A 57,671-nucleotide genomic window follows, 5' to 3' on the forward strand; every position below is an offset into this window, starting at 1 on the left:
TTGCGGGACGCCCCGGTCGACGACGGCACCCTGACGTTCGCGAGGCGGATCGAGCCGACGCCGGCCCGGCCGGACGACGATCTCGTCAGCCCCGACTGACCCGCCCGCTCAGTTGCTACTGCTACTGCTGCTGGTGTTCGACGGCATCCGCGCCTGAAGCCAGTCCACCAGGTCTGTGGCGCTGCGGGTCTGCATCCACACCCGCCCCGGCCCGGTGAACTCGGTGACGATGCCCTCGCCACCGAGAATCATCGACTTCCACCCGCCCGCCTTGCGGATGCGGTACTGGACCGTCTCGTCGAAGGCGACGACGTGGCCGGAATCGAGCGTCATCGTCTCGCCCGCCGCGAGGGTCACCGACCGGATGGCACCGTAGCTGGACAGCAGGATCTCGCCGTTTCCACTGCACCGCAACAGAACCAACCCGGCACCGCTGAAGAATCCCTTGCTGCCACCCCACTTGGAGTCGACGTCGACGGTCGCGTCGGATGCCAGCCAGCAACCGGACTGGACGAGCAGCGCCGTCCCCTCGTCGATGGTGGTTTCGACCAGATCGCCCGGGAGCGCGCCGGCGACGCCCACCACACCTCCGCTCTCGCTGCCGAAGTCGTTGACGAAGAAGCTCGAGCCGCCCAGCGAACGACGAAGGCCCTTCAGGAAGCCGCCGCGCGTCGAGGTGGTGATGGAAATGTCCCCTCGCATCATCGCCATCGCTCCGGCCTCGACGCGGACCGATCCCCCGGCGGGGACACTGATTTCGGCGAATGCGAACGCGGGTCCGCAACTGATCTCGGTCTTCATGACGTCCCTCTCGACGGGTGTGAAGCTCGCATTCCGGGCAGTGCCGTCACAGTACCGGGATCCGACGGCCCGACACCGGATTCGACACGGGGCGGCGCATCCGGCGCGGTACCGTCGAACGTGTGCACCGCCTGAAGGAATTCGCCCTCCTGGCGGTCACCCTGAGCGCGCTGATCGCAGGTGTGACCGCCTGGCTGCTCGGCGCCGACGGCATCGCCGACGCCTGCTGGATCGCCGGGACGGTCGTAGCGATCGCACCCGCCGTCTGGTGGGTGATCCAGGCGCTCCGGCGGGGGCGGATGGGTGTGGACCTGCTCGCGGTGCTGTCCCTGGTCGGCACGCTGGCCGTCGGCGAGTACCTTGCCGGGGCGCTGATCGGCGTCATGCTGGCCACGGGGCAGGCCCTCGACGCCGCCGCCGAACGCCGCGCCACGAAGGATCTGCGTTCACTGCTCGAGCACGCGCCCCGCACCGCCCGCCGCCGGAGCGGCGACACCGTCGCGGTGGTTCCACTCGAGGATGTCGGTGCGGGTGATGCGCTGGTGTTGGGCCCGGGCGAGGTGGTGCCGGTGGACGGCTGGATCACCTCCGCGTCGGCGGTGCTCGACGAGTCGGTCCTGACCGGCGAACCGCTGACCGTGCACCGGCGGCGAGGTGAGGCCGTGCGGAGCGGAATCGTCAACGCCGGATCGGCTTTCGAGATGCAGGCGCGGACCACTGCCGAGCAGAGCACCTACGCCGGAATCGTCCGGCTCGCCCGCGACGCCGCCGCCGAGAGCGCCCCCGTCGTGCGGGTGGCCGACCGCGTCGCCGCCTGGTTCCTACCGCTCGCGCTCGCAATCGCCGGTGCCGCATGGCTGTTCAGCGGCTCGGCCACCCGCGCCGTCGCGGTGCTGGTGGTCGCGACACCGTGCCCACTGCTGCTGGCCGCACCCGTCGCGATCGTCTCGGGACTGTCCCGGGCGTCCCGCCGGGGAGTCGTGATCCGCAGCGGCGGCGCCCTCGAAAACCTCGGACATGCAACCACATTGGTGTTGGACAAGACGGGGACCCTGACCACCGGTCGCCCCACCGGCACCGACGTGCTCACCGCGCCCGGAGGCGACTCCGCGGATGTCCTGCGACTGGCCGCGTCCGCCGACCAACTGTCGCCGCACGTGCTGGCCGCCGCCATCGTGCAGGAAGCGAGGATGCGCGGGCTCACGCTGACGTTGCCCACCGACGTGACGGAGGAGGCCGGGACCGGGGTGAGCGCGACCGTCGACGGACGCCGCGTCACCGTCGGCACCCTCACACTGCCCGACGACGCCCCGGCGTGGGCCCGGGCCGCCCACAGTCGCGCCGTGCTCGACGGCGCCGCGGTCGCGTGGGTCACCGTCGACGGCGAGCTCGCGGGCGCCATCCTGCTGGTGGATCCCGTGCGACGGGACGCGTCCCGCACCCTGCGGCGCCTCCGCTCGGCCGGACTGAACCGGCTCGTCATGCTCACCGGAGACCGGCGCGAACCCGCGGAGGAGATCGGCTCGGTCCTGGGCCTGGACGCCGTGCACGCCGAGCAGACCCCCGCCGACAAGGTGGCCGGGGTCCGGGCGGAGCGGGAGTCGGCGGTCACCGTCATGGTCGGCGACGGCGTCAACGACGCCCCGGCGCTCGCGGCCGCCACCGTCGGTGTCGCGATGGGTGCGCGGGGGTCGACGGCGACGTCGGAGGCCGCGGACGTCGTGCTTACCACCGATCGACTCGACCACCTGGCCGACGCGATGGCCATCGCCCGTCGCTCCCGACGTATCGCCGTGCAGAGCGCGACCGTGGGGATGGGACTGTCGTTGGTGGCCATGGGATTCGCGGCGTTCGGGTTCCTTCCGCCGGCGGCCGGCGCGCTGCTGCAGGAGGGCATCGACGTGGCGGTGATCCTCAACGCGCTGCGCGCGCTGCGTGGTGACCGGAACCAGGACATCCCCCTGCCCGACGACACCGAGGCGATGCTGCACCGGTTCTCGGGCGAACACGACGAACTGCGTGACCAACTGGCCATCCTGCGGGACACGGCGCAACTGCTCGTCGACGGAGATCTCGCGGCCGCGCACCCCGCCCTGCGGCGCGTGGACACCTTCCTGTTCGACACGCTCCTGCCGCACGAACAGGCGGAGGACCGCGAACTGTACCCGGCACTCGCCACCCCGCTGGGCACCGCGGAGGCGACCGCGACGATGAGCCGCATGCACGCCGAGATCGACCGGCTCGCGCGACGCCTGCGCACCCACCTCACCAGCGCCGACGCGTCCGGCGGGATCGATCCCGATCAGGTCGACGACCTCCTCGCCTGCCTGTACGGTCTGCACGCACTGCTCCGGCTGCACTTCGTGCAGGAGGAGGAGAACTACTTCACCCTCGCGCCCGACTCGGAGTCCGCCGCCCCCGACACCCCGGACCACTGAACGATGCCCCGCCGACCGCGGAGCCGGTTCCGGGGCAGTCCCCGTCGGGGGCCCACCCGCCACGGGGCAAATCCCCCTACGCCGTCGCACGAACCGGCACTACCGTTCGAGTTGTCGCTCGGCTGGCCCGGGCGGTGACCGTGGTCCCCCGGACCCCCGACCTGGTGGGCCACGGCCGGGCGGTGGCGTCGGATCCATCCCGACGCCGCCGTCCGGGCCCGAATCCGGGTCGATCACCGTCACGAACGCCACCGTCACGCATCACGGATCACGCGGTTCCGAAAAAAGTCTTTCACTCAGTGAAAGCCCCGCCGTGGTCCGCATCGACGCCCGGCACCGTGGAGGGCATCCATGTGCTGTGACTGCGAGGAGCGACCGTGACGAGTCTGTTGAACAAGCCGGTGTGGGAATCCCGAATCTTCACCGGCGATTGGGTCGCCGGCGGCGGCGAGGACCGTGTCGTGGTCGAACCCGCGACCGGCAAGCAACTCACCACCGTCGGAACCGCCACCCCCGACGACGTCGCGGCGGCCGCCACCGGCGCCGCTGCCGCACAGAAGGCGTGGGCCGCGCGTCCCTACACCGAACGCGCGGCCGTTCTCCGTCGAGCCGGGCAACTGTTCGAGCAGTACGCCGACGAGATCGGTGAGTGGATCGTCCGCGAGGGCGGCAGCATCCGTGCGAAGGCCGAGACCGAGACGCACACCGCGGCCGAGGAGTGCTACAACGCGGCGGCCCTCGCGGCACACCCCGTCGGCGAGGTGCTGCGCTCCGAGCAGCCGCGACTGAGCTTCTCCCGCCGCGTCCCGGTGGGCACCGTCGGCGTCATCGCCCCGTTCAACTTCCCGCTCATCCTGTCGATCCGTGCCGTCGCGCCGGCGCTCGCGCTGGGCAACGCGGTGATCGTCAAGCCGGACCCGCGCACCGCGATCTGCGGCGGCGTCGTCCTGGCCCGGATCTTCGAGGAGGCCGGGCTCCCGGCCGGCGTCCTCAGCGTGCTGCCCGGCGGCGCGGACGCCGGCGAGGCCGTGGTGGTCCACCCCAGCGTGCGCGTCATCGCGTTCACCGGCTCGACGCGGGCCGGCCGCGCGGTCGGCGAACTCGCGGGCCGCCACCTCAAGCGCGCCCATCTGGAACTCGGCGGCAACAACGCCCTCATCGTCATGGACGACGTGGACCTGGAGAAGGCCGTCTCGGTGGGCGCGTTCGGCTCGTACATGCACCAGGGACAGATCTGCATGGCCACGGGCCGCCAGCTGGTGCACGAGAGCATCGTCGGCGACTACACCGCGCTGCTCGCCGAACACGCCGAGCGGCTGCCGGTCGGGGATCCGTTCACCGACCAGGTGGCGATGGGGCCGATCATCGATGCGCGGCAAAGGGATCAGATCCACGCACTGGTGTCGGACAGCATCGCCGCCGGTGCCCGACTGGCCGCCGGCGGAACCTACGAGGACCTCTTCTACCGTCCGACGGTCCTCGCCGACACCCCGCTGACGGCACCCGCCTTCGTCGACGAGGTCTTCGGACCCGTTGCCCCCGTCACCTCCTTCGCGTCCGTCGAGGAGGCCGTGCAGATCGCGAACAACTCGGAATACGCACTGTCCCTGGGAATCCTGACCGGTGATGCGATGAAGGGCCTCGAGATCGCCCAGCAGATCCCGACCGGCCTGGTCCACATCAACGATCAGACGGTCGGTGACGAGGCCGTCGTCCCGTTCGGCGGACTCGGCGCCTCCGGCAACGGTGGGCGTGTCGGCGGGATCGGCGCCAACCTCGACGCGTTCACCGAGACGCAGTGGGTGACCGCGCAGAGCGCCCTGCCGATCTACCCCTTCTGATCCGCCTGAACCACCTGAACCACCTGAACCACGCAGCAACCCCAGGAGCACAACATGGTCCACACAGCTCGTGCCGCCGTCGTCGACGGCATCGGTGAGCCCTTCACGATCGCCGACGTCACCCTCGATACGCCCCGGGCCGACGAGGTCCTGGTCCGGATCGTCGCAGCCGGGGTCTGCGGCACCGACCTGGGCGTCCAGGCCGGCCACATCCCCTTCCCACTGCCCGGCGTGCTGGGGCACGAGGGTGCCGGCATCGTCGAAGAGGTCGGCAGCGCGGTCACCAGCGTGAAGCCGGGAGACAAGGTGCTGCTGTCGTTCACCAGCTGCGGCGAATGCCGCAACTGCCGCACCGCGCACCCCGCCTACTGCCAGGAGTTCCTGCCGCGCAACCTCATCGGTGGACGGCGCGCCGACGGCAGCACCACCGTCCGGCGCGGCGACCAGGAGATCAGCGGGCACTTCTTCGCCCAATCCTCCTTCGCCACATATGCGTTGGCGGACGAGCGCGGCGTCACCAAGGTGTCCGACTCGGCGGACCTGGGACTGCTGGCCCCGCTGGGCTGCGGAATCCAGACCGGCGCAGGCGCCGTCCTCAACATCCTCACCCCGGAACCCGGCTCCACCCTCGCCGTCTTCGGGGTGGGCGCGGTGGGCATGGCCGCCGTCATGGCCGCAGCCCTCACCGGCGCCGAGCGGATCGTCGCCGTCGACATCGTGCCGTCACGGCTCGACCTGGCCCAGGCGCTGGGGGCGACGGACGTGATCAACTCGCAGGAGGTGGATGCGGCCGCCGAACTCGACCGGATCAGCGCCGGACTGGGCATCGACTACGCCATCGAAGCCACCGGCAACGTCCGGGTGCTCGAGACCGCGATCAACTGCCTGGCACCGCTGGGAACCGTGGCGGCCATCGGCGCCCCTGCCGCCGGCGCGTCGGTGCCCGTCGACGTCAACTACCTGCTGAACGGCCGCCGTTTCATCGGCGTCACCGAGGGCGATTCGGTGCCGCAGGTGTTTCTCCCCGCCCTGGTGAAGCTGATCGAGCAGGGCCGCTTCCCGTTGGAGAAACTCGTCGAGTACTACCGGTTCGAGGACATCAACGACGCCGCGCAGGGCATCAAGGACGGCAGCGTACTCAAGCCGGTGCTGCTGTTCGGCTGAGCGTGTGACGGGCGTGTCTGCCCGGGAATACGAGGGCCCCTCGAGAGGATGACCTCGGGGCGGACGGCAGTGGGTCGCGGCCGGGCACGCGGAGGACGGAATATGCGACGCATCGTCGGACGATTCATCGGCTGGTCGGCGGCCCTGATCGCGCTGGCCGTCGCGATCGTGCTGGGGTCCGCGGGATGGGTCGCCGCCACCGCCGCCGGACACATGTACGACGTCCGGGACGCGCCGGACGCCCCCGTCGTGATCGTGCTCGGCTCCCAGGTCCGGGACGGGAAGCCGATGAAGTTCCTCGCCGGAAGACTCGATGCCGCAGTGCAACTGGTCGCGGACGGCCGGGCCCGCGCGGTGCTGGTGTCCGGCGACGCGAACGGCCGATCCGGCAACGAGATCGCGGCGATGACCGAGTATCTCGTGGCCGCCGGCGTCGATCCCGAACGGATCGTGGGCGACGACTACGGCCTCGACACGTACGACACCTGCGCGCGGGCGGTGCAGACGTACGGGGTGACGAAGGCACTCGTCGTCAGCCAGGGTCTGCACGTGTCCCGCGCGGTGGCACTGTGCCGCGACGCCGGAATCGACGTCGACGGTGTGGACGCGGAATGCGAATGCAACCGGCTCGCCGTCGCGCGGAACTATGCACGCGAATGGCTGGCCCGCCCCAAGGCGGTGCTCGATCTGCTGTCCGGGCGGGAGCCCGCCGTCGTGTCGCCGCCGGACGGTTCACTGACCACCGCCGCAAGTCACTGAACCACCCGGACGGCCGCACCGCCCGATGAGCGGTGCGGCCATCGCCCTACCTCGCGGGAGCGGGCGCCGGGGTGGTCGTCGTCGGCTTGGCCGTCGTCGTGGTGGTGGTGCTCGGTGTCGTGACCGCAGCCGTCTCCGTCGGAGCGAGTGACGGTGCCGGCGGCGTCGTGGCGACCGTGGGTGCGGACGTCACGGCCGGCGTCGTGGCGGGAACCGCGGTGCCCGTGGCAGCCGGGGCCGCGGACTCGGCGGGAGCCGTCGACGCCGTCGGGGACGCGGTCGGAGTCTGCGGCACAACCGAACCCGTCGGCTCGGCCGACGACTCCGTGCTGCCGGCCACCAACTCGGTCAGCGCCTCGGACAGTTCGGTCTCGGTCGGCTTCGCGGCCGGATCGACCGGCTTTCCTTGCTGCGCCTGCTTGGCCAGATACGTCAGCCACGCGGCGGCGTACTCGGCGGACGTCAGCGGCTTCCCGTTCGCGGTGTCGGCGTCGCGCCAGTAGTCGAAGTGGTGTCCGATGTCCGGTCCGAGGGTCGTCTGGTACGGATCACTCAGGATCACCGGGATGGTGTTCTGGTTCGTCACGATCAGTCCGACGATCTCCTTGAACACCTTCTGCGGCAGGTACGCCAGCGGCGACATCTCGTCGGTGGAGATCGAACTCACGTCCTTCACCGGCAGCGTCGTCTCACCCGGGACGTAGTCGGGATCGGAGACCTTCAGCAGCACATCCAGGAAGGTCTCGTCGCTCTGCATCCAGTCGGGCTGCGACCGGACGGCGAGGAAGGCGTCGTATCCGATGCGGCCCAGGACAACTGCGATGTCCTGGCCGGTGGCCGGGGTGAGACCCTCACCTTCGAGCCGGTCGACGTCGATCTGCCGGCCCACGTTGACGACCAGCTGCAGCAGCGAGATGTTCTGGGGTGCAGCACAAGTGAAGTCACCGTCGGAGCAGAAGGACGCGACCTTTCCGCCCAGCGCACCGAAGTCGTCGCCGCCGGTGTTCGGGAGGATGCCCTGGCCGGGCACCGGCGTCTTGCCGTTCTGGTACTTCGTGTCGAAGTTGTCCGGATTGCCGAACGGGTCGGTCGCGCCGGGGAACGGACCCGACGCCCCCGCACGCCCGGCGTCGGCGAAGATGACGACGCCCACGACATTGTCCGGATCGACAATCGGGTACCCCTGCGCGGCCTCGGGATCCTGGTGCCCGATGTTCATCGCGACACGGCGAGCGACATCGGCGCCCTCGCTGTATCCGACGATCGAGAACTTGGTGTCCGGGCACGACAGGCGGATGGCCTTCATCACCGATTCGGTGTTCGCGACACCCGTCGCGACGGCGTCGTCGTAGCTGGCCATGTTCGCGGGGTAGGCAATGTACAGCGCGGCGTACGCATCGGGGCCCACGATGCCGTTCGGGGCGTTGATGACCTGATCGATCCGTCCGCTGCTGTAGTCGTCCGACAGGGCCGCGGGCAGCGCGTTCCCGTTCTCGTCGACCAACATCTTCGTGGTGCCCGCCACCGGGGTGTCGCTGCGGCCGGCGATCGAGACGGTCACCATCTCACGGCACTCCGTCGTCGACGCCGTGAGCTGGGTGTCCACCGTGCTGGGCGGCGGGGACGACAACGCCCACCCGACGGCGACGACGACCGCCACACCCAACGCTGCCGGCGTCGTCACCCGCACCGCCAACCGATGTCGCGCGAAGAATCCGCGAATTGTCATGTCCACTCCCCAATCCCGACCTTGCGAGGACGCATAGAGGTCGACCCCCCGAACAGCGCGTCACGTCATCACAAACGTCGGCATCCGCACCGGTGGCGTTACATCGCCCGGCCGCCGACACGCGGGCCATCCGGTCAACGGGAGTGGACCTACTGCGATTCGGCCGCTTGACTACCTTTGTCTCGATCGTCTCTGCAACGAGCCGAGGCGACGTCCGGGGAGGGACACAGCCATGGCAGACACAACCGAGGAACCGAGTACCGATCGAGTGTTCCCGGGAGGGCGCCCGACGACGGTCGTCCTCGCGCTTCTCGCTACCGCAGCGGCTGTGCTGCTGTTCACCCTGGTCGACCCGTGGTCACCGCGTGTCGGCATGTTGGTCGGCGGCGCCGACCTGGACGTCTACCGTGACGGCGCCCGGCACGTCATGGAGGACCTGCCGCTCTACACCGAACCGGTGATCCACGGTCTGCTCTACACGTACACGCCGTTCTCGACGCTGATGTTCCTCCCGTTCGGACTGCTGCCCGGCGGGATCGACAAGTACCTGTGGATGGGATTCAACCTGGTCCTGCTGGTGGCGATCGTCGCGCTGTGCTGGCGGATGCTCGGGTACCTCGTCTCCCGCCGCGTCGTGGTGGTCTCGGTGCTGCTGGCGGTGGCGTGCACGTTCCTCGAACCGGTCCGCACCACCCTGTTCTACGGGCAGATCAACCTGGTCCTGATGGCACTGGTGCTGTGGGACGTCTCCCGCGCCGACGGCAGCAGGATCAAGGGCGTCGGCGTCGGCATCGCCGCCGGGATCAAACTGACACCGGCCTACTTCGTCCTTTACTACCTGGTGCTGCGGAAGTGGCGGGCCGCCGCCGTCGCGGCGGCCGCCTTCGTCGCGACCATCGTCGGCAGTTGGCTGGTGCTTCCGCAGGATTCCCGGCAGTACTGGACCGAGACGTTCTTCGACTCCACCCGCATCGCGGACGACTCCCACCCCGCGAACCAGTCGTTGCGCGGGGCGCTCACCCGACTGGCCGGGGAGCCCGTGCCCACATGGGTGTGGCTGCTGGTCGCGGCCGCCGTCGTCGCCGTCAGCATGTGGGTGGTGGTCCGGCTCCACCGCGGCGGGGAGCGTCTCCTCGCCGTCACCGTCGCCGGGCTCACCGCCGCCGTCGTCTCCCCGTTCACCTGGAGCCACCACTGGGTGTGGTTCGTGCCGCTCGCGGTCTACCTCGTCCACCGCGCCCTGACGAACACCTGGTGGTGGGCGGGCGTGGTCGCACTGTTCGGCATCGCCGGATCCTGGGCCTACCGGTTCCCCGACGACACCATCGTCGTCGGGCTGTACCTGTTCCCGCCCCACTGGGTCGCGTGGGACATCGTCGTGAACATGTACGTGCTGCTGTACACGGCAGTCCTGATCGGTGCGGGCGTCGTCGCGTTCCGCGCCGGCACCCCGACCCCACCGCACCGCACACTTCCCGACGACGTGGCGCCGGACATCGAAGCCACCCCGGCCGACCCCGATCGGGTCTTCTAGGCTCGCGGCCGCCCCTCAGCCGTCGGGAAGCGCAGCAGCCCTGTCCAGCAGTACCTTCCGCTCGCGCTCGTTGCCGGTCAACTCGGCGGCCGCCTCGAACTCGTTGCGGGCCTCCCGGTTCCGTCCGAGCCGGGCGAGGAGTTCACCACGAGTCGCGGGTAGCAGCCGATAGCCCGCGAGGCGACCACCGTCGACGAGGCCGTCGACGATCCGCAGTGCGGCGTCGGGTCCCGAAGCCATCGCGACCGCCGCCGCGCGGTTGAGATCGACCACCGGTGACGGCGCCAGCCGGCCCAGAGCCTCGTAGAGGAGAACGATCCGGTCCCAGTCGGTTTCGTCGACGGACGGCGCGACCGCATGGCACTCCGCGATCGCCGCCTGCAACGCGTAGGCGCCGCGACCGCGGCCGATCGCGTCGGCCCTGGCGAGCGCGGCACGTCCCCGGGTGATGGCGCCGCGGTCCCACCGAAGACGATCCTGGTCGGCGAGCAGCACCGGGTCACCGTTCGCGTCGAGCCGCGCCGGGAACCGGGCGGCCGTCAACTCCATGAGCGCCACCAGGCCGTGCACGTCCGGTTCCTCCGGCAGGAGTTCGGCGAGAACACGTCCGAGCCGGACGGCCTCGCGGCTGAGCTCCGGACGCATCCACTCATCTCCAGCGCTGGACGCGTGCCCCTCGTTGAACACGAGATACAGCACGCCGAGGACCGCGCCCAGTCGCTCACCGAACTCGGACCGCGGCGGCACCTCGAACGGCACCTTCGCGGCGGCGAGGGTCTTCTTCGCACGTACGATCCGCTGCTGCACAGCGGCGGTCGACGCGAGGAACGCGCGCGCGATCTCCTCGCTCGACAGCCCGCCGACGACCTTGAGGGTCAAGGCGACCTGAGCCTCCCGCGACAGCACCGGATGGCACGACACGAACACCAGCCGGAGCACGTCGTCGTCGATCCGGTCCGGATCCCACGGCAGCTCGTCCGACGCGGCAGCCGCCTCCGCGGTCTCGAGGTCGCGTGCAATGGCGGCAACGCGCTGGTCGTAGCGTTCCTGCCGACGCCAGCCGTCGATCGCCTTGCGTTTCGCGACGGCGGTGAGCCACGCCCCCGGGTTCGCCGGGACACCGCTCTGCGGCCACTGCGCGATCGCATCGACGAGCGCCTCCTGAGCGAGATCCTCCGCCAGTCCGAAATCGCCCACAGTTCGGATGAGCGTGGCGACGATGCGGGCCGACTCGATGCGCCACACGGCCGCGACGGAGCGCCGCACGGACTCGATCGGGTCCGGCCGGTGCTCCGTCGGCATTGGCGGCATTGGCGGCATGCGGCTACGCGTTGCGGTTCTCGAGCTCCTCGCGCCAGCCCTCTTCCTTCTGGATCCACTCGTTGTCCTGCGGGAAGTCCTCAGGTCCGGTCACCCGGCGCACCTCGATCTTCGCGCCCGGACCCAGCGGCACCCGCTTGGCCCACTCCGCAGCCTCCTCCTTGGACGCGACCTCGAGGATCCAGAATCCGTTGAACAGCTCCTTGGTCTCCCCGTACGGCCCGTCGGTGACGAGCGGGGTGTCGCCGGAGAAGTCCACGACGAACCCCTCCTCCGCGTCGGACAGCCCCTCGCCCGCCAACAGCACGCCCGCCTTCATCAGCGCCTCGTTGAACTTGCCCATCTGCTCGATGACCTGCTCGAACGGGACGTCCTTGTAAGCCTCGACGGCCTCGTCGGTGGCGCGCATGATCAGCATGTACTTCATCTGTTCGCTCCTTCGTCGGGGGTCGCGATTCGACCCTCTCATCCAGGACGTCGAACGGGAAGACGCCGGATCGACACAGCCCGAGAATTTGTTCTTCGGCGGCCGGGCCGACGAGCGAAACCGCGAAGGGCCTCGCGAGCCGCCACACGGTCGCGGACTCACATCACGGCGGGCACGGCCGATCGACTCGCGCGGCGCAGCGCGGTGAGGTACTCCCCCTCGATCGTCTCGACGATTGTGCTCACCGGTTCGATTGCTCGGATGGGCGCAAGTCCCTGTCCGGCCGCCCAGACGTCCTTCCACCGCTTCATCGATTCCGCACCGGCGGTGTAGTTCTTGTCCCCGCTCGGAGGCGTGAGATTCTCGGGATCGAGCCCGCAAGCCACGAGGCTGGGCTTGAGCCAGGAGGCCGGGGTGCCGGTGATCGCGGAACTGACCAGCAGATCGTCTACCCCGTGATCGACGACCATCTGCTTGTACCCGTCCACCGCCATGGATTCCGACGCCGCCAGGAACCGGGTACCCATGTAGACCAGGTCGGCGCCGGCGGTGACCGCACCTGCGACACCGTGGCCGTCACTGATGCCGCCACCGATGATGATCATCCCGTCGAAGAACTCACGCACGGCAGAGGTGAACGCGAAGGGCGACAGGTGGCCCGTGTGTCCGCCGGCGCCCGCAGACACACATGCCATGCCGTCCACACCCGCGTCCGCTGCCTTGTGCGCAAGACGTAGGTTGACGACGTCGGCGATCACCGTGCCGCCGTATCCCTTGACGATGTCCATCACGGGCTTCGGGGACCCGAGGGCCGTAATGACGATCTGCGGCTTGTATTCGGCGATGAGACGCAGGTCGTCCGTGAGCCGGGCGTTACTGCTGTGCGTGATCACGTTCGCCGCCCACGGGGCGACCGGGCGGGAGCCGGCAGCCTCGGCCGCACGTAGGTGATCCGTGATCGATCCCATCCAGGTGTCGAGATCCGCTGCGGTACGGCAGTTCTGCGTCGGGAAGGAGCCGACGATACCTGCGGTGCAGGCGGCCGTGACGAGTTCCGGGCCGGAGACCAGGAACATCGGTGCCGCGACGACGGGCAACCGCAGGGCGGTCGGAAATGAGGCGGTCATGGAGTCCTCTTTCGGGATGTATCGGTGTAAGTGTGTGTGGGAGTTCACGACGAGGCTCGAACGAGACCGTCGAGCAACTCGGCTGCAGCAGCCCGATCGACCTTCCCCAGCGCCGTCAACGGAAGACGGTCGACGCGATGCGCAGCCTTGGGGCGCTTGTAGTCGGGCAACCGCGTGCGACTCTCCGCCAGCACGACGGCGTCGGCGACGCCTGTGTCCGCAGCCGAGGTGTACGCGGCGACGATACGTTGCCCCCATACCTCGTCGGGCAGTCCGACGACGACGACATCGTCGACACCGGGGATTGCAGAGATCGCCTCCTCCACCTCACGTGGATAGACGTTGTAACCGCCGGTGATGATCATGTCCTTGCTGCGACCGGTCAGGTGGATGTAGCCGTCGGGGTCCCGGTAGCCGAGGTCACCCGAGAACAAGTGGCCGTCCACGTGACTCTTACCCAGATCTGTTCGCGTACAAGCATTGTGATAGCCAGGGCTGACCGCGGGACCGGTGATCACGAGTTCGCCGATCTCCCCCTCGGGAACGGCCTCACCGAGAGCACGGAAACCGAAGGCCGCCTCCGGACAGACGCGCCCGACCGAGCCGAGCAGGTCGGCCTTCTCGAGCACACCACGGCGGTGGTCCGCCACGGTCAGCACGGTCAGAGGCGGGATCGCCTCGACCATTCCGTAGTACTGCACGAGGTTGGGCGTGATGCGGTGGTACGCCTGCCGGACATGCTCGACCGGCATCGGTGCACCCGCATACGCGAGCATGCGCATTCGCCGCATCACCGACAGTCGGGCGTCGTCGAAGTCGAGCAGTCGCGCGATGACCGTGGGCACCAGTGCCGTGTGGGTCACGGCGTGCGCCTCGACGGCGTCGACGAGACCCGCCGGGCCGATGTGTTCCAGCAGCACCTGCCGCCCGCCCGCCTCGAGAAAGGGCAGTACGAACAGGCCGCTGGTGTGAATGACTGGCCCGGCGTGCAGGAACACCGGCGGCTCGGCGCCGTCGAGAGTACCTGCGAGCACGTGGTCCCGCATCGCGCTCAGCGAGGCCAGCCGGTTCGCATGGGTTCGCTGGGCACCCTTCGGGACTCCCGTGGTACCGGACGAATAGTGCAGCGCGCACAGCGAATCCGGGTCGGGTGTGGGAATTTCGGCGCCCCGCACGGTACCGGCCGCCAACTCGTCCACCGACGGACCGGTCGACGATGCCCCGCCGACGGCGACCACGGTCGGCATGCTGGTCGCAGTGGCGAACTCGGCTGCACCCGCGAGCCGTAGATCGACGATCAGTGCCGCCGGTTCACAGTCCTGAACGACACGCTCCCAGTCCATCCTGCCCACGCGCGGATTGAGCGAGACCCGAACGAATCCGCCGATCGCGAGCCCGAGATCGACCTCGACCGCAGCGGTGGAATTGCCGAGCAGGACCACGACGCGACTCCCGGCCGCGACGCCGAGATCGCGCAGGCCACCGGCCAGCGCATGCACCCGATCGGACAGTTCCGTGAACGTTCGAGTCCCGCAGCTGTCCTCGAGTGCGATCGCCGACCCGTATCGATCTGCCGCGGTGCGAACCACGTCGGCTATCGACATGAGACTCCCTCCATTCGCTACAGTTATTGAAGTAGACAACGGCGGGCGGATTTCCGCAAGGGACCGCACCCCGACGCACAGGAGGAGCCCATGACCCGACGCCCGTCCCCACCCGAGGGCCACATCCCGTGGGTGATCGACGCGGTCCGGACCCCGTTCGGCGCGGCCCGGGGAGCTCTCTCACACGTCCGGGCGGACGACCTGGCCGCGATTCCGATCGCCGACCTGGTCGGTAGGCATCCCACGCTCGATCCCGGCCGAATCGACGACGTCGTATGGGGAAATGCCAACGGTGCGGGCGAGGACAACCGCAACGTGGCCCGGATGGCGTTGCTGCTCGCGGGGCTTCCGCACACGATTCCGGGTGTGTCGGTCAACCGGCTGTGCGGCTCCGGCGCCGAAGCGGTGCTGTCCGCGGCCAGGCGCGTCGCCGTGGGTGACGCCGAGATCGCGATCGCCGGCGGCTCGGAGAGCATGAGCCGCGCCCCGTACGTGCTTCCGCCGGTGGACACCGCGTTTCCCCGGGCGATGGAGCTGCTTCCCACCACCGTCGGGTGGCGCATGGCGAATCCCAGATTCCCCGCAGCCTGGGTCGAGACGCTCGGCAGGTCGGCAGAGTTGGTAGCGCAGCAGCTGGGCGTCGGCCGGGCCGAGCAGGACGAATGGGCACTCCGGTCCCATGAACTGGCGGGCCGGGCGTGGGCGGACGGCATCCACGACGGCTTCGTCGTGCCGCACCCGGACCTCGACCGCGACGAACCGATCCGCGAGACCGACATCGCGACACTGTCCGCGCTGCGGCCGGCCTTTTCCGGTGGTGGCAGTGTCACCGCAGGGAACTCGTCCCCGATCAGCGACGGGGCAGTCGCGGCGTTGGTGGGCACCGGGGCCGTCGCCGACGAACTCGGTGTCGAGCCGCTCGGCCGGGTACTGACCTCGGCGGTCGTCGGCACGGAGCCTGACCAGTTCGCGCTGGCACCCGTCGCGGCGATCACGAAGGCCCTCGACCGCGCGGGTCTCGGACTCGCAGATGTTCGAGTCCTCGAACTCAACGAGGCGTTCGCCGCGGTAGTCCTGTCCTGCCTGCGTGAACTTCCCGGGATCCCGATGGATCGGGTCAATCCCTTCGGCGGCGCCATCGCACTGGGTCACCCTCTCGGAGCATCAGCCGCCCGGATGGTGATCGACTGCCTGCGTCATCTCCGCCGACTCGGCGGGGGAATCGGGGTCGCGGCCGCATGCATCGGCGTGGGCCAGGGCATCGCTATTGTGTTGGAGGCCTGACAAGCGATCCGCAGTATGTGATCGTCGCGGGCAGTGGCGGAAGGTGAGCGACATGGCCGAATCCGAGGCCACTACAGCTCAGAGCCCCGTCGCCCAAACCATCGATCTGCTCGGCGACCGGCTGACCCTTGCCATCCTGCGCGAGTCCTTCGTCGATCACGTGCGCCGCTTCAGCCAGTGGATCGACCGCACAGGCGCCCCACCAGCCATGCTGACGGCACGACTGAACGCGCTGGTGGAGGCCGGCTTGATGGAACGCCGGCCACAGCAGCACGGTGGTGACCGCCACGACTATCTCCTGACCGAACTCGGCATCGCGACGTGGGAGATTCTGGCCAGCGTCTGGGCCTGGCAGCGCGAGTGGTCCCCGGAGGGGCTCCTTCAACCCGAGTTGGTGCACCTCGACTGCGGCCACCGGGGACCACCGGCGATGATGTGCCGGCATTGCGACTGCGTCGTCGGCCCACGCGACACGCAACTCGAACTGGACCCCGAATCGCTGGTCCTCGCGGCACGGAGCGGGCGGCGGCGATCGACCCGCAACGCCCCGTCGGTGAACCGGGTCGATCTGCAGTTCACCGAGGTCATGGAGGCTATCGGCGACCGGTGGAGCGCCCTCGTCACCGGCCTGGCGCTGTCCGGGATACGACGGTTCGGCGAGTTCCAGTCCATCCTGAAGATCTCACCTACGACCCTCACCGAGCGACTGGTTCGGCTGTCCGAGGTGCAGATACTCACCCGGAGCGACGACGGCGGCGGTCGCGACTACGTACTGACCCCGCGCGGCCGAGGCCTGTTCCCGATCTTCGCGTTCATGTTGTCGTGGACACAGGTCGCGCATCCCGACGCGCTCCCGCTCGGCCCGAAGCTCCGCCACCGCGGTTGTGACTCCTGGCTGCTTCCGGCGCTGCGCTGCCGCGGGTGCGAGGCCCGACTGGAACGCACGTCCGTGCACTTCGAACCCTTCCCGTTCGGCGCTCAGCTCCCGCGCTAGACGCCACCCTCTCGTCGAGCGATACGGCCCTCCCGACCGTTGACAATTCACTCTGTGTCCTGGTTCACTTCAATAACAGTAGTCATTTCGTCGAAGCAGGCGGTTGCCCTCGCCTGAACGCTCCACCCGATGACTGACTGATCTCGCGCAAAACTGTTGATACAGGAACGAGTGCCCATGTTCTTCGAAACCCACCTCGCACTGCTGCAGGCCGCGACCGAGGCCAACCGAACCCGCAGCGCGTGGACCGGATATGCGCCCATCACCCCGCCCGACGCAGCACAGTCCGACGCTCTCCTTGGCGCCTATGACGGTGCCACCCTGACGCTTTCGTCTCCCACCGACTCCGTGATCACCGCAGATGAGGTCTCGCCGTTCACCGGGAAGGCGCTCAACGTCAGCTACAGCGCGCCGTCCGTGGACGAGGCGCTCGTGGGCGCGGCCGCCGCCGCGACCGCCCTCCGCGACGCCGGGGTCGAGCTGAGGGTCGGCGTGTGCCTCGAAGCACTGCATCGAATTCACCTCCGCGGCCAAGAGTTCGCAGCCGTCACCTCCCACACCACCGGGCAGAGCCTCAACATGGCCTGCAGCGGCAGCGGCACCAACGCGCTCGATCGCGGGTTGGAGGCGGTGGCGATGGCCTGGTCCGCCATGACTCGGGTCCCCGAACACGTCACGTGGCAGCAAAGATTCGGGAAATCCGACGTGACCCTGCGGAAGCGATACCGCACTCGTCCGCTCGGCACCGCACTCGTCGTCGCCTGCGCCTCGTTCCCTGCCTGGAACGCCTACCCGGCGATCCTCGCCAACCTCGCGACGGGAAATCCGGTTCTCGTCAAGCCACACCCCCGCTCGGTGCTGGCGACTGCGCTGGCGGTCGGCATCATGCGCGAGGTGCTGACCGAGGCACAACTGCCGGCCGACGCCGTTCAGCTCGTCGTCGACACCGTGGACGTCCCGATCGCAGGACAACTGGCCACCAGCCCCGAAGTACGCATCGTCGACTTCACCGGCAGCCCCAAGTTCGGGTCGTGGCTGGAACGAAACGTCCCGAACACCTTGGTGTTCACCGAAACCGCGGGTGTCAACACCGTCATCCTCGACTCCGTCTCCGATCTATCGGCCGCGATGCGCACACTCGCCGGAGGTCTCGCTCTCTTCAGCGGCCAGATGTGCACGACACCGCAGAACATCTACATCCCGGATGCGGGTGTGCGCACTGACGAGGGAGTGATCGCCCGAGACGATGTCATCGAGGCCCTCCTCGCGGCCATCGACGATCTCGCCGACGCGCCTCGCCGCGCCGGGGCGGTCTGCGGCGCACTGCAGTCCGATACGACCCTGCAATCGATCACGGCACTCGCCGACAACGCCGAGGCGAGCGGCACCCTGCTCCGCAGGCCGATTTCGTACAACCATCCGGACTACCCCCAGGCCCGATCGGTGACCCCGCTCGTCATCCGGGTCGATCCGCGGCAGGACGCGACACTTCCCGACGGCGAACAGTTCGGTCCGGTCGCGTTCCTGATCGATTGCGCCGACACCGCCTCGGCAGTGGAGCACGCGACCGCGAGTGTCCGCCGCCACGGTGCGATCAGCTCCTACCTCTACTGCACCGACGACGCCGTCGTCGACGCGGTGGCCGACGCCTACGCCGATGCCGGAGCCTCCCTGTCGGCGAATTTGGTGTCCTCGATGCCCATGCAGTTCGCGGCCGCCTACAGCGACTATCACGTCACCGGCCTCAACCCCGCCGGCAACGCGACCCTCACCGACGAATCCTTCATCTCCGGGCGATTCCGCATCGTCCAGGACCGTCGCCAGATCGAAGGGCAGTGACCATGTCCCAGTTCGCATCCGGCGTCTACGTCTACGACGCGGTCCGCACCCCGAAGGGCCGCGTCCGGCGACAGGGCGGCACGCTAGCCGACGTACCCCCGCACGAACTTCTCGCGCAGTTGCTCTCGGCGCTGCAGGAACGCGGACTCTCCGCCGACGCGGTCGACGACGTCGTCGTCGGCACCAGCACGGCCGTCGGCGAACAGGGTGGCAACGTCGCCCGCGCCGGCGTGCTCTGGGCGGGCTGGCCGGACCGGGTCGGGGCCGGGGTCGTCTCGCGACTGTGCTGCTCCGGCCTGGACGCGATCGAGTCCGCCGCGGCCAAGGTCGCTTCCGGCATCGCCGACGTGGTCGTCGCCGGTGGCGTCGAGTCGATGTCGCGGGTACCGATGCTCTCGGACCGACCGGCCTTCGCCGTCGACGACGAGCTCGGCGACCGCACGGGCTACGTCACCATCGGGGTGTCCGCGGATCTCACTGCGGCCGAATACGGGCTGACGCGAACGGATCTCGACACCTATGCGGTGACCTCACATCAGCGTGCCGCTGCGGCCCCACCGTCCGGGTCGGTGATCCCGGTCCGATCGGGTGCCACCACGATCCTCGCGTCGGACGAGGGGGCGCGGCCGGGCGTCACCGTCGAGTCACTCGCCGAACTCGCCCCCCTCTTCGGGGAGGATCCGTCGTGGAGCAGGGTGGCGACACGTCTGCCCGCGGTCGGGCGTCCGGATGGCGGGCTGCACACCGCCGCCACCGCCCCGCAGATGGCGGACGGTGCCGCGCTGGCGGTGTTCGGATCCTCCGTCGTACGCGATCGGCTCGGTCGCGAGCCGATCGCGGAGGTGGTGGGCGTCGCGCAGGCGGCTGTGCGCTCGCCCCTGCTGACGGCATCCGTCGTCGCGGCGCGGCGTGCCCTTGCGAACGCGGGCATCACCGCCGCGCAACTCGACGTGATCGAGGCGAACGAGTCCTTCGCCGCGTCCGCCCTGGTGATGACCCGGGAACTGGGACTCGATCCGAACAAGGTCAATCCACTCGGCGGGTCACTCGCCACCGGCCACCCGCTGGGCGCCAGCGGTGGCGCCCTCCTCGTCAACGCCCTCGATCAACTCGCCCGCGTCGACGGCGAGTACGCCCTGGTGACCATCCCGGCCGCGCTCGGGCTCGGCGCCGCCGTCGTCGTCCGCAGACTCCGCTGATCCCCCTTCCAGACCACTGCACGAAAGGACGCCATGACCGCCATCTCGGAAGGCAACGTCGCCAACCGTTTACGCCCGTGCCATCCCGACAGTCGTGTCGCCGACTACCTCGAAAATCGTTGGTGGTCGCCGCGCACCGTACTTGACCTCCTGGACGAGCAGATCCGGAGCCGCGGCGACGCCCCGGCAGTGACCGATCCGACCAACCTGCCCGCGCTGTGCGGAATCGAACCGGAGACACTGACCTGGCAGGAACTCGGTGCACGCGTGGACGACCTCGCCGCCAAGCTGCACGAGTCCGGTATCGGTCCCGGCGATGTCGTCGCCGTGCTGATGCCCAACTCCGTCGCCCTGACGGCGACCTACTTCGCCCTGTGGCGTCTCGGAGCGATCGCGGCACCGATGCCGGCCTCGTACCGACGATTCGAACTGACCCGGATCGTCGAATCCGCCTCGGCCGTAGCTGTTGTCACCGTCAACAGCTTCGGCGACCGGACGCCGTCCGACGAGGCACTCGGCCTGATCGGCGAGGCGCCCTCGCTGCGCACCGTGTTCACCTTCGGGCCCCCGGCGACAAATCGCGGCCGGCCCCTGGACGCGGCCCCCGCCACCGACGAATCGCTCGATGCCGTGCGGCGCGCGTACACGGCCCTGCCCCGGTCGGTGAACGACTGCATCACGATCTGCTGGACCAGTGGGACCGAGGCTGCACCCAAGGGCGTACCCCGTTGTCACGGTGACTGGATCGCGATCGGGCAGGCTGTTCAGGACGGTCTGGAGACCGACCCGGAGTCCGTCATGCTCAATCCGTTCCCGATGGTCAACATGGCCGGGTTCGCGACCTCGCTGCTGCCGTGGCTGCTCGGCGGCGGTCACGTGGTCCACCACCACCCACTGGACCTGGCGGTCTATCTCGATCAACTCCAGCGCTACCGCGTCACCCACACGAGCATGCCGCCCGCGATTCTCACGATGCTGTTGCAGCGCGAGGATCTTCGGGCCGCACACGACCTGTCCGCGCTCCGACGGGTGGGGTCGGGCGGCGCCCCGCTACCCCCCGGCGTGGTGCGTGACTGGCAGTACTCGCTCGGTGTCGAGGTGCTCAACTTCTTCGGTTCGAACGAGGGTGTGTGCCTGCTCGGCGCCCCGTCGGACACACCCGACCCGTTGATCCGTGCCGAATACCTGCCGAACTACGGCTCACCGGCGAAGTCGTGGGCCACCGAGGTGGCAGCGCGCACGTCGGCACGCCTCGTCGATCTGGCGACGGGCGAAGAGGTCACGACGGTCGGCGGACGCGGCGAACTCCGCCTGAAGGGACCGACGATCTTCGCCGGCTACCTCGAGGGAACCGCCCCGACGAGCCCGTTCGATGAGGACGGATACCTCTGCAGCGGAGACATATTCGAGCTTTGTGGCGACAACGGCGAGTACCTCAGGTTCGTCGACCGGAGCAAGGAGATCATCATCCGCGGCGGGATGAACATCGCTCCGGCCGAGATCGAGGGGATTCTCATCGACCACCCCGCGGTCGCCGATGTGGCCATCGTCGGGTATCCCGACGACATTCTCGGTGAGAAGTGCTGTGCGGTCGTGGTGCCCAATGCCGGAGACGACGTCACACTCGAGGATCTCGTCGAGTTCCTGAGGGCCAAGGACGTCGCGTCGTTCAAGCTGCCGGAGCGGCTCGTGACGGTCGAACTACTCCCCCGGAACCCGGTCGGAAAGCTGCAGCGTCGCGACATTCGCGGCGAGGTCGCGAAGGTCGGCTGACCATGGGATCGCCACATGTCGACAGCGCACCGGCCGGCACGCCACGGGAGACGCCGACCGGGTCCGCGGGACCCATCGCGGACAAGATGACCGCGATGCTCGAAGGGCGTTTTCCCGGCCTGGTCGGCATGCGAATCCTCGACGCATCGGCTACGGCGGCCACGGGCGAACTGACCGTTCGCGAAGAGTTGCTGGCGCCGAACGGCTACCTGCACGCGGCCACCGTCGTAGCCCTGGCCGACACGGTGTGCGGTGTCGGCGCACGGTTGGCGCTGCCCGCCGAGGCATCCGGATTCACCACACTCGAACTCAAGACCAACTACCTCGGCACCGCGCGGTCCGGGACGGTCACCGTGGTGGCGGCACTCGTCCACCTCGGACGGCGCACCCAGGTGTGGGACGCCACGGTCCGTGACGACACCGGGCGGGCGATCGCCCTCTTCCGCTGCACTCAGATGGTGCTGTACCAAACAGCACCGCAACAGCATTCATCGAAACGATCCGATCTCGACACCACCGAAGCGGAGTAGCCATGACTACCACCCAGCCCGGTGCCGACGGCGGCCTCGTCGCCGTCGCGCGCCCGGTCGACACCACCGACGACAACCCGTACACCCTCGGAGTGTTCGCGCCGATCGCCGACGAACTGACCCTGGACGACCTCACCGTCATCGGTGAGATCCCCAAGGATCTCAACGGCGTGTATCTCCGTAACGGCCCGAACCGCCAGTTCGAGGCTCCGGGCCGCTACCACATGTTCGACGGTGACGGCATGATCCATGCGGCCCACTTCGAGAACGGGAAGGTGCGCTACACCAACCGGTACGTCCGGACCAAGGCCTTCCAGGAGGAGTCCGAGGCCGGCCGCGCCCTGTGGACCGGACTCATGGAAAACCCGAAGGACAATCCGTGGGGCAACGGCCACGGCCTGGGAATCAAGGATTCCGGGAACACCGACGTCATCTACCATCGCGGTGAGATCCTCGCGACCTGGTACCTGTGCGGCACGCCGTACAGCATCGACCCGTTGTCACTGGAAACGCTGGGCGCGCAGGACTTCCTGGGTACCTTCGCCGGTGACATGATGGCCCACCCGAAGGTCGACGAGGCCACCGGCGAACTGATCTGGTTCGACTACGGCCCCGACCAGGACTACCTGGGCTACGGCATCATCGGCGCCGACGGCACGCAGACGCACCGCACGCAGATCGACCTGCCGGGTCCCCGACTCCCGCACGACATCGGGATCACCGAGAACTACTCCATCCTGATGGACCTGCCGCTGGTGCAGGACCACGACGCACGCCGGGCCGGCAAGTACCGGATCTTCTACGACCAGGAGCTCCCCGCTCGGTTCGCCGTCGTCCCCCGCCACGGCAACGGCAGCGACGTGCGGTGGTTCGAGGTGAAGCCCTGCTACATCTACCACGTCGTCAACTCGTGGGAAGAGGGCGACGAGATCGTCATGGACGTGTGCCGGGTCAAGAACCCCCAGCACCAGACGACGTTCGCCTCGCCGCTGTCGAACATGCTCGCGTACATGCGACTCGACGCACAGCTCTACCGGTACCGCCTCAACCTGCGCACCGGGGCGGCCGTCGAGTCCGCGCTCGACGACGCCAACATCGAGTTCCCGAGCGTGGATTCGCGGATCATGGGTCGCTCGCACCGGTACTCGTACAACATGAGCCTCGCCAACGAGCCGACACTGCTCTTCGACGGCATCGTGCGGTTCGACTCGCAGACCGGCGCCAAGGAGGAGCACAAGTTCGGTTCCGGGCGTTGGGGTTCGGAGGCACCGTTCGCACCCCGCGACGGATCGACGGGCGAGACCGACGGCTACCTGGTGTGCTTCGTCAACGACGAAGCCGAGGACAAGGGCGAGATCAACATCTTCGACGCCGCGGATGTCGCCGCCGGACCCGTCGCCCGGGTCCTGCTGCCGCGCCGGGTGCCGTCCGGTTTCCACGCCACGTGGGTGCGCGCCGAGCAGCTGGCCGCGGCCGGCGCGTAGCGAGAGTGTGCCCTCGGCCCGCGCCGGACGGGCCGAGGGCGCTACCCCTGCCAGACGACCACAAGGAGAAACACATGACCAATCCCGTCTACGTGCTGGGAGGCGCCCAGACCGACTTCGCCCGGAACTGGTCGAAGGAGGGGCTCGGCCTGGTCGACATGTTCGCCGAGACCGTGCCCGCAGCGTTGGCGGACGCGCGCGTCGACGACCTCGACGTCGGTGTCGTGCACGTGAGCAACCTGGCGGGAGAACTCTTCGCCGGACAGGCCCAACTCGGTGGCATGGTGGTTGCGGCTGTACCGGGACTCGACGGGCTACCGAGCACGCGACACGAGGCGGCGTGCGCCTCCGGTAGCACTGCGGTGCTCGCCGCATGCGCGGATATCGAATCCGGTCGATACGACGTGGCACTGGTGGTCGGTGTCGAGCTGATGCGCAACGTGTCCGCCCAGACGGCCGCGGAGTACCTGGGTACCGCAGCATGGGCCGGGCGGGAGGCGCTGGGGGTGAAGTATCCGTGGCCCGCGCTCTTCGCCGACATCGCGCGGGAGTACGACCGGCGCTACGGCCTCGATCATGCGCATCTCGGGCGTTTCGCAGAGATTGCATTCGGCAACGGATCCCGCAACAGTCTTGCGCAGACACGGGATTGGGAGTTCCCGGCCGGCTCCTTCGACGTGAACGACGAAGTGAACCCCATCGTGGAGGGGATGCTGCGCAAGACCGACTGTGGACGTATCACCGACGGTGCCGCGGCCGTAGTGCTGGCGGGGCCGAACTTTGCACAGGCATGGGCACAGCGGACGGGAGCCGATCTCGACGGAGAAGCGACCATTGCAGGGTTCGGCCACCGCACCGCGACCCTGCTGCTCGCGGACAAGATCGCCCAGAGCGCCGACCAGGACTACCTCTTCCCACACCTACGCGGAGCCGTCGAAGACGCCTACCGACGCGCCGGGATAGCGGGCGTATCCGACCTGGACGTCGCCGAGATCCACGACTGCTTCACCATCAACGGTCTGGTCACCCTCGAGCACATCGGACTGGCAGACCCGGGCAAGGGCGGCGAGGCGGTGATGGACGGCTCCATCGAACGCGGCGGACGACTACCGGTGAACCCCAGCGGCGGACTGCTGTCCCACGGGCACCCGGTCGGCGCCACCGGGATCCGGATGGTGCTCGACGCCGCACGGCAAGTCACCGGCCGAGCAGGAGACCATCAGGTCGACGACGCCCGACGCGCCCTCACCGTGAACATCGGTGGATCCTTCACGACGGCGGTGTCCACAGTCGTCATCCGAGGCACCCGGTGACCACCGTCAGGGCGACGTACATGTAGCTGAAGGGTCCCTTCGTGCGCTGTCAGCGCACGAAGGGACCCTTCAGCTGATGCTGGCGACGATCCTGAGAAGCGAGGACGGGGTCGCCGAACTTCGAATTGTCCGTACGCCGCAGTCAGGCGCCGACGTACTCGGCGAGGTGCCGGCCGGTGAGGGTGGATCGGTCGGCGACGAGGTCGGCGGGGGTGCCCTCGAAGACGATCCGGCCGCCATCATGCCCCGCGGCCGGCCCCATATCGATGATCCAGTCGGCGTGCGCCATCACCGCCTGGTGGTGCTCGATGACGATCACCGACTTGCCGGCGTCGACGAGACGATCCAGCAGGCCGAGCAGGTTCTCGACGTCGGCGAGGTGCAGTCCGGTGGTGGGCTCGTCGAGGATGTAGACGTCGCCCTTCTCCCCCATGTGGGTGGCGAGCTTGAGGCGCTGTCGCTCACCGCCGGACAGCGTGGTGAGCGGCTGCCCGATCTTGATGTATCCGAGACCGACGTCGGCGAGCCGCGCCAGGATCTTGTGGGCGGCAGGCAGTTTCGCGTCACCAGCCGAGAAGAACTCCTCCGCCTGGGCCACCGACATCCCGAGGACCTCGCTGATGTCCTTGCCGCCGAACGTGTAGTCGAGCACCTCGGCCTGGAACCGCTTGCCCTCGCAGACCTCGCAGGGGGTGGAGACGCCGGCCATCATCGCCAGGTCGGAGTAGACGACACCGGCACCGTTGCAGTTGGGGCACGCGCCCTCGGAGTTGGCGCTGAACAATCCGGGTTTGACGCCGTTGGCCTTCGCGAACGCCTTGCGGATCGGCTCGAGCAGACCGGTGTAGGTGGCGGGGTTGCTGCGCCGCGACCCCTTGATCGCACCCTGGTCGATCGCCACCACGCCGTCACGCTTGGAGACCGATCCGTGGATGAGGGAACTCTTGCCGGATCCGGCGACGCCGGTCACCACCACGAGCACACCGAGCGGGATGTCGACATCGACATCCTGCAGGTTGTGGGTGTCGGCGCCACGGATCTCGAGGGCACCCGACGACGTCCGTACGGCCGGTTTCACCGACGCCCGATCGTCGAGGTGCCGGCCGGTGAGTGTGCCGCTCGAGCGCAGTTCCTCGACGGTGCCCTCGAAGACGATCTCGCCGCCCTCGGTGCCGGCGCGCGGACCGAGATCGACGACGTGGTCGGCGATCGCGATCGCCTCCGGCTTGTGCTCGACGACCAGCACGGTGTTGCCCTTGTCGCGCAGTTGCAGCAGCAGGTCGTTCATCCGCACGATGTCGTGCGGGTGCAGGCCGATGGTGGGCTCGTCGAAGACGTACGTGACATCGGTGAGAGATGACCCAAGATGACGGATCAGCTTGGTGCGCTGCGCTTCTCCACCCGAGAGCGTGCCCGACGGGCGGTCGAGGCCGAGGTAGCCGAGACCGATCTCGACGAATGAGTCGAGCGTCTCCCCCAGCGACTTCAGCAGCGGCGCGACCGACGGTTCGTCCAACCCGCGCACCCACTCGGCGAGATCGCTGATCTGCATCGCGCAGACGTCGGCGATGCTGAGCCCGTCGATCTTCGACGACCGCGCCTCGGCGCTCAGTCGCGTGCCCTCGCAGTCGGGGCACGTCTGGAACGTGATCGCGCGGTCCACGAAGGCCCGGATATGCGGCTGCATCGCCTCCCGATCCTTGGACAGGAACGACTTCTGGATCTTCGGGATCAGGCCCTCGTACGTGACGTTGACGCCCTCGACCTTGACCTTGGTCGGCTCCCTGTAGAGCAGGTCGTCCAACTGCTTCTTGGTGAACTTCGCGATCGGCTTGTCGGGGTCGAAGAAGCCGCAGCCACGGAAGATGCGGCCGTACCAACCGTCCATGCTGTAGCCGGGGATCGTCAGCGCACCCTCGTTGAGGGACTTGTCGGCGTCGTACAGCGCGGTCAGGTCGAAATCGGAGACCTTGCCGCGGCCCTCGCAACGCATGCACATGCCGCCGGTGACGCTGAAGGCGCGGCGCTCCTTGACGGTCCGTCCGGCCTTCTCGACGGTGATCGCCCCGGCGCCGCTGACGGAGGCGACGTTGAACGAAAAGGCCTGCTGCGAACCGATGTGCGGCTTCCCGAGCCGGCTGAACAGGATGCGCAGCATCGCATTCGCGTCCGTCGCGGTACCGACGGTCGAGCGCGGGTTGGCGCCCATCCGCTCCTGGTCGACGATGATCGCCGTCGTCAGCCCGTCGAGCACGTCGACGTCCGGCCGCGCCAACGTCGGCATGAACCCCTGCACGAACGCGCTGTACGTCTCGTTGATCATCCGCTGTGACTCGGCGGCGATCGTGGAGAACACCAGCGAACTCTTCCCGGAGCCGGAGACGCCGGTGAACACCGTGAGCCGCCGCTTCGGCAACTCGACGCTGACGTCCTTGAGGTTGTTCTCGCGCGCGCCGTGCACGCGGATCAGATCGTGGCGGTCGGCGGCGTGCAGCTCGGTCGACTGCTGGTCCGTCGTCGTGGCCGTGGTCATCGTTGCTCCCTCTGCGTCGGGTCGGGCCGCCGTTGCGGCACGTCAGTTCGTCTCGTTGATGCGGAGCAGAAGTCCATGCCAGTCACGCTAAGTGCGGTGCGCGGGTCGGCGCTTCTCGATTCCTGACCGGTCGGGTGACGCACGACGACATCTCCTCCGCCGGCCGGGCCCGGTCCCGGTACACGCTCGGCGAGACAACGGACCTCGGTGACGCTGAGGTCGCCGCGGCGCAGCAGCGCGAGGTCACGCAGCCGCTGCGCTGCGTCGGGTCTGCTGGTCACCTGCGCGATCGTTCCCCGTCCGACCGGAGTTGTCCACCGTGGCCGGGGTCGAACGGCTCGCGGATCCACGGATGTCGGGCCCCGATGTCACATACGGGCCGTGGCCGGTGTCTTCATGCCGAGGGCAATCGAGCGCAAGGAGGAAGTCATGACAACCCGGATCCCGAAAGCACAGCTGACCGGCGTCTACGGCGCGATGATCAAGCGGATGTCCCGCCGGATGCTCGGCGATGTCGCCGAACCGGTCGAGGTGACGTGGCACAACCGGAAGGTGCTGAACTTCAGCTTCACCGTCGGTCGGAAGACACAGAAATGGGACAAGTGTGACGAGAATCTGAAGTCGTTCGCGCACATGGCGGTGGCGAGCCTCGTCGGCTGCAGCTTCTGCCTGGACTTCGGCTACTTCCACGCCCACAACGAGGGACTCGACCTGACCAAGGCCCGCGAGGTGCCGCGCTGGCGCGAATCCGACGTCTTCACCCCGCTCGAGCGGGACGTCATGGAGTACGCCGAGGCGATGACCGTGACCCCGCCGACGGTGACCGACGAGATGTCGGCGCGGCTGCTCGAGCAGCTCGGTGCGCCCGCGCTGGTGGAACTGACCGCGTTCGTCGCGGTGGCGAATCTGATGACCCGGACCAACACCGCGTTCGGCATCGAATCGCAGGGCTTCTCGACCGCGTGTGGCCTGGCACCGCTCGCCGTACGCTCGACGACATGACCGACGACCCGTTCGTCACCCACCGCAGCCTGCTCTTCACCGTCGCCTACGAGATGCTCGGCTCCGCGGCCGACGCCGAGGACGTGGTGCAGGAGACGTGGCTGCGGTGGGCCGAGGTCGACCGGGCCGACGTACACGACCCGCGGGCCTATCTGGTCCGGATCGTCACCCGGCAGGCGTTGAACCGGCTCCGCACGGTGACGCGGCGCCGGGAGGACTACGTCGGCGAATGGCTACCCGAACCACTGCTCACCACCCCCGACGTGGCCGACGACGTCGAGTTGGCCGAGAACGTCTCCATCGCGATGCTCACCGTGCTGGAGACTCTTGGACCCGTCGAACGAGCGGTGTTCGTGCTGCACGAGGTGTTCGAGACGCCGTACCCGGAGATCGCCGAGGTGGTGGGCAAGACCCAGGCCGCGGTCCGGCAGATCGAGCACCGCGCCCGCGAACACGTCGCCGCGCGGCGCCCGCGGATGCAGGTCGACCGCGACCAACAGCAGGCGGCGGTCGACCGATTCCTGACCGCCGTCTCCACCGGCGACGTCCAGGGACTGATGGAGGTCCTCGCCCCCGACGTGGTGGTGATCGCCGACGGCGGCGGCATCGCGACGGCCGCCCGGAGGCCGATACTCGGGGCCCGGCGAGTGGCGGCGTTCCTGGCCCGCGCCGCGAAGATCCCGGACTTCACGACCACACCGACGTACTACAACGGCATGCCGGGCCTTCGGATCGATGTCGGCGGCGAGGCGACCGCCGTGAGTATCGCCGTCGAGGACGGCCGGATCACCCGGGTCTATGCAATCCGCAACCCGCACAAGCTGGAACGGCTCGACCAGACGTCGGAACTGCGGCGGTGAGCGGCGGCCGCGTCGCACCGCACGACGGTTCAGGCGCGGTCGGGCACCGGAGAGGGAATCCTGTCGGCGCGGTAGGAGTCACCGCTCCGGGTGGGGCGCCAGAGACGCCAGTGCTTCGCGGACAGCCGGAACGGGAGATGGTCCTGCACATGACGAGCACCGGGGGACAGTCGTTCGTCGGCAGGGAAGTTGAGCCACAAGGACATCGAGGATTCTGCCGTGCCGAGGGTTGCCCGTAGACCCGAGGCGCCGAGAAGCCGGCCGTACCCGTCCACGACGAAGCGACCGAACGCGTCGGGGGTGATGTCGGGGTAGGCGGCGCTGCCAGCCGGATCGACGAGACGCACCTGCGCGCTGCAGGTCAGTGCAGCCAGTGAATGCCCGTGGGTCGTGACCGCGCCGGGACCGGTGGTGACGAGAACAGCGACCGCGCGGTCCACGGCCGCCGGTGGCACGTTCCACTCCGTGTGGGTTCGTGCACGGTGACGGGGCCCGCCGAAACACTCGGTGGCCACCGCCACCAACTGCTCGGTCGACGCGGGCGGCCCGCCGGCCGCGATCCGGAACGACCACGACACCGACGACACCGGTTCCGCGCAGGTCTCGAGAAAGCCCTGCACACGCCGAAATGCCTGGTCGGGGCGCTTGGTGCGGAGCGAGTGCGCGCCGCCCGCCGACGCCGGCAACCCGTCGTAGGTCACCACCTGTGGCGATGTCGTGACCGGTGTCCGCGTCATCCGCTCATGGTAGGGGCGCGGGCGACGAGCGCGCCGTGCGGTCTGGGACCGAGGGTCGTCCGGGTATGTGTCTCGATCACCTCGAAGCCGGCCGCGACCAACTCCCGACCGAGTTCGGCCACCGGCCACCGATAGGCAGTGGTGGCGGCATGGTCGAAGGCCTCGACGGCGACTCCTTCGAAGAAGCCCACCAACAGTCCGCCGCCCGGCCGAATCACCCGCGCGAACTCGGCGAGCGGAACCCGGATGTCCTGCGGATCATGGTGAATGAGCGAATACCAGGACAGCACACCGCCCAGGGAGTCCGTCGCGGCGTCCAGAGCCTCGAAGCTGCCGACGTCGAACGAGAGGCCCGGATACTGCGTGCGGGCCCGTTCGACAAACTCCGGAACCAGATCGATCCCGCGCACATCCAGCCCGAGCTCGGCGAGGAAATCCGTCCACTGCCCCGGACCGCAGCCCGCGTCGAGCACGGGACCGGTCAGGGTGTCGGCCCAGCTGCACACCAGTGCCCGATCGGACGGGTGTGCCGACGTCACGGAGCCGAATAGGTCCGTGTACTCCCGAGATTTGGCCGAGTACGACTCGCGGACGATGTCGCGTCGCCGGGCGCTCGTGATCTCCATGCCGTCGATGATCGCTCAGTCCTCGCCGTACTTCTCCCAGAAGCGTGCACGCAACCGATACCGGATCCCCTCGTCCAAGTCGTACTTCTGCATCACGTCGGACGCGTCGAGCAGAAGTGCCCGGTCGATGTCGCGGGGGATCGACGGCCTCGCACGCTGAAGTTCCAGCTTGGCGTCCGACGTCGCACTCTCCTGGAACGACGCGATGACCCGCATCACGACCTCGTCGACCAGCCGATCCTGCTCGTGGTGTTCGTCGTCGCCGTACCCCGCAAGCCCGCGTCCCGGGGACCCCGTCGAGACGCTGTAGGCGAGCACGCTCGTCGGGCGCGGGGCCGCCGGACCATGCGGCATGGACGCCAGGTCGAGCGGAGTCCGGACGCTCGGCCGCGGTCGCGGTCCCGGGACCGCCGCCGGAGTCGGGGGCGCAGTCGTCGGCGCCGGTGCGGCCGTCTCGGGCACCGGCTGACGATCGACCTTCATCACCGCGGCATCGATGGCCGCGCCGTCGATACTGTCGAGTTCGTCGGCGGCCCGGATCAGGTGCCGGCTCACCCCGTGCGGCTTGCCGCCGACGGTGGGCACTGCGAGCACCACCACCTGAACCCCGTGCACCTGAGCATCTTCCACCGCTTCGGCTAGATCGTCGTCGCCCGAGACGAGGAAGAACACGTCGGATGCCCCGTTGCGGGCGTGCGCCACGAGGTCCAGCCCGATCCGGAGATCCACACCCTTCTGCTCGCCGTTCACACCGAACCGTCCGAGCCGCAGTTTGACCTTCGAGAGCTCGCCGATGCGCTCCTGCTGCGCATCCGGGACGCCGTTGCGGGCCGAGTCGTACCAGTGGACCCGCAACACGGGCAGTCCCGACCGGGCTTCGGCGACGTCCACCAGTGAGTTGATCATCGTGGAGTAGTCGACATGGATCCCTGCCCGCAGTGAGGTACCGGTGACGCGAGTCGCGGCGGAGGCAAGCAGATACCCGGCATCTACGTAGAGGGAGCAAGTCGACCGCATGCGCACACTATGACACGCACGACCGTCACCTACGGCGAACTTCCCGACCTTCACGATCTACCGACCGAGCCCAGCGAGCCCAGCAAGCCGCGGCGGCGGACCACAGGACCGCGAATCCGATTCCTTCACTGCCGGATTGCCGAATCACCACTCGCACGGGAACCGGCCACCGCCAGCGGGATTCCCACGCGTGTCAGGCCTTCCCGGTGGTACCCCGCTGCGCCGCCTCCACCAGTTCCCGGAGAATCGCCAGTTCCGCTTCGAGTGCCGACCGACCCCGCTTGGTGATCGACACCCATGTCCGCGCCCTCCCTGCGGACCCCTTCTTGTCGATCGCGACGAGTCGCGCGTCGGACAGCACCGTGAGGTGACGCGAAAGGTTACCGGCGGTGAGTCCGAGGGCCTGACGGATGAAGACGAAATCGACGGAGTCGGCTTCCGCGAGAACGGCGAGAATCCCCAGCCGGTTTCGTTGGTGCACAACATCATCGAGCCCATTGGTGGGATGTGACATCACCGCGCCCGATCCCGCACCGCCACGAACACTGCACCGATCGACAGAATCAGGGCCGGCAACGCCAGGTTGAGCAGCAGACTGTACCGGTAGTCGAAGTCGACACCCTGCGCCAGGATCGTGTTCTCCAGGTTGTACAGGTTCGCCACCAGGCTTCCCGCCAGTGCGAGAGCCCCGACAACGCCGACCGTGAGGTCCCGGTCCAGCACACCCCACACGAGAACCCCCACCGCAATCGCCAACAGTGGGGTGAGTCCGCGGATCGTGAGGTTTCCGAGCAGGAGCGGCGACTGCGGTGCGGCCACCAGCGCTGCCACCAGCGCGCCGAACAAGACCGACCCGCAGACGGTGACGTGCGACGCCCGTACCCGGACCCCGGAACGCACCCCCCGCCGGACCACGTAGGTGGCAATCAGGCCGTAGACCACGGGAAGCGCGACCAGCCAGTAGATCGCGGCCGCGGTAGGATGTTGCAGCTGCCCGAGACCCGAAAGTCTTTCCAACGGTGTGGAAGCCGATTGCCACTCGCCGAACGGACGCTGGATGTACAGCGGCATTGCGGCTACGACCACCACAGCCAAACCGGCCAGTGGAACCCATCTGCGTGGTCGAGCCGCCCGCGCTCGGCGTCGAGCAGCCACGACCACCGCCAGTAACTCGTTCGACCTGTCAGCCGAGGCGTCCATGGCGATCCCCCCATACCTTGTCGTTTGTGATGCAAACCCCCAATGCAGGTTTGCATCGCAAACCATGGAAGTCAATGGCGACGGGACGCTAAGGCGCCTGCTACGACACTGGACGGAACCGGTCCGTCCGGCTTCTGACGACAGCCTTTGCAGCACAACACGACCCGGACCTCCTCATCTCCTGGCTCGCCTCGGACGACGGCGAGTCGGTCGTGGGCCGCCGCCCCGGTCACCGGCCTCAACTCTCGTGGTGCACGGTGACGGTGCCGTTCCGATCCCACACGGCGACGAGCAGCTGATCGGTGGGTTTGTCAGCGCCGATCGCGAAGTCGAGTGCGAGGACACGGTCCGCCGCCGCAGGACTGACCGCGATGCCGACGAGGACCAGGTGGTCGAGGAAGACCTCGTCGGTGACAGCCGCTCGGGTCTGCACCCCGAACAAGTCGCACACCATCTCTTCCGGAATCTCCTCGAGATGGAACTCGCGAAACGACGAAGTTGTCGACCGGGGATCGGTCATCTCGTTAGCGAAAGCGGCGCGAGCCGCAGCGACCAGAGTCCGCACGTCACCGAGAGCAGCTTCCGCCGTGTCGAGTTCGCCTTGGTTCAGGCTCCCATCGCCGTGAATCCAGTACCAGGCGCCCGTCCCGACTCCGTCAATGCCGGCGGGCAGCACGGCACCGGCCACCGGATCGCCGCCGAAATCGAGGCGCCCCGCGAACCTGCTGGTCAGTTGAGTCATGGTCCGATCGTGTCATCCAGGGCGCGCCCTGGGCCTTTCGCGGCTCCCGGTTCCCCTACACTGCGCTGGTTATGAATCGGCAGGACGACAAATGATGACTTGCTATGAGGACGTCGAGAACTCCGTTCGCCAGTGCGCAACCCGCGCCACGGCCGAGGCGCGAGTCGCGTTCGGGGTCGCGGTCACGCGGGAGTTCCTCGCTGCCAACAGCGTGGAAGCGGCAGCGGCAGTGGAGCTGACGCAGTCCGGAGCACGCGCCGTCAGCGCGGCCGCCGACGGGGTGGGTGCGGCGTCGGCCGGGCAGCTTCGGGCATGGATCGTGGAGATCGACGAAGGCGATCTGTCCGACGGCGACATGGATCCTGATCTCCTGCGCGCCATCATCGCGCTGGAGACGTGGGTCGCCTATCTGGAGCAGGGATCGGCGGAGCAGATCGCCGCACTCGGCATCGCGCTGCTCGAGCAGGCGGACTTCGAGGCCGGTGGGGCACCGTTGGATGACTTCCTCGCCCCGACGGAGACACGTCAGGCGTTCGAGCGCATTCGCGGCGCCCTGACCGAGCCGACGATGCGCGGAAGCGAACCGCAAGTCAGTCGAGGAGCACGATCGGACAAGGACCGCAGATGAGTGACTGGGCCCGACTCTTCCACGCGTACGCGGTGGCAACGGACACGCCGGCACATCTGGCGGCGCTGGTCGGCGCCGACGAGACGGCCTTCTCGACGGCGATGGAGCATCTGTACAGCGCGGTGCTGCATCAGGGCACCATCTACCCGGCAACGGTACCCGCCGTTGCCGCTGCCGCGCAGGCTGTCTCGTTCTGGAGTGGCGATGCGGATCCGAGGACCGCATCGGTGCGTCTGCCTGCGCTGGTGGATTTCCTCGAGGCCGCGGGCGAAAGCCTGACCCTGGCCGGGGAGTTGTTCGAGGACGGGGTCGTACCGCCGTCCGCGGAGGAGGAACGCGAGTTCTTCGAGGCGCTGGCATCCGACGACGAAGAAGAATCGGCGGAGGCGTGGGAGTCGCCTGTGGCCGGTGTGCTCATGGCCCTCGCCGTCCCGGCGCTGCGGGAGCAGACGGACCCGGTCCTGGAGGCGTTGCTTCGGTTCATGCGATCGGGGGTCGACGCCCACAAGGCCGGTGCGGTGGGCGCGCTGGCGCGGTGGAACAGCACCGCGACATCTCCGTATCAGCGGCGGGTCGCCGCGGCGCTGTCCGTCTTCGCGGACAGCGCGACGGAGCGTGACGACCGCGCCGCAACGGTTCTCGCTCTCGGCATCGTCGGAGCCGATGTCAGCGGCTGGCTCACCGACGCAGATCCTGCGATCCGGGCATGTGCCGCCCTGCATCTGCCGTCGTCCGGACAGGCGGCCGAGGAACTCGTCCGTGCGCTGACTCGGCCGCAGGAGGCCGACGAGTGGTTCGAGCGCAAGCCGAGCAGCTTTCCCATGCACGTCCGGTTCACCCTGCTGCACTCGCTCCTGCAACGCGATACGCCCTTCGCCGCAATCGTGCCGGCAGCCGTTGCGATAGTGCAGCTTTCGACGCCGTATACGGCCGACAACGACTGGGGACCGTTGCTTCGTGCCGCCTTCCCGGAGGTCGAATTCGTTCCGGGCGAGTACCCGCCCGCACCGGCGGACATCGATGCGCCGCAGCGACAGTTCCTCACGGCTCTGGTGGAGAACGAGAAGCTGTGGGGAACGAACATCGGCAACGCAGGTCTGGCACTCATGCGCGTCGGCCTGCCGTACGACCGAGACGCAATCACGCTGCTGCTCAACGACAAGGCCGTGGACGAGTGACGCCGGCCGAGACCACCGCCTCGGCGTCGATCGGGGCACCGAGGCCTTCGGCGACCTCACGCACGCCACCAACCTGTTTCGGATGACTCGACCGTCGGAGGTGTCTCAGCCGATCTCGTCCCGACGTAGATACGCCAGCACGGCCAGCACCCGACGATTCGTGTCGTCGGTCGGCGGCAGCACCAGTTTGTTGAAGATGTTGCCGACATGCTTACCCACAGCCGATTCGGTGATGAACAACTGCGCGGCGATCGCCGCATTCGAATGTCCCTCCGCGATCGAGGCGAGCACCTCGCGTTCTCGTGGCGACAACTGCGCCAACGGATCCCGCCGGCGCCGAAACAACTGCTGTATGACCATCGGGTCGATGACGGTGCCGCCGGCAACCACTTGACGCAGAGTGGAGACGAACTCCTCGACATCGACGATGCGATCCTTCAGCAGATACCCGACCCGCCCACCCTCCGCACCCATGAGTTCGTCGGCGTAGCTCAATTCGACATACTGGCTCAGCGCAACCACGGCAAGCCCCGGATAGGTTCGTCGCAGCGCCACCGCTGCGCGCAATCCCTCGTCGGTGAAACCTGGCGGCATCCGCACGTCGGTCACAACCAGGTCCGGACGGTGCTCGGCGACAGCAGATTCCAGTTCCACGGCATCGGGGACCGCGGCCACGACCTCGAACCCGAATCGTTCGAGCATCGCGGCGAGGCTTTCGCGCAGCAGTGCACCATCCTCGGCGAGGACCACTCGCACGGCAGTCAGTTCTCGATCCACGGCAACTCCACACGGACGACGGTGGGCCCGCCAGGCGGGCTGGACAGGAGCATTCTGCCGTCGACCGCCGCGACCCGGTCGGCCAGACCTGTCAGACCGCTCCCGCGTTCCGGATCCGCACCGCCGCAGCCGTCGTCCACGACCTCGACGACCAGCAGGTCCCCGGCTCGTCGGACAGCCACGTCGACGGCCGTCGCATCTGCATGCTTGGCGACGTTGTTGAGCGCCTCGACCACCACGAAGTACGCGGCGACCTCGACGTCCGGGGCGGGGCGGGATGGCAGGTCCGCGGTGACGCCGACCGGGGCCACGAAGTCCTCGGTCAGCGCCCGCAACGCGTCGGGCAGGCCGCGGTCGGTGAGGACCCTGGGGTGGATTCCCCGGATGAGTTGCCGCAGTTCCGCCATCAGTTCCTTGGCCTGATCATGCGCCTGCGACACGCTTTTCGCGGCTGCAGAATCCGGTGGGAGGTCAAGTTTGGCCATACCCAAATGCAAGGTGAGGTTGACGAGCAGCGACTGCGCGCCGTCGTGCAGGTCCCGCTCGATCCTGCGCCGCTCCGCCTCGAAAGAATCGACCAGCCGGGCCCGGGAGCGGGACACCTCCACAAGTCGTGCGCGAAGCGCGTCCGGGTCGTCGCCGCACAACAACGACCGGGCGAACGCACCGTGCAGTCCCGCGACCAGAGCACTCACGTACGGGATCGCCGGGAGCAGGAGCAGACCTGCGATCGAGTACGGAACGGCCTGGTCGACCGACGTGATCTGGCTGAAGCCGAGCGCCACTGCCTCGCCGCCGTCACCCACCACCAGGGGACTCACCACCATCACCACGATGAGCCCGACGATCACCGCACCCGAGATCCACAAGGCGGGCACCACGGTGAGCAGCAGGAACGTGTAGCCGAGTTCCCGCCATGTCGCGGCCTCGGTGTAGCGGGTGCGCACCCACGCCCACAGGCCCGCTGCCGGAGGGTCACGGTGAGCCGAGGGCGCCCGGTCGCGGCTCACCAGGCGCAGGCGCGTGCGTTCCAGGGCTGCCAGCGGTATCGCCACCAACGGGCCGAGCCCGAACACCAGCACTGCGCCGAGGACGCCGAGGAACAGCACTCTGCCGAGCGGTTGCGGATACATGCCGCCGTCGGCCCATACGGCCAGCACGAGCCACGGGACGCAGAACGCTGCGAAGGGCAACGCCACCACACACACCACCGGGACGGTGGTCAGCACATACGCCAGCGACCGCCACGGCCATCCGGTCAGCAGGAAGCGCCGCCGTGTGATCGCGGTGAGCACCGTGGTCGGTTCATCGGAGGACACCGAGTGAGCCTATCGACGCGGCCAGGGCTTCAGGATGAGGCGGAATGCAGCCGAAAGGTGGTGCTGGCACCACCTTCGATCCGCCACGTGGACCCAGTGCCCGCACCACCGGTCGAGTGGTCAGCTGAAGTCATGCAACTGGAGCTGACCAACGTCACCAAAACCTATCGGGGTAAACAGGCCGTCGCCGACGTCAGCCTACGGATCGGGCCCGGGGTTCTCGGCCTCCTCGGCCCCAACGGAGCCGGCAAGTCGTCGCTGATGCGCATTCTCGCCACGATCACCCGCCCGACCACCGGTACGGTCATGTGGAACGGTACCGACATCGTCGCCCGGTCGGAGCCGCTCCGACGCGTCCTCGGCTACCTCCCGCAGGATTTCGGCGTCTACCCGAATCTCAGTGCCGGGGAGTTTCTTCGGTATCTCGCCGCCGTCAAAGGTCTGACTGCGCGGTCAGCCAGGGAGCGTGTCGACGAACTGCTCGAACTCGTCAACCTGACGGACACGGGATCGCGGCGGGTGGGTACGTTCTCCGGCGGAATGCGCCAGCGTGTCGGTATCGCGCAGGCACTCCTGGGCAACCCCGAGCTTCTCATCGTCGACGAACCGACGGTCGGACTGGATCCCGAGGAACGCATGCGGTTCCGCAACCTGCTCGGGGAGCTGGCGAACGACCGGATCGTCATCCTGTCCACTCACGTCGTGTCGGACATCGAAGCGATCGCCGACGACATCGCGATCCTCACCGCCGGCGAACTACGTCGGCGTGGCACCCCCGAGGAGCTTCTCCGTTCCGCGGAGGGTCTGGTGTGGGAGGCGATGGTGCCCGTCGATCTGGTGGCCGAGATCCGGCAACGAGCGACGATAACCCGCACGGTCCGAACAGCACAGGGCGTGCGTGTCCGTGCGGTCGCCCATACACCTCCGATGCCGGGGGCTCGTCCTGTCGAACCCGATCTCGAAGACGCGTACGTCAACGCGGTTCACAGCCCGATGGCGCCGGCCGGGGTGACCCGATGACCGGCACCGTCGCTGCCGTCGCGACGGCAGACTTCCGGGATCGTTCGCGGCGTCCCGCGTTCCTGGTGACGGTGCTCGGCGCTGTCGCACTCGGCTATGTGGCCGTCCCGCCTGTCTCTGCGACGTACGCGATGGTCAAGGTCGGATCGTTCCGGGGACTGTACGACAGCGCGTACATCGGCATGTTGCTCGCCATGATCGGCAGCCTGTGGTTGCCGCTGTTCGGGTTCTACGTCGTCCGCAGCAGCATCGCGCGCGACATTTCCACCGGCGTAGGCGAAATGCTGTCGGCCTCCCCGTTGCGCACGCCGATGTATCTGCTGGGCAAGTATCTGAGCAACCTGACGGTGCTCGCGGCGATGGCCGCCGCACTCGCCCTGATCGCACCCGTGATGCAGCTCCTCCGCGGGGAATCCACGAGCCTCGACATGACGGGACTCTGGCTTCCGCTCGTGGTGTTCTGCCTTCCTGTCCTGACCGTGGCCGCAGCGGCCGCCGTCGTCTTCGAAACGGTCCCGTTCTTGCGGGGTGGTGCGGGAAACATACTGTGGTTCTTCGTGTATCCGTCGATGTTCCTCGCCGGGATTCCACTGGTCTACGGATCGGCTACCGCAAGTTTCCAGGCCGACCTGGCGGCGCAGCACCCCGGCATGGATGACGAGATCTCGATCGGACTCACCGCGGAACCGGGTGCGCTCGGGCGGTTCACGTGGTCCGGGATGGACATCGACGCGACTCTCGTCGCGGCGAGTGCGGGGCTGATCGCGGCCTCGACGCTCGTCGCCATCCTTCCCGCCCTCTGGTTCGGCCGGTTCGATCCCTCACGGCAGCAACGCTCTCCCGCGACCACGTCTGCCGTACCCGCAACCGAGGCACCCGCTGCACCGGCGTTCTCACAGGATCCGCGAACACTGCCGTCGGCCGAGCGTGGACAGGCGTTCCCGGGTTTGCTGCTCGGCGAGGTGCGCATCCATCTCGGAAGCGTGTCGCGGTGGTGGTGGCTCACACTCGCAATCGTGACGACCGCAGCCCTGGTCGTTCCCGCTGATCGCGTCGGCACCGCACTGCTCTTCGCGTGGTTGTTGCCGGTGCTGTTGTGGTCCCGTCTCGGGACACTCACCTACGAACAAGGCGTCGCTCCCCTTGTAGAGTGCGGTATCTCGTCTCGCATCAGGCTCGCCGCCGAGTGGGGTGCAGGCGTGCTCATCGCGGTCATCGCAGGTGTCGGCCCGCTGGTGCAGATGCTCCTCGCAGCGGACGCGACCGGAGTCGCCGCCTGGGTTGCGGGTGCGACGGCGATTCCTGCCCTTGCGCTGCTGATCGGGTCGATCGGCCGGGGCGCACGCGTGTTCCAGGCTGTCTACCTGGTGATCTGGTACGCCGTGCTCAACGGGGTCGCAGCGGTCGACGTCATCGGCGCGCTCCGCACCGATGGGTCGCTCAACGGCCCGTCCCCACTGTTGTCCCTCGTCGTCAGCGCCGTGCTGATCGCCGCCACCGTACTCGTTCAGGAGATTCGCCATGCCCGTCGTTGAAACCGCACGCCGGAAGATCCGCCTCGCCGTCGGTGTTGCGGCACTGGCACTCTCGTCCGTGACACTCGCCGGCTGCACTACCGATTCGACGAGTCACGAACAGCGGAAGGACCGCTACGGCGGCGCCCCGTCCGTCACAATCGATTTCGATGATGCGGGTGCAAAACAGATCGGTGTCACCACCGCGGCCCTGAGCGCCCGGGTGATCGGCTCCGACCGCGACGACATCGAGATCCGGCGCTCCTTCGAGTTCACCGACGGCGACAAGCCCGAGGAACGCATCGCCAGCGACGGGTCCGATCTGATGATCAGCGCGAGTTGCCCCGACAGATTCGCCGTCGGCAGCCCCACCTGCATCGCCCGCTACGAGATCGCCGTCCCCTACGGGACTGCCGTCCAAGGAAATTCGATATCCGGCGAACTGACGGTGACCGATACCCGTGCCGCCGTCGATCTCAATTCCCGCCACGGTGACGTTACGCTGGTCGCGGGCCCGGGCGGATACGCGGTGGACGCCGCGTCGGCGACGGGGACAAGTACCATCGAGGTACCGCAAGATCCCGCGGGGATCCCGGTGCGCCTACGGTCCGGAGATGGCGCCGTCTCCGCAACGACGGCCCCTCGCTGAGACGAGTTCCATTGCGCGCCTCGAGCAACTCAGCAACCTCGAACCGGCGTCCGTAGGGCACCTTCGCCGCCTGCGCGACGTAGGCGCGGCCTGAGCGTCGCGCTTCGCTTGTCTTCGCTGCGAATCGACACCTGTTTCGCGATCCCCATCGTCACCCCTGCGCGACCGCACGCGACACCATCACGGACGCCGACGCGATCGCGGAGCCGTCGGCCGGCGTAGGTCGTGTGGCCGACCGACGCGCTGGTCACCATGCCGCCGGTCGAGGCGCAGGACCGTCGAGCGCGGGGAAGTGGGGGGCGACCTCCTCGATGAGCTGTTGCACCACCTCCGCGGCGGGACGGGCGCCGTGCTGGACGCCGAGTGCCATGTGGTTGACTCCGACTCCGCGATATCGGTCGATAATGTCGACCAGCGCTTCCGATCCTGTCCGCAGGACGAACCCGCCACGTAGTGGCGTCGGTGGTGTCCGCGGGTCCTCCGCGAGGTCGATCCACTCGTTCGTCGCGACCGGTTTGAACACACCGTCGGGAATGAGGCCCCGCCACGCGGCCAGCTTCCGGCCGAGTTCGTCCGCACCTGCCGTCTCGTACGTCTTCCCGGGGTAGACGAGCCACCCGTCACCGTTCGCGGCGATCCACTCCGGATCCTGTTGCGACGATCCCGTGACGAGCAGGGGAATCCGCATGCCGACCGGTTTCGGCAACAGATCAACGCCACCATCGAACGTCCCCAGCCGGCCGACGATTCGCGGTGCGGTGTGCTCGGTGAGCGTTCGAAACCACTCGACGACCTCGCGGTAGCGCTCTCCTCGCGTCGCACGGTCGAGCCCGTAGGCGGGGAACTCCGACGCGCGGTCACCCGACGCCGCCCCCAGCACCAGCCGTCCCCCCGAGAGTTGGTCGACCGAGGTCGCCATCTTGGCGAGGTCGATCGGGTGCCGTAGGGAGAAGACGGCACTTCCCGCTGCCAACGACAGTCTCCGCGTCCGCGACGCAAGCCATGCCAGGTAGGTCCACGGATCGAACACCTGCCCCACGTCACCGAACCCAGGATCCGCCAACGGCACATCGCGAACCCACAGCCCCGCGAAGTCCGAGGCATCGACCCGCTCGATGATCTCGCCCTGTCCCTGCATCGCCGTCATCTCACCCCGATACGGCCACAGCGGCAGGAACAATCCCACGGTCAGCGCATCCTGGGCGAACATTCGCGCGTACCCAGGATGTCCCGCGAAGGACGGCTGACCTGTCCGGGCACCCTGCTCCAGACCCACGCGTTCGTCCACGACACCTCCACTAGATCGATCGTTCTAGTGGACCGTAACAGATCTCTAGAACGCTCGTTCTAGCGGCGCGGTAGTCTGTCGATATGGCGACCGACGACAGCAAACCGAGCCGAGTGGAGGATCCCGCGGTCGGCACGCGCACCCGACTCGTGAGCGCGACCGCGGCACTGCTTCAACGTCAGGGCTACGAGGCGACGAGCATCAAACGGATCACGGCGGAAGCAGGGGCGACCTACGGGTCGCTCTATCACTTCTTCCCCGCGGGGAAGGAAGAACTGGCCGCCGAGGCACTCCGCCACGGCGCCGACGATTTCGCCGACCTGCTGCGCCGCGGCCTCGACAGCGCACCCCACCCCGCCGACGCCGTCGCCGAGTGCGCCCACCGTCTTGCGGACACCCTCCTCGAATCCGATTGGACGGATGGCTGTCCCGTCGCCGCAACGGCACTGGAGATAATCGGCCGGTCACCGCTCATCCAACAGGCCTCCGACGAAGCACTCCGCAGCTGGCAGAAACTCATCGCCGACAAGCTCGTACATGCCGGACTCGCAGTCGAAGCGGCAGACGACCTCGCCTGCACCGTCCTGTCCACTCTCGAGGGGGCCGAACTTCTCGCCCGCGTCTCAGGCGACGATGCACCGCTGCGCGCCGCAGCACGACATCTGCACATCCTGGTCCACGCAGTCCTACAAGGCGACACATAGTCTCGGTCGAAGTCCGTGGGCGGTGCGCGGGAGTGACGCCAGCTTCCGCGCAACGTCCCCAGAAAGCACACGCCGACAACGGATCTCCAGTCGACGTGGTCTGATCAACCCGTCCGGGCCCGCGCCGCGCCAGGAGTCCGCGACGGGACGTTTCGAGTCCCACCGTAAATCCCGCACCATGCACCAATCGGGTGGGCGATCCGGACATCACGGCGTTGTCGGATGAGTCGGATGCGGTGTCGGATGGTCAGCGATGGCGACCTGCGCGCTGACTGTCAGCCGTTCTCGTCGCAGGGTCACCACAACCGCGTTGCCGCGGTGACGGATCCGGTCGACCGCGAGCAGCCCTGCTACCCGCGTTACCAGAACCGCCAGAAATGCACCCACAGGCGGATTCGTCAGCTAGCTGAGGCTACCGCCACACGGAGGAGGGCCAGGAGGAGGAGGAGAAGACGCGCCTACCCCCGTGCCATATCCACGAAGCGCGACAGGTGCAGCTGGTGGGCAACGGTGATGGTCGCGGTCGGACCGCCACGGTGCTTGCCGAGGATGATGTCGGCCTCGCCGCCACGCGGGTCGTCGCGCTCGAAGGCGTCGGGACGGTGCAGCAGCATCACCATGTCGGCGTCCTGCTCGAGCGATCCGGACTCACGAAGGTCGGAAACCTGCGGACGCTTGTCGGTTCGCTGTTCGGGACCACGGTTGAGCTGACAGATCGCGACGACGGGCAGCTCCAGTTCCTTCGCGAGCAGCTTCAGGCTTCGCGAGAACTCGGAGACCTCCTGCTGGCGGGACTCGACCTTCTTGCCCGACGACATCAGCTGCAGGTAGTCGATGACAATCAGCTTGATGTCGTGCTTCTGCTTGAGCCGGCGCGCCTTGGCCCGGATCTCCATCATCGTCAGGTTGGGGGAGTCGTCGATGTACAGCGGGGCCTCGCTGATCTCGCTCATCCGCCGTGCCAACCGCGTCCAGTCGTCGTCGGTCATCTTGCCCGAACGCATGTCCGAGAGCTTGATCTTCGCCTCCGCCGACAGCAGACGCATCACGATCTCGGTCTTGCTCATCTCCAGAGAGAAGATGACGCTGGGCATGCCGTGCTTGATCGAGCACGACCGCATGAAATCCATGCCGATCGTGGAATTGTGTGTCGGCACCATTGACCGGCCGGCCAGGTACAGGTGGTCTGGGTTGTCGACCTCGACGCACCGCACCGGAACCGAATCGATCCTTCGGACGTCGACGATGTAACGCGAGCTGGACCGTGCCGTGCTGTGACTGGCGCGACGCTCCTTGTGCAGCAAGGCCTTCCGGGGCAGGCCGAACACTTCGTCGTCCGTGGCGAAGGTCAACGTGAATGCGGTCGAGGACGCCTCGGTCCGCCCGTTCACCCGCTTGGTGCTCAGCTGGCAGCGGTAGCCGAGGCTGACGATCAACTCCTCGACGTCACGCACCAACCGTTCGCTGGTCACGCTGAACTGCACCGACCCGCCGTTCGTGACGGTGCCGTCGGTGTCGAGCAGTCCGGCGAGCACGGCCCGCCGCTGCGTCTCCGAAGCACGCAGGTACTGCACCGGAATGTGCTTGTCGCCCAACACTCCGAGGGTGCGCAGCCGTGCCTGCACGGTCCCGACCTCGTTACGGCAGGACTGGCACATCCGCAGCCCGATCGACTTCCCGCCGCAGCGCGAGCAGGTGGGAGCCGGGACCGGCTCGGACACGAAACGTGCCTTGCCGCCACAAGACTGGCCGCACGTGCGGACCTCCGAGGTGAACGGCACAAAACTCTTGCCGCACACCACGCAATCGCGGGGCTCGACGGGATCTTCGGGCTGCAGCTTGAGGCTGTAGCGCATCTTCGCCGACGTCGACGGCACGGCAACCAGGCCCTCCGCCTCGATCAACATGATGATCTCGGGGTCGGCCGTCGTGAACTGTGCGGCGGCGGACGTGCCGTCGCCCAGCCAGGCGCCGAGCGTGTACGGCGGGATGAGCAGATCCTGCGCCGGCAGTTGGAGCGGCTCGGTATTCGTCACCGAGTGGTTGATCCGACGATCGGCCGTCTGGCAGTGCAGCGTCTCGGCGATCTGCGCGGTTGTACGAACCTCCGCGAAGGTCCGCTGATTCTTGTACCGGTTGTACCCGGTGGCCGCCTGCTGCGCCGACCGCCGGGACGCCCTCGTCTCCGTCAGCCACTGGTGCTGCTCGTCGGCGACCAGGATGGTGCCGTCGGAGAATTCCACCTCGTAGCAGGGGCGGTCGGTCATCACGTCGGTCGCGGCGACGACTGTGGTCGGCTTGCCGTGCGCGTCGATCAGCTGGTCGCCGACCGCCACCTCACCCATCGTCGTCCAGCCGGTGGGCGTCGCGAGGGGAGTGTCGAGGGCGAGAGCCTTGCCCACGCCAGGTCGGGCCGCGACGATGATCATCTGCCCCGGGTGCAGGCCGTTGGTGACCTCGTCGAGTTCGGCGAAGCCGGTGGGCACACCGAGGGACAGGCCGCCGCGGCTGGCGATGGAGTCGATCTCGTCCATCGTGGGCTGCAGCAACTCCTCGAGCGGCATGAAGTCCTCGGTGGTGCGACGCTCGGTGACCTCGAAGATCTCCGCCTGCGCGCGGTCCACCACCTCGGCGACGTCCTGGCCGTCGGAGCCCGCGTAGCCGTACTGCACGATGCGGGTGCCGGCGTCGACCAGGCGGCGCAGCACCGACTTCTCGGCCACGATCTCCGCGTAGAAGGCGGCGTTGGCCGCGGTGGGCACCGTCTGGGTGAGCGTCACCAGGTAGGGGGCGCCACCGATGCGGCGCAGCTCGCCACGACGATCCAGTTCCGCGGAAACGGTCACCGGGTCGGCCGGCTCGCCGCGGCTGTACAGATCGAGGATCGCGTCGTACACCGACTGGTGCGCGGGACGGTAGAAGTCGCCCGGCCGCAGGACCTCGAGGACGTCGGCGATCGCATCCTTGCTCAGCAGCATGCCGCCGAGCACCGACTGCTCCGCGACCATGTCCTGCGGAGGCTGCCGACCGAACTCCTCGCTCGGCTCCTCCGGGGGTCCCGGGTACTCGGAATGACCACGATCATCTACAACCGCCAACGCGACCGCCTTCCCCACACGAGGCCACCGATGTCACCCGAACGACTCGCCGGACGGCATCTTGCACACTCTTTGTACCCGCATCCTCCGACAATCCGATGCCACCCCGCGGGTGGCTCGAGAAGACGCGCTCGGGACGACGGTAGGGGCCGCAAGTGCCCCACATCAAACCGAGCTGTGGACAAGTCTGTGGATGAATTGGGGACGCGGAACCCTCGAGTGTTAACCGGCTGGGGAAAACTGGGGACAACCTGGGGATCGATGAATATCACATTCGACAATCCGCAGGTAGGAGGGTGTTTTTCTTTTCACAACCCTGTTGATGAAAGGAAGTTCGGCGTGTCGCCTAGGTTGACAAGTCGGGCGTGTTCGGTAAACGACCACCCAACAGCGGCATGTGGCAGGTCACAGCTTTGGCACCGAGTAGCGAATCTATCCACAGCCCGTCCCCAGCCGACGCGAAGGGCCCCGCGGACCGAGTCTGAGCTGGTCCGCGGGGCCCTTCGGGAGAACGGGTCGACTACGCGCCGACGACGTTCAGGTGGAACTTGGCAGCAACCTCGGGGTGCAGGTTGACCACGATCTGGTGCTTGCCGGTGCTCTTGATGTGAGCCTTCGGCAGCTCCAGGCTGCGCTTGTCGACGACCGGGCCGCCGGCAGCCTTGATGGCGCCTGCAACGTCGGCCGCGGTGACGGAACCGAACAGCTTGCCCGAGTCACCGGCGGTCTTCACCGACAGCGACACACCCTCGAGAGCCTCGATGGCAGCCTTGAGCTCCTTGGCGTGGTCGAGACCACGGACCGCGCGCGCTTCCTGCGCACGACGGATGCCCTCGACCTGCTTCTGGGCGCCACGGGTGGCAACGATCGCCAGGCCGCGGGGGAGCAGGTAGTTACGGCCGTAGCCGTCCTTGACCTCAACGGTGTCGCCGGGCGCACCGAGGTTGTCCACGTCAGCAGTGAGAATCAGCTTCATGTCGTCCCTCCCTTTCCTTAGCGAGCCGTCGAGACGTAAGGCAGCAGCGCCACCTCACGCGAGTTCTTCACGGCAACGGCCACGTCGCGCTGGTGCTGGACGCAGTTGCCGGTGACACGGCGGGCGCGGATCTTGCCGCGGTCGCTGACGTACTTACGCAGCAGCGTCGTGTCCTTGTAGTCGATCTGCGTGTTCTTTTCCTTGCAGAACGTGCAGACCTTCTTCTTCATAACCTTGTCGCGCAGCGGCGGCTTCGGCATGTCTTTCTCCGTTTTCTGGATGTTCCGATCGGGTACGGATCAGAACGGCGGTTCGTCGTCTCCACCGCGGGGACCCCCGAAGGAGCCCGCCTGCGGCGCACTGCCCCACGGATCTTCTCCGCCCGGGCTGTTGTTGTAGTTGGACGCCGGACGTCCGCCGCCGGACCCGCCGGAGGAGCCACCGAAGCCGCCCCCGCCGCCGCCACCACGGTTGGCCTTGTTGACCTTGGCCGTGGCGTACTTCAGCGAGGGGCCGATCTCGTCGACCTCGAGCTCTACGACAGTGCGCTTCTCACCTTCACGAGTCTCGTAGGAGCGCTGCTTGAGCCGGCCGCTCACGATCACTCGCGAGCCGCGGGTCAAGCTCTCCGCCACGTTCTCCGCTGCCTCGCGCCAGATGTTGCAGCGCAAGAACAGGGCCTCGCCGTCTTTCCATTCATTGGTCTGACGGTCGAAGGTGCGGGGCGTGGACGCGACGGTGAAGTTCGCGACCGCGGCACCCGCGGGGGTGAAACGAAGCTCGGGATCAGCCGTCAGGTTTCCGATGACGGTGATTACGGTGTCGCCTGCCATGTGGTTCCTCCTGCTGTTGTGGCGTTCCTGTTGGTCCAGAGCCTAGGCGTCGATACCGACGAATTCCCGGGCCCGGATCAGACGGGAATCACTTGCCGTGGCGCAGGACCTTCGTGCGAAGCACCGACTCGTTCAGACCCAGCTGACGGTCGAGCTCCTTGACGGTGGCCGGCTCGGCGGTGATGTCGATGACCGCGTAGATGCCTTCGGCGTTCTTGGCGATCTCGAACGCGAGACGGCGCTTGCCCCAGACATCGACCTTGTCGACACTGCCGCCGTCCTTACGGACGACATTGAGGAACGTATCCAGCGACGGGGCGACGGTGCGCTCGTCCAGGCTGGGGTCGAGGATGACCATCAATTCGTAATGACGCATAAGACCTCATCACCTCCTATGGACTGTGAAACGGCCACGGACTGTCCGTGGCAGGAGGGTCGTTGCGTCAGCAACCTTTGCAGGGTACACGAGTACCGTTTGACCTGCGAAATTGACCCCGGAGTCGGTTCCCGGCCGGCCCTCGCCGATCCCACGGGTCCGCATGATCGCCCTACGCTGGATTCCATGCGGGCGGCGGCGAACATCCGGGCCGGAACGACGGTCACCGTCCTCACCGCCTGCCTGCTGACGCTGATGTTCGGCTACCTGGACAAGGCCCGCTGCATCGGGCCACCGTTCGGCGCCGACGGCCGCAGCCTGATCTTCGACAGGATCAAGGACCGCGACGTCTGCTACTCCGACATCCAACTCCTGTGGCTGGGCCGCGGCATCGACCAGCACCTGTTCCCGTACGCCGGTGGCATCACCCCGGACGGCACCCTCACCGGCAGCACCGTCGAGTACCCGGTGCTCAGTGGACTGCTGATGTGGATCGGCGGGATCGGCGCCCACACCGACGCCGCGTTCCTGCAGCATTCGGCGTTGCTGCTGGCCCCGTTCGGGCTGCTCACCGCGTGGCTGCTCGGACGGCTCGCGGGGCGTGCCGCGCTGCTGTGGGCGGCCGGTCCACCGCTGCTGCTGTACGCGTTCCACAACTGGGAACTGCCCGTCGTCGCCACGTCGGTCGGGGCGATCGCGGTGATGGCGTCGCAGCGGTGGTCGCTGCGCACCCGCGCGGTGCTCGCCGCCGTCCTGCTCGGGGTCGGGTTCTGCCTCAAGCTCTATCCGGGGCTGTTCGTGGTGCCGCTGGCGCTGTACGTCCTGACCGCGGGCCGGGACCGGAACCGTCTCGACGTCCGGGGTGCCGCCGCGGTCGTCGGGGCAGCGGCGGCGACGGTGATCGCGATCAATGTGCCGTTCGCGCTGGCCAACTACGAGGGGTGGCGCGCCTCGTTCACGTTCCAGCAGCTGCGCACGGCCGACCTGACCAGCAACAGCATCTGGTTCTGGGGCCTGCGACCGCTGATGGGTGTCGACCGGCACGGCTCCGACACCTACGACCACATCGTCGGCGTCGTGTCGCCCCTCGCGCTGTGTGCCGGGCTCGCCCTCGCGGTGTGGCTGGGCTGGAAGCATTTCGAACGCCACGGCAGCTATCCGTGGATCGGCGTGAGCGCCGCCATGCTGTGTGCGTTCCTGCTGCTGCACAAGGTGCACTCGCCGCAGTACACGCTGTGGCTGCTCCCGTTCCTGGTGCTGCTGCGGGTGCCGTGGTCACTGGTCGCGGCCTTCCTGGTCGCCGACCTGACACTGGGCATCGGGGTGTTCCGCTGGTTCGACGCCCTTGCCACCCGGTCCGACAGCACCGTCACCGAATTCGTCGTCAACGTCGGCGTGTGGGGGCAGGCCGGCCTGCTCGTCGTGTTGTTCTTCGTCTTCGTCGGCGCCCCACTGCGACGGACGGACACCGGCGACCCCGATCCGGTGAGGCCACCGGCCCCGGTCTCGACCGGGGGTGTCCGCTCCTGAGCGCGTTGCGGGACGGACTGACCACCATCGGCGAATGGTGACCGCTCCGTAGCGGCCTGCCGCGTTGTAGCGTCTCGAACGTATGGAATCCGCACCGATGCACCCGCAGTCCCGCGTCGCCGCGCCGGCAGCGGTGGCGGCGGCCGCGGTCGCCGCGTGCGGGTTCGTGCTCTGGGCCGATCCGACGTCACCGGGCGGCGTCATCCCGGTGTGCCCGACGAAGTCCCTGCTGGGCATCGACTGCCCGCTCTGCGGCGGAACCCGCATGCTGTACGCGCTGCTCCACCTCGACGTCGCGGGCGCGCTGCGGTACAACGCGGTGGGCGTGGTCGCCGTGGTCCTGCTGATCGTCGCATTCGGCGTGTGGACCTGGGGCCGGCTACGGGGCCGTCGGGTGCTGCAGGCGCGGTATCTCCGACAGGTGCCGGCGATCGTGCTCGCGGTGGCCGCACTCTGGTTCGTGGTGAGGAACCTTCCGATCCCACCGTTCACCGGCCTGCGACTCTGAACCGGACATCCTCCGTTCGAACGGCCCCCGGATCCGGTCCGGCACCGGTAATCTCATCCGTTCCACGCGTGTCCGGCAGCTCGAGATCGTAGTGAAGAAACCCATTCGGTGACCGAATCACTCTCTCCACCAACGGAAACATCCGCAGCCTCCTGAGCAGGGAAGAACGCCCGGGACGACCGACCCGACGGAGACAGTCCATGACTCGTGACGATCCGTGGAACACCCAACCGCCCGTGGACGGGTACCCCCGGTACGGCGGCCACCCGCCGCAGTTCCAGCAGGCACCTCCGCCGTTCCAGCAGGCACCGCCGCCGTTTCAGCAGGCACCGCCGCCGCCCCCGAACTATCTGCCCCCGGCGGGGTTCGGGCCACCGGACCCTCCGCGACGACGCGGCCCGATCCTGCTCGTGAGCGCGCTCGTCCTCGTCGTCGCCCTCGCCGCCGGTGGCGCGTTCTGGTACCTGACGTCGAAGGACGACTCGAACAGCACGGTGGCGGCTGACAGCCTGCTGCGCTACACCTTCCCCACCGCACCGCAGGCGGCATGGAGCGTCACACCCGGCGATGTCGGCGGACGGCCGGGGGACGCCTTCTACACCCCCGAGGGGGCCATGGGGATGGGGAATTCGCCCGGCTACTTCGATGCGGGCGGGACGCTGGTCACGATGATGGGGGGCGTTTCACCGGACGTCGAATTCACCCTGATCGGACTCGATTCGTCCTCGGGGGAACCGCGGTGGAGCAGGGAGGCGGCCACCACGACGTGCCTGATGACCGTCGTGGACAACGCGATGCCCTGCATCGTCCGGTCGGACGGCACGGCGAACACCGTCGAATTCGTCGACGTCGACTCGGGCGCGACCCGCAACTCGTTCGCTCCGGATTTCGTGGTGTCCGATGCGGCAACCGACGGATCGACGATCTTCCTCGCGGGATACACGGACTCGGCGCAGTTCTACACGAGCGGGACCGTCGACGACCCGACCGGCAACTGGTCGTCGGGCCCACTCGAACCCGACCTGTGCCCGGGTGGCGCCGACGGCGCGCTCTTCCGCTACGCGCAGGGAAATCTGTTCCACACCAGCGGAATCAGTTCCTGGGTCGTCGACGCGGCGACGGGGACACTCGCGAGCTCGGGGGCCTTCCGCAGCAGCCTGCCGATGGGTGACGGCTACGCGCAGCAGAGTTGCATGGAGTTCCAGGGATCGCGCCGCTCGGCGTCTCCGACGGTGACCGTCGTCGACGGTTCCGGCGACACCCTGTTCGAGAAGGACGGCTCCTTCCGCACACCGTCCCCGACCGTCACGGCGCGTACTCGGGTCCCCCTGTTCATCGGCGACAGCGCCTACGAGCCGGACACCGGTGACCTCATGTGGGAGTCGAGTGCGCTTTCCCCCGAAGGAGACTGGGCGAGCCTGTCAGTGGTGGGCGATGTGGTTCTCACCGTCGCGGACGGATCGATGACGGCGGTGGATCTCGACGACGGGACGACCCGCTGGACGGTTCCGATCGGAGACGGCCTGCAGTTCGGACCGACCGACGGTGAGCGGATTCTCGTCGCCGACGACTCCGGTGTCGACGCCTACGACCTCGTCGACGGCGCCCGGGCGTGGTCGATTCCCGCGTCGACGTCCCGGATCGACACGGCCGGTGACCTGTTCGCGGTGACCGACGGGACGTCGATCACCGCGTACGCGCCCACCGGCGGGCCCGCGACGATCCCCGGATCGGATCCCTCCACATCCGGAAGTGACTCCGCGGCAAGCGGATCCGGAGGAGGGGAGCTGGTCACCAAGTGCGGTAGCCGGCCCCGGCTGGAACCGGTGTCGTTCCGCACGGACGCGGGCGGGCTGGTCGTCGAGATGCGGGTGCGGGCCACCTGCCCCGGCGGCGACATCCTGTCGACGGACGCTCTGCGAGTGACGATCTCGGACAACGGTGTTCCGGTGGCCTCGTCCACGTTCGACTTCTCGGACGAGCCGTTGGTGTTGCCGTCGGGCCGAACCGGCGGAGCGGACTACGCCGCGGCACAGCTGCGGTATCCGCTGGGCTCGTTCTGGCGGCTACCGAACTCGCTGGGCGACGGCAAGGGCGGCGTCGGGGACACCGTGGTGGACTGCGAGGACGAGGGGTCCTCGACCGGGCCCACCTCGGCACCGGTGCCGTCGGGCACGTCGTCGCCGCCCGCGTTCGACTCCAAGGCGTCCGCCGTCTCGCGGGTCGACACCGAGTCCGCGAGCCGCGACGCGCTGCGTGAGCAGGCCGACGCCGACGCGCCGTTCGTGCGGTCGGACCTCGCCGACCGCTGGGTTCCGCTGCTCAGTTCCAAGCAACCGGGGCTGGTCGCCGACGGGATCACCTGGAACAACGCCGAGATCCTTCGGGAGCACCTGGACCTGCGGTTGCGTTTCCCGGAGGTGCGCCTGATGTGGAGCGGCGACTGGAGCACCTTCACCGAACGGGACTGGTGGGTGACGGCGGCCGGGGTCACGTTCCCGACGCCGGAGGGTGCCAACGGGTGGTGCGACAGCAAGGGTTTCGACGCCGACCACTGCTTCGCGAAGCTGATCAGCACCACGCACTCGGTGGACGGGAGCACGCTCTACCGGAAGTAGGCACTCACTCGGCGCGCACCGGGACCCGGGGGCGCAACCACGTCGGCAACCACTTCGGTGGGGCGTCCTCCGCCTGGTCGAGGACGCCGCCGACGGGGTCGTCGACGAAACCGAACCGCACCAGGTCCTCCGACGGCCGGTAGATCTGACGCAGGACCAGCGCGCAGAGCACCAGTACGGCGATGTCACGCAGCACCACGGTCCCGGTGAACCACTGCTCGGGCAGGCCCTTGTTGGACACGCCGAGGTAGTACATCATCCGCGGCACCCAGACGAGCGCGTCGATCGTCATCCACGCCAGCAGGATCCGACGATGGGGGAGGGCGAGGACCGCGAGCGGTACCAGCCACAGCGAGTACTGCGGACTCCACACCTTGTTGGTGAGCAGGAACCCGGCGACCAGCAGGAAGCACAGTTGCGCCACTCGGGGGCGACGCGACGCGGTCAACGCCACCCAGGCCACACCGGCGCAGACCGCGACGAACGCCAGCAGCGACACCGCGTTCAGCACGCTGGGCGCCTCACCGGCGGCGAGGGGGCCGTCGAACCCGGTCCACCCGGTGAACGAGGCGATCACGTTGTAGATGGAGTCGGGGTCGGCGCCGCGCTCGGAGTTGAGCCGGAAGAACTCCGCCCACCCACGCGGAAACAACACCGCGATGGGCAGATTCACCACGAGCCAGGCGCCGGCCGCCGCCGCGGTCGCCTGCCACCACGGGCGCATCCGTCCCGCGCGCAGGCACAGCACCAGCAGCACACCGAGCAGGAACAGCGGATAGAGCTTGGCGGCGCCACCGAGACCCAGGAGGACGCCGGCGAGCACCGGACGTTTTCGCGACCAGGCGAGCAGACCGGTGGCCGCGAAGGCCGTCGCCAGCAGATCGAAGTTGGTGAAGGCGTGCACGATCACCAGCGGTGAGCACGCGACGAGCGCCGCATCCCACACGCGGCGGCCGGCCAACAGTGCACTGGCCCATACCGTCACCAGCCACGCCACGGCCAGCCCGAACGCCACCACGTTGAAGTAGATCGCGACCTGCAGACCACCCGGCAGCCACGGCGTCGCATCCCAGGCCTTCGCGACCACCATCGACGCGTACTGGTACAGCCCGGACAGCACCGGGTACTCCATGTAGCGACGCTGCACGGAGCCGTCCGCGGCCGGTTCCTCCCACCACTTCTTGTAGGGGAAGGCGCCCTCGTCGAGATGCTCGGCGCCGTACAGCGGAACGGTGTCGGAGTAACACATCGCCACGTACTGACGGCTACCGCTCCAGTCCAGTCCCAGCGCGCCGTCGGCACCGACCGGTCCCTGCTGGATGCAGCCGGCCTTGGTGAACCAGCCGAGGCTCAGGAACACCACGGCCAGCAGCAGGATCACCCGCATCGGGGTGAAGAAGCGGGTCCGCCCGATCAGCGCGTGCCGGCCGACCGGGCCACCGATCGTCGACGACAGTTGTGCCGTCAGCGGATCGGTGTGCCCCGGCACGTCCCGCCAGTCCGCGGAGCGCCGATCCGCCGCGAGCGGCGCCGGCGACACCAGCTCGACGCCGGTGTCGGTCTCGGTGCTGCCCGGTGCGTTGTCGGCCACCCCGCGAGGCTACCGGGAAACGGCTACCCGACGGGGACCGGCTGCGGGACCGGTCGCTGTTGTCCCTCCGGGTCCGTCCCGCCCGGCGACTCCTGCTCCGACGTCGAATCCTCCGTCGACGGCGAGGTGGTCGTGTCGGTGGGCCTGCCCGGCTTGATGCCCGGGATCGGGATCGTCACGCCCGGCAGGATCTCCACATTGCTCGTGGTGATCTCGGGCAGCAGCGGAGTCGTCGTCGTGGTCGTGGTCGGGGGAACGGTGGTCGTCTTCGGCGGCGCGGGCGCCGTGAACTGCGGGATGCCCGCCTGGCCGCCGACGGGTGCCGGCGTGGGGAACTTCTCGACACTGGTGCCCTCGAGGGCGCCGTCCATCGTGGCCTTCCAGATGTCCGACGGCAGACCCGATCCGTAGATCATTCCGCCGTAGCTGTTCTTGATCGGCAGGCCCTGTTCGGTGCCGACCCACACCGCCGTCGACAGCGACGGGGTGTATCCGACCATCCACGCGTCCTTGTTGGCGCCGGTGTCGCCGAGCTGTGCGGTACCGGTCTTGGACGCCGACGGACGGCCACCGGACAGCCCGTGTCCGCGCGAGTACGCGGCGATCGGGGTCATCGCGGCGGTGGTGTTGTCCGCGACCGCGGCGTCGATGACCTCCTGGCCGGTCGGCGTGCCGCGGTCGAGCAGCACGGTGCCGTCGGACGTGACGACCTTCTGCACGAAGAACGGCTCGTGGAAGACACCGGACGCCGCGAGCGTCGCGTATGCGGACGCCATGTCGAGGGGCCGGGACTGGTACTGGCCCAGCACGATGCCGTTGTTGGGGCCGACGCCGCCGGGCTCGGTGAGCGAGGGGCCCACACCCGGGATGTCCTCGGGGATGCCCGCCTTGTGGGCGATGTCCGCGATGTCCTGCGGGCCGTTCTCCAGCGTCAGCATCTGCCGGTAGAAGCTGGTGTTGAGCGAACGCTTGAGGGCCTCGGCGATGGTGCACGTGCCGCAGGACTCGCCCTCGACGTTGCCGATCGAGATGCCGTTGACGGTGAGCGGGCCGCTGTCGTACATCTGCGACAGCGGAATGCCCTGATCCAGGGCGGCCGCCAGGCCGAATACCTTGAACGACGAACCGGTCTGGAGTCCGGCCTGCGCGAAGTCGTAGCCGCTGCCGTCGTCGCCACCGTAGTAGGCGCGCACGGCACCCGAACGCGGGTCGACGGACACGACCGCGGTCCGCAGCTCGGACGGCTCACCTTCCATGTACGTCTCGACGGCGTCGATCGCGGCCGCCTGTGCCTGCGGATCGATCGTCGAGGTGATCTGCAGGCCCTCGGTGTTGAGGTCCTGTTCGCTGATGCCGGCCGCCGACAGCTCCTTCAGCACCTGCTGCTTGATCAGGCCCTCCGGCCCGTTGCCGCCGGAGCCGTTGTCGACCTCGGCGAGAGGAATGACCTGCGGGAACTGGGTGGCGGCACGGTCGGCGGCGCTGAGGGTGCCGCTGTCCACCATGCCGTCGAGGACGTAGTTCCAACGTGACTGGGCACCGGTGGGATTGGTCTCGGGATCCAGCAGTGACGGCAGCTGGATGGCCGCGGCGAGCACGCCGCCCTCGGCCACCGTCAACTGTTCGACAGGCTTGCCGAAGTACGCCTCGGACGCCGCCGCGATGCCGTACGCACCGCGACCGAAGTAGATGGTGTTCAGGTACGCCGCGAGGATGTCGTCCTTGGACCACTCGCGGGCCATCTTCGAGGAGATGACCAGTTCCTTCATCTTTCGGGTGAGCGAGCGCTCCGACCCCACGAGAGCGTTCTTCACGTACTGCTGCGTGATGGTCGAGCCACCGCCGGCGCTGTCCTTGCCGAGCACGTTGTCACGGGCCGCGCGCGCGAACCCGGTCACCGAGAAACCGGGGTTGGTGTAGAAGTCCCGGTCCTCGGCCGAGAGCACCGCGTTCCGCACGTGCTCCGGAATCTGGTCGATCGTGACCTCGGTGCGGTTGCCCTCCGGTGGCACGACGCGGGCGATCTCCGTCGTCCCGTCCGACGCGAGGATCGTCGCGACCTGGTTGGTCTTCATGTCGCCGGGCCGCGGCACGTCCTGGACGATGTACGCGACCATGAACGTCAGCATCGGCACGATCAGTCCGACCGCGATCGCGGCGTACGCGACGCGGCGGGCGATCTTCCACTTACTGGACTTGGTCTTCTTCGGCCCCTTCGGCGGCTGACCTCCCGATCCGCCACCGGACTTGCGTGCGGTCGGCGGCGGGCCGGCCGGCGGACGTCCACCGGGACCGCGACCCCCACCCTGTGCCGGACGTGGTCCACCCTGCGGCGGTCGCTGGCCGCCCTGCGGCGGTCGCTGGCCACCCTGCGGCGGTCGACCGCCCTGCTGCGGCTGGCGCGGAGCCGGGCGACCACCCTGCGGCGGGCCCGGGTTGCGGCGCGGCGCAGGGCCCCCGGGGCCGCTCACGGGACGGCCGGGCTGCTGCCCGGCCGGTCGTCCACTCTGCTGCGGGCCGTTCGGACGCCGCGGTCCAGTAGGTCGACCCTGCGGGTTGTTGGGGGAACTCACGTACGAATCTCCAGTAATCGGGTGACTGGGGGCAGTCCTCGGTTGCGTCGGTCGGTGGGCACAGCTGTCGGCTTTCCTACGCTGTCTGTTCTCTACTACTCGCTGGCGGTGCGGCGGCGCGGCGAGGACGTCCGTCTCGGCCGCTTGGGTGCCGGTACCGCACCGAGAACGTAGGACTGGACCAAGTGGTTCCAGCTGCACGTGCGGCACACCTCGACCACATGGACCGAGAACTCCTCCTCGGTCGCGGCCAGCCGGACCAGTTCTTCGGGTGTCCGCGCCGAGCCCGACACCGGACCCAGCTTGTCGCCGAACACCCAAGATACGAGGGTCAGCTCTTCCTTACGACAGATCGGGCACATCACCTCGCTGCTTCGGCCGTGGAACTTGGCCGCACGCAGCAGATAGGGGCTCGCATCGCAGACTTCGGTCACGCCGGTCCGCCCCGAGTAGACCTCGGAGAGCAGGGACCGGCGCTGCAGCGCGTAGTCCACGACCTGCCGCTGTATCCGCACGGTGACCAGAGTACGTGCGTCCACCGACGGCAGGGTGGGGCGGAGTGACCGCACGTGGGGACGACCACAAGGCCTTGACAGGCTACGGACGCAAGGACA

Annotated in this window: 49 protein-coding genes and 1 pseudogene (1 of these 50 only partly in view); 25 read left to right on the forward strand and 25 right to left on the reverse strand. The window is 68.2% G+C overall.

Features of this window, described 5'->3' with window-relative positions:
- A protein-coding gene (locus IJ15_RS0102695) for a flavin-containing monooxygenase (protein WP_051918453.1) crosses the window boundary here: on the forward strand, positions 1 to 99 show its final stretch. The gene continues 1,449 nt to the left of window position 1, outside the view; 99 of the gene's 1,548 nt are visible here — the last part of the coding sequence; its start codon lies beyond the left edge, outside the window; it ends in the stop codon at positions 97 to 99.
- A gap of 9 nt (positions 100 to 108) precedes the next feature.
- Here IJ15_RS0102695 and IJ15_RS0102700 read toward each other — a convergent pair whose 3' ends face one another.
- Positions 109 to 801 carry a TIGR00266 family protein gene (locus tag IJ15_RS0102700; protein ID WP_031936802.1) on the reverse strand — a complete coding sequence of 231 codons (693 nt, stop codon included), beginning with the start codon at positions 799 to 801 and terminating at the stop codon, positions 109 to 111.
- Positions 802 to 923: 122 nt separating this feature from the next.
- Between IJ15_RS0102700 and IJ15_RS0102705 the strand changes: the two genes are divergently transcribed.
- From IJ15_RS0102705 to IJ15_RS0102720, 4 genes are all read left to right on the forward strand, one after another.
- Positions 924 to 3,239, forward strand: a complete 2,316-nt coding sequence (locus IJ15_RS0102705; RefSeq protein ID WP_231569397.1) for a heavy metal translocating P-type ATPase — start codon at positions 924 to 926, stop codon at positions 3,237 to 3,239.
- Positions 3,240 to 3,616: 377 nt separating this feature from the next.
- A complete protein-coding gene (locus tag IJ15_RS0102710) occupies positions 3,617 to 5,080 on the forward strand; it encodes an aldehyde dehydrogenase family protein (RefSeq protein ID WP_031936804.1) in 1,464 nt (487 codons plus the stop codon).
- 54 nt (positions 5,081 to 5,134) lie between these two features.
- Positions 5,135 to 6,244, forward strand: coding sequence for an NAD(P)-dependent alcohol dehydrogenase (locus tag IJ15_RS0102715; RefSeq protein WP_031936805.1), 1,110 nt, complete (start codon positions 5,135 to 5,137; stop codon positions 6,242 to 6,244).
- Between the two features lie 102 nt (positions 6,245 to 6,346).
- Positions 6,347 to 7,003: a SanA/YdcF family protein gene (locus IJ15_RS0102720; protein WP_051918454.1), complete on the forward strand. Its 657-nt coding sequence runs from the start codon at positions 6,347 to 6,349 to the stop codon at positions 7,001 to 7,003.
- Positions 7,004 to 7,049: 46 nt separating this feature from the next.
- Here IJ15_RS0102720 and IJ15_RS0102725 read toward each other — a convergent pair whose 3' ends face one another.
- The gene (locus tag IJ15_RS0102725; RefSeq protein ID WP_031936807.1) at positions 7,050 to 8,732 is read right to left on the reverse strand and encodes a cutinase family protein; all 1,683 of its coding nucleotides are present in this window, start codon (positions 8,730 to 8,732) and stop codon (positions 7,050 to 7,052) included.
- A 232-nt stretch (positions 8,733 to 8,964) separates the two neighbouring features.
- Here IJ15_RS0102725 and IJ15_RS0102730 point away from each other — a divergent pair, with 232 nt between their 5' ends.
- On the forward strand, positions 8,965 to 10,266 hold the full coding sequence (locus tag IJ15_RS0102730; protein WP_081880542.1) for a glycosyltransferase 87 family protein: 1,302 nt from the start codon (positions 8,965 to 8,967) through the stop codon (positions 10,264 to 10,266).
- A 15-nt stretch (positions 10,267 to 10,281) separates the two neighbouring features.
- On the opposite strand, the gene IJ15_RS0102735 is transcribed toward IJ15_RS0102730, so the two are convergent.
- The 4 genes from IJ15_RS0102735 to IJ15_RS0102750 all read right to left on the reverse strand — a co-directional run bounded on the left by IJ15_RS0102735 (position 10,282) and on the right by IJ15_RS0102750 (position 14,744).
- The gene (locus IJ15_RS0102735) at positions 10,282 to 11,577 is read right to left on the reverse strand and encodes an RNA polymerase sigma factor (protein ID WP_031936809.1); all 1,296 of its coding nucleotides are present in this window, start codon (positions 11,575 to 11,577) and stop codon (positions 10,282 to 10,284) included.
- Positions 11,578 to 11,590: 13 nt separating this feature from the next.
- Positions 11,591 to 12,013, reverse strand: a complete 423-nt coding sequence (locus IJ15_RS0102740; RefSeq protein WP_031936810.1) for a YciI family protein — start codon at positions 12,011 to 12,013, stop codon at positions 11,591 to 11,593.
- Positions 12,014 to 12,171: 158 nt separating this feature from the next.
- A complete protein-coding gene (locus tag IJ15_RS0102745) occupies positions 12,172 to 13,140 on the reverse strand; it encodes an NAD(P)H-dependent flavin oxidoreductase (protein WP_031936811.1) in 969 nt (322 codons plus the stop codon).
- A 44-nt stretch (positions 13,141 to 13,184) separates the two neighbouring features.
- Positions 13,185 to 14,744: a class I adenylate-forming enzyme family protein gene (locus IJ15_RS0102750; protein ID WP_081880543.1), complete on the reverse strand. Its 1,560-nt coding sequence runs from the start codon at positions 14,742 to 14,744 to the stop codon at positions 13,185 to 13,187.
- A gap of 90 nt (positions 14,745 to 14,834) precedes the next feature.
- Here IJ15_RS0102750 and IJ15_RS0102755 point away from each other — a divergent pair, with 90 nt between their 5' ends.
- From IJ15_RS0102755 to IJ15_RS0102790, 8 genes are all read left to right on the forward strand, one after another.
- Positions 14,835 to 16,028 (forward strand): thiolase family protein, encoded by a 1,194-nt coding sequence (locus IJ15_RS0102755; RefSeq protein WP_051918456.1) that lies wholly within the window; start codon positions 14,835 to 14,837, stop codon positions 16,026 to 16,028.
- Positions 16,029 to 16,080: 52 nt separating this feature from the next.
- Positions 16,081 to 17,022, forward strand: a complete 942-nt coding sequence (locus tag IJ15_RS0102760) for a winged helix-turn-helix transcriptional regulator (RefSeq protein ID WP_031936814.1) — start codon at positions 16,081 to 16,083, stop codon at positions 17,020 to 17,022.
- Positions 17,023 to 17,199: 177 nt separating this feature from the next.
- Positions 17,200 to 18,861 carry an aldehyde dehydrogenase family protein gene (locus tag IJ15_RS0102765; RefSeq protein ID WP_031936815.1) on the forward strand — a complete coding sequence of 554 codons (1,662 nt, stop codon included), beginning with the start codon at positions 17,200 to 17,202 and terminating at the stop codon, positions 18,859 to 18,861.
- Between the two features lie 2 nt (positions 18,862 to 18,863).
- Entirely contained in the window at positions 18,864 to 20,060 is a 1,197-nt protein-coding gene (locus IJ15_RS0102770) for a thiolase family protein (RefSeq protein WP_031936816.1), read from the forward strand.
- Between the two features lie 33 nt (positions 20,061 to 20,093).
- Positions 20,094 to 21,833, forward strand: a complete 1,740-nt coding sequence (locus IJ15_RS0102775; protein WP_031936817.1) for a class I adenylate-forming enzyme family protein — start codon at positions 20,094 to 20,096, stop codon at positions 21,831 to 21,833.
- A 2-nt stretch (positions 21,834 to 21,835) separates the two neighbouring features.
- Positions 21,836 to 22,363 (forward strand): PaaI family thioesterase, encoded by a 528-nt coding sequence (locus IJ15_RS0102780; protein WP_081880544.1) that lies wholly within the window; start codon positions 21,836 to 21,838, stop codon positions 22,361 to 22,363.
- 2 nt (positions 22,364 to 22,365) lie between these two features.
- Positions 22,366 to 23,847 (forward strand): carotenoid oxygenase family protein, encoded by a 1,482-nt coding sequence (locus IJ15_RS0102785; protein ID WP_031936819.1) that lies wholly within the window; start codon positions 22,366 to 22,368, stop codon positions 23,845 to 23,847.
- 74 nt (positions 23,848 to 23,921) lie between these two features.
- Complete coding sequence (locus IJ15_RS0102790) at positions 23,922 to 25,160, forward strand: acetyl-CoA acetyltransferase (RefSeq protein WP_031936820.1); 1,239 nt, start codon at positions 23,922 to 23,924, stop codon at positions 25,158 to 25,160.
- Positions 25,161 to 25,302: 142 nt separating this feature from the next.
- Here the strand turns inward: IJ15_RS0102790 and IJ15_RS0102795 are convergent, their stop codons facing one another.
- Together IJ15_RS0102795 and IJ15_RS26615 are read right to left on the reverse strand one after the other, a co-directional pair.
- Complete coding sequence (locus IJ15_RS0102795; protein ID WP_031936821.1) at positions 25,303 to 27,693, reverse strand: ATP-binding cassette domain-containing protein; 2,391 nt, start codon at positions 27,691 to 27,693, stop codon at positions 25,303 to 25,305.
- Positions 27,694 to 27,775: 82 nt separating this feature from the next.
- Positions 27,776 to 27,941: pseudogene (locus IJ15_RS26615) on the reverse strand (AraC family transcriptional regulator); the annotation flags it as partial.
- 181 nt (positions 27,942 to 28,122) lie between these two features.
- On the opposite strand from IJ15_RS26615, the gene IJ15_RS0102800 reads away from it, so the two are divergent.
- Positions 28,123 to 28,695: a carboxymuconolactone decarboxylase family protein gene (locus IJ15_RS0102800; RefSeq protein WP_031936822.1), complete on the forward strand. Its 573-nt coding sequence runs from the start codon at positions 28,123 to 28,125 to the stop codon at positions 28,693 to 28,695.
- On the forward strand, positions 28,692 to 29,555 hold the full coding sequence (locus IJ15_RS0102805) for an RNA polymerase sigma-70 factor (RefSeq protein ID WP_031936823.1): 864 nt from the start codon (positions 28,692 to 28,694) through the stop codon (positions 29,553 to 29,555). The genes IJ15_RS0102800 and IJ15_RS0102805 overlap by 4 nt, the downstream gene beginning before the upstream one ends.
- Before the next feature lie 29 nt (positions 29,556 to 29,584).
- Here IJ15_RS0102805 and IJ15_RS0102810 read toward each other — a convergent pair whose 3' ends face one another.
- The 6 genes from IJ15_RS0102810 to IJ15_RS0102835 form a co-directional block, all read right to left on the reverse strand.
- A complete protein-coding gene (locus tag IJ15_RS0102810; RefSeq protein WP_031936824.1) occupies positions 29,585 to 30,292 on the reverse strand; it encodes a hypothetical protein in 708 nt (235 codons plus the stop codon).
- Positions 30,289 to 30,918 (reverse strand): class I SAM-dependent methyltransferase, encoded by a 630-nt coding sequence (locus IJ15_RS0102815; RefSeq protein ID WP_197059720.1) that lies wholly within the window; start codon positions 30,916 to 30,918, stop codon positions 30,289 to 30,291. The genes IJ15_RS0102810 and IJ15_RS0102815 overlap by 4 nt, the downstream gene beginning before the upstream one ends.
- A gap of 15 nt (positions 30,919 to 30,933) precedes the next feature.
- Positions 30,934 to 31,935 (reverse strand): NYN domain-containing protein, encoded by a 1,002-nt coding sequence (locus tag IJ15_RS0102820; protein WP_081880545.1) that lies wholly within the window; start codon positions 31,933 to 31,935, stop codon positions 30,934 to 30,936.
- A 193-nt stretch (positions 31,936 to 32,128) separates the two neighbouring features.
- The gene (locus IJ15_RS0102825; RefSeq protein ID WP_231569398.1) at positions 32,129 to 32,416 is read right to left on the reverse strand and encodes a transcriptional regulator; all 288 of its coding nucleotides are present in this window, start codon (positions 32,414 to 32,416) and stop codon (positions 32,129 to 32,131) included.
- A 32-nt stretch (positions 32,417 to 32,448) separates the two neighbouring features.
- Entirely contained in the window at positions 32,449 to 33,030 is a 582-nt protein-coding gene (locus IJ15_RS0102830) for a hypothetical protein (protein WP_156111995.1), read from the reverse strand.
- Between the two features lie 343 nt (positions 33,031 to 33,373).
- Positions 33,374 to 33,877, reverse strand: coding sequence for a DUF2004 domain-containing protein (locus IJ15_RS0102835; protein ID WP_031936829.1), 504 nt, complete (start codon positions 33,875 to 33,877; stop codon positions 33,374 to 33,376).
- 91 nt (positions 33,878 to 33,968) lie between these two features.
- Between IJ15_RS0102835 and IJ15_RS25215 the strand changes: the two genes are divergently transcribed.
- On the forward strand, positions 33,969 to 34,505 hold the full coding sequence (locus tag IJ15_RS25215; RefSeq protein WP_051918457.1) for a hypothetical protein: 537 nt from the start codon (positions 33,969 to 33,971) through the stop codon (positions 34,503 to 34,505).
- Positions 34,502 to 35,683, forward strand: coding sequence for a hypothetical protein (locus tag IJ15_RS0102845; RefSeq protein ID WP_031936831.1), 1,182 nt, complete (start codon positions 34,502 to 34,504; stop codon positions 35,681 to 35,683). The genes IJ15_RS25215 and IJ15_RS0102845 overlap by 4 nt, the downstream gene beginning before the upstream one ends.
- 105 nt (positions 35,684 to 35,788) lie before the next feature.
- Here the strand turns inward: IJ15_RS0102845 and IJ15_RS0102850 are convergent, their stop codons facing one another.
- Together IJ15_RS0102850 and IJ15_RS0102855 are read right to left on the reverse strand one after the other, a co-directional pair.
- Positions 35,789 to 36,460 (reverse strand): response regulator transcription factor, encoded by a 672-nt coding sequence (locus IJ15_RS0102850; protein WP_269321466.1) that lies wholly within the window; start codon positions 36,458 to 36,460, stop codon positions 35,789 to 35,791.
- Positions 36,445 to 37,779, reverse strand: a complete 1,335-nt coding sequence (locus IJ15_RS0102855; RefSeq protein ID WP_031936833.1) for a sensor histidine kinase — start codon at positions 37,777 to 37,779, stop codon at positions 36,445 to 36,447. The genes IJ15_RS0102850 and IJ15_RS0102855 overlap by 16 nt, the downstream gene beginning before the upstream one ends.
- Before the next feature lie 132 nt (positions 37,780 to 37,911).
- Here IJ15_RS0102855 and IJ15_RS0102860 point away from each other — a divergent pair, with 132 nt between their 5' ends.
- From IJ15_RS0102860 to IJ15_RS0102870, 3 genes are read left to right on the forward strand one after another with little or no spacing between them, the layout of a single operon-like run.
- The gene (locus IJ15_RS0102860) at positions 37,912 to 38,799 is read left to right on the forward strand and encodes an ABC transporter ATP-binding protein (protein WP_031936834.1); all 888 of its coding nucleotides are present in this window, start codon (positions 37,912 to 37,914) and stop codon (positions 38,797 to 38,799) included.
- Positions 38,796 to 40,334, forward strand: coding sequence for a hypothetical protein (locus IJ15_RS0102865; RefSeq protein ID WP_031936835.1), 1,539 nt, complete (start codon positions 38,796 to 38,798; stop codon positions 40,332 to 40,334). The genes IJ15_RS0102860 and IJ15_RS0102865 overlap by 4 nt, the downstream gene beginning before the upstream one ends.
- Positions 40,321 to 40,962 carry a hypothetical protein gene (locus IJ15_RS0102870; protein WP_031936836.1) on the forward strand — a complete coding sequence of 214 codons (642 nt, stop codon included), beginning with the start codon at positions 40,321 to 40,323 and terminating at the stop codon, positions 40,960 to 40,962. Before IJ15_RS0102865 ends, IJ15_RS0102870 begins: the two co-directional genes overlap by 14 nt.
- 247 nt (positions 40,963 to 41,209) lie before the next feature.
- On the opposite strand, the gene IJ15_RS0102875 is transcribed toward IJ15_RS0102870, so the two are convergent.
- On the reverse strand, positions 41,210 to 42,250 hold the full coding sequence (locus IJ15_RS0102875) for an LLM class oxidoreductase (protein ID WP_197059721.1): 1,041 nt from the start codon (positions 42,248 to 42,250) through the stop codon (positions 41,210 to 41,212).
- Positions 42,251 to 42,333: 83 nt separating this feature from the next.
- Here IJ15_RS0102875 and IJ15_RS0102880 point away from each other — a divergent pair, with 83 nt between their 5' ends.
- Positions 42,334 to 42,954, forward strand: coding sequence for a TetR/AcrR family transcriptional regulator (locus tag IJ15_RS0102880; protein ID WP_051918458.1), 621 nt, complete (start codon positions 42,334 to 42,336; stop codon positions 42,952 to 42,954).
- A gap of 458 nt (positions 42,955 to 43,412) precedes the next feature.
- On the opposite strand, the gene dnaB is transcribed toward IJ15_RS0102880, so the two are convergent.
- The 5 genes from dnaB to rpsF all read right to left on the reverse strand — a co-directional run bounded on the left by dnaB (position 43,413) and on the right by rpsF (position 48,237).
- The gene (dnaB, locus tag IJ15_RS0102885; RefSeq protein WP_031936839.1) at positions 43,413 to 46,052 is read right to left on the reverse strand and encodes a replicative DNA helicase; all 2,640 of its coding nucleotides are present in this window, start codon (positions 46,050 to 46,052) and stop codon (positions 43,413 to 43,415) included.
- A gap of 520 nt (positions 46,053 to 46,572) precedes the next feature.
- Positions 46,573 to 47,028 (reverse strand): 50S ribosomal protein L9, encoded by a 456-nt coding sequence (rplI, locus tag IJ15_RS0102890; RefSeq protein WP_031936840.1) that lies wholly within the window; start codon positions 47,026 to 47,028, stop codon positions 46,573 to 46,575.
- Positions 47,029 to 47,045: 17 nt separating this feature from the next.
- Entirely contained in the window at positions 47,046 to 47,288 is a 243-nt protein-coding gene (gene rpsR, locus IJ15_RS0102895) for a 30S ribosomal protein S18 (protein ID WP_031936841.1), read from the reverse strand.
- A gap of 39 nt (positions 47,289 to 47,327) precedes the next feature.
- The gene (locus IJ15_RS0102900) at positions 47,328 to 47,861 is read right to left on the reverse strand and encodes a single-stranded DNA-binding protein (RefSeq protein ID WP_031936842.1); all 534 of its coding nucleotides are present in this window, start codon (positions 47,859 to 47,861) and stop codon (positions 47,328 to 47,330) included.
- 88 nt (positions 47,862 to 47,949) lie between these two features.
- The gene (rpsF, locus tag IJ15_RS0102905) at positions 47,950 to 48,237 is read right to left on the reverse strand and encodes a 30S ribosomal protein S6 (protein ID WP_031936843.1); all 288 of its coding nucleotides are present in this window, start codon (positions 48,235 to 48,237) and stop codon (positions 47,950 to 47,952) included.
- Between the two features lie 186 nt (positions 48,238 to 48,423).
- On the opposite strand from rpsF, the gene IJ15_RS0102910 reads away from it, so the two are divergent.
- The 3 genes from IJ15_RS0102910 (at position 48,424) to IJ15_RS0102920 (ending at position 52,893) form a co-directional block, all read left to right on the forward strand.
- The gene (locus tag IJ15_RS0102910) at positions 48,424 to 49,767 is read left to right on the forward strand and encodes a glycosyltransferase 87 family protein (protein WP_031936844.1); all 1,344 of its coding nucleotides are present in this window, start codon (positions 48,424 to 48,426) and stop codon (positions 49,765 to 49,767) included.
- An 82-nt stretch (positions 49,768 to 49,849) separates the two neighbouring features.
- Complete coding sequence (locus IJ15_RS0102915) at positions 49,850 to 50,275, forward strand: DUF2752 domain-containing protein (RefSeq protein ID WP_081880547.1); 426 nt, start codon at positions 49,850 to 49,852, stop codon at positions 50,273 to 50,275.
- Between the two features lie 200 nt (positions 50,276 to 50,475).
- The gene (locus tag IJ15_RS0102920) at positions 50,476 to 52,893 is read left to right on the forward strand and encodes an outer membrane protein assembly factor BamB family protein (RefSeq protein WP_031936846.1); all 2,418 of its coding nucleotides are present in this window, start codon (positions 50,476 to 50,478) and stop codon (positions 52,891 to 52,893) included.
- Between the two features lie 4 nt (positions 52,894 to 52,897).
- On the opposite strand, the gene IJ15_RS0102925 is transcribed toward IJ15_RS0102920, so the two are convergent.
- The 3 genes from IJ15_RS0102925 to IJ15_RS0102935 form a co-directional block, all read right to left on the reverse strand.
- Positions 52,898 to 54,484 carry a glycosyltransferase family 87 protein gene (locus tag IJ15_RS0102925; protein ID WP_051918459.1) on the reverse strand — a complete coding sequence of 529 codons (1,587 nt, stop codon included), beginning with the start codon at positions 54,482 to 54,484 and terminating at the stop codon, positions 52,898 to 52,900.
- Positions 54,485 to 54,507: 23 nt separating this feature from the next.
- Entirely contained in the window at positions 54,508 to 56,664 is a 2,157-nt protein-coding gene (locus IJ15_RS0102930; RefSeq protein WP_031936848.1) for a transglycosylase domain-containing protein, read from the reverse strand.
- Between the two features lie 488 nt (positions 56,665 to 57,152).
- Positions 57,153 to 57,572 carry a DUF5318 domain-containing protein gene (locus IJ15_RS0102935; protein ID WP_197059725.1) on the reverse strand — a complete coding sequence of 140 codons (420 nt, stop codon included), beginning with the start codon at positions 57,570 to 57,572 and terminating at the stop codon, positions 57,153 to 57,155.
- Positions 57,573 to 57,671 lie beyond the last annotated feature (99 nt).

It is taken from the genome of Prescottella defluvii (genome assembly GCF_000738775.1).
GTDB classification, from domain to species: domain Bacteria; phylum Actinomycetota; class Actinomycetes; order Mycobacteriales; family Mycobacteriaceae; genus Prescottella; species Prescottella defluvii.

Coding starts and splice junctions, on each gene's coding strand:
- IJ15_RS0102740 (WP_031936810.1), bottom strand. CDS start 12,013: ATGAAGTACATGCTGATCATGCGCGCCACCGACGAGGCCGTCGAGGCT.
- IJ15_RS0102760 (WP_031936814.1), top strand. CDS start 16,081: ATGGCCGAATCCGAGGCCACTACAGCTCAGAGCCCCGTCGCCCAAACC.
- IJ15_RS25215 (WP_051918457.1), top strand. CDS start 33,969: ATGATGACTTGCTATGAGGACGTCGAGAACTCCGTTCGCCAGTGCGCA.
- IJ15_RS0102730 (WP_081880542.1), top strand. CDS start 8,965: ATGGCAGACACAACCGAGGAACCGAGTACCGATCGAGTGTTCCCGGGA.
- IJ15_RS0102870 (WP_031936836.1), top strand. CDS start 40,321: ATGCCCGTCGTTGAAACCGCACGCCGGAAGATCCGCCTCGCCGTCGGT.
- IJ15_RS0102880 (WP_051918458.1), top strand. CDS start 42,334: ATGGCGACCGACGACAGCAAACCGAGCCGAGTGGAGGATCCCGCGGTC.
- IJ15_RS0102820 (WP_081880545.1), bottom strand. CDS start 31,935: ATGCGGTCGACTTGCTCCCTCTACGTAGATGCCGGGTATCTGCTTGCC.
- IJ15_RS0102790 (WP_031936820.1), top strand. CDS start 23,922: ATGACCAATCCCGTCTACGTGCTGGGAGGCGCCCAGACCGACTTCGCC.
- IJ15_RS0102860 (WP_031936834.1), top strand. CDS start 37,912: ATGCAACTGGAGCTGACCAACGTCACCAAAACCTATCGGGGTAAACAG.
- IJ15_RS0102800 (WP_031936822.1), top strand. CDS start 28,123: ATGACAACCCGGATCCCGAAAGCACAGCTGACCGGCGTCTACGGCGCG.
- IJ15_RS0102805 (WP_031936823.1), top strand. CDS start 28,692: ATGACCGACGACCCGTTCGTCACCCACCGCAGCCTGCTCTTCACCGTC.
- IJ15_RS0102735 (WP_031936809.1), bottom strand. CDS start 11,577: ATGCCGCCAATGCCGACGGAGCACCGGCCGGACCCGATCGAGTCCGTG.
- IJ15_RS0102810 (WP_031936824.1), bottom strand. CDS start 30,292: ATGACGCGGACACCGGTCACGACATCGCCACAGGTGGTGACCTACGAC.
- IJ15_RS0102725 (WP_031936807.1), bottom strand. CDS start 8,732: ATGACAATTCGCGGATTCTTCGCGCGACATCGGTTGGCGGTGCGGGTG.
- IJ15_RS0102745 (WP_031936811.1), bottom strand. CDS start 13,140: ATGACCGCCTCATTTCCGACCGCCCTGCGGTTGCCCGTCGTCGCGGCA.
- rplI (WP_031936840.1), bottom strand. CDS start 47,028: ATGAAGCTGATTCTCACTGCTGACGTGGACAACCTCGGTGCGCCCGGC.
- IJ15_RS0102750 (WP_081880543.1), bottom strand. CDS start 14,744: ATGTCGATAGCCGACGTGGTTCGCACCGCGGCAGATCGATACGGGTCG.
- IJ15_RS0102720 (WP_051918454.1), top strand. CDS start 6,347: ATGCGACGCATCGTCGGACGATTCATCGGCTGGTCGGCGGCCCTGATC.
- IJ15_RS0102715 (WP_031936805.1), top strand. CDS start 5,135: ATGGTCCACACAGCTCGTGCCGCCGTCGTCGACGGCATCGGTGAGCCC.
- IJ15_RS0102835 (WP_031936829.1), bottom strand. CDS start 33,877: ATGACTCAACTGACCAGCAGGTTCGCGGGGCGCCTCGATTTCGGCGGC.
- IJ15_RS0102910 (WP_031936844.1), top strand. CDS start 48,424: ATGCGGGCGGCGGCGAACATCCGGGCCGGAACGACGGTCACCGTCCTC.
- rpsR (WP_031936841.1), bottom strand. CDS start 47,288: ATGCCGAAGCCGCCGCTGCGCGACAAGGTTATGAAGAAGAAGGTCTGC.
- IJ15_RS0102920 (WP_031936846.1), top strand. CDS start 50,476: ATGACTCGTGACGATCCGTGGAACACCCAACCGCCCGTGGACGGGTAC.
- IJ15_RS0102915 (WP_081880547.1), top strand. CDS start 49,850: ATGGAATCCGCACCGATGCACCCGCAGTCCCGCGTCGCCGCGCCGGCA.
- IJ15_RS0102770 (WP_031936816.1), top strand. CDS start 18,864: ATGTCCCAGTTCGCATCCGGCGTCTACGTCTACGACGCGGTCCGCACC.
- IJ15_RS0102845 (WP_031936831.1), top strand. CDS start 34,502: ATGAGTGACTGGGCCCGACTCTTCCACGCGTACGCGGTGGCAACGGAC.
- IJ15_RS0102785 (WP_031936819.1), top strand. CDS start 22,366: ATGACTACCACCCAGCCCGGTGCCGACGGCGGCCTCGTCGCCGTCGCG.
- IJ15_RS0102775 (WP_031936817.1), top strand. CDS start 20,094: ATGACCGCCATCTCGGAAGGCAACGTCGCCAACCGTTTACGCCCGTGC.
- IJ15_RS0102780 (WP_081880544.1), top strand. CDS start 21,836: ATGGGATCGCCACATGTCGACAGCGCACCGGCCGGCACGCCACGGGAG.
- IJ15_RS0102755 (WP_051918456.1), top strand. CDS start 14,835: ATGACCCGACGCCCGTCCCCACCCGAGGGCCACATCCCGTGGGTGATC.
- IJ15_RS0102795 (WP_031936821.1), bottom strand. CDS start 27,693: ATGACCACGGCCACGACGACGGACCAGCAGTCGACCGAGCTGCACGCC.
- IJ15_RS0102700 (WP_031936802.1), bottom strand. CDS start 801: ATGAAGACCGAGATCAGTTGCGGACCCGCGTTCGCATTCGCCGAAATC.
- IJ15_RS0102900 (WP_031936842.1), bottom strand. CDS start 47,861: ATGGCAGGCGACACCGTAATCACCGTCATCGGAAACCTGACGGCTGAT.
- IJ15_RS0102765 (WP_031936815.1), top strand. CDS start 17,200: ATGTTCTTCGAAACCCACCTCGCACTGCTGCAGGCCGCGACCGAGGCC.
- rpsF (WP_031936843.1), bottom strand. CDS start 48,237: ATGCGTCATTACGAATTGATGGTCATCCTCGACCCCAGCCTGGACGAG.
- IJ15_RS0102815 (WP_197059720.1), bottom strand. CDS start 30,918: ATGGAGATCACGAGCGCCCGGCGACGCGACATCGTCCGCGAGTCGTAC.
- IJ15_RS0102865 (WP_031936835.1), top strand. CDS start 38,796: ATGACCGGCACCGTCGCTGCCGTCGCGACGGCAGACTTCCGGGATCGT.